General features: G+C 71.6%; 50 protein-coding genes and 3 pseudogenes (2 of these 53 only partly in view). 9 read left to right on the top strand and 44 right to left on the bottom strand.

The window, feature by feature from the left end; genetic code table 11:
- The 7 genes from AC3CH1_RS18555 to AC3CH1_RS18525 all read right to left on the bottom strand — a co-directional run.
- Window positions 1–1,318 carry the 5' portion of an MDR family MFS transporter gene (locus AC3CH1_RS18555; RefSeq protein WP_488463956.1) on the bottom strand. The gene continues 278 nt to the left of window position 1, outside the view, so the window shows 1,318 of its 1,596 coding nt (coding positions 1–1,318); it begins with the start codon at window positions 1,316–1,318; its stop codon lies off the left edge, out of view.
- 44 nt (window positions 1,319–1,362) lie between these two features.
- Window positions 1,363–2,616, bottom strand: coding sequence for a nucleotide disphospho-sugar-binding domain-containing protein (locus AC3CH1_RS18550; RefSeq protein WP_488463955.1), 1,254 nt, complete (start codon window positions 2,614–2,616; stop codon window positions 1,363–1,365).
- 85 nt (window positions 2,617–2,701) lie between these two features.
- On the bottom strand, window positions 2,702–3,664 hold the full coding sequence (locus AC3CH1_RS18545; RefSeq protein ID WP_488463954.1) for a Gfo/Idh/MocA family protein: 963 nt from the start codon (window positions 3,662–3,664) through the stop codon (window positions 2,702–2,704).
- A complete protein-coding gene (locus AC3CH1_RS18540; RefSeq protein WP_488463953.1) occupies window positions 3,661–5,055 on the bottom strand; it encodes an NDP-hexose 2,3-dehydratase family protein in 1,395 nt (464 codons plus the stop codon). Before AC3CH1_RS18540 ends, AC3CH1_RS18545 begins: the two co-directional genes overlap by 4 nt.
- The gene (rfbH, locus tag AC3CH1_RS18535; RefSeq protein ID WP_488463952.1) at window positions 5,052–6,356 is read right to left on the bottom strand and encodes a lipopolysaccharide biosynthesis protein RfbH; all 1,305 of its coding nucleotides are present in this window, start codon (window positions 6,354–6,356) and stop codon (window positions 5,052–5,054) included. Before rfbH ends, AC3CH1_RS18540 begins: the two co-directional genes overlap by 4 nt.
- 3 nt (window positions 6,357–6,359) lie before the next feature.
- Complete coding sequence (rfbB, locus tag AC3CH1_RS18530) at window positions 6,360–7,349, bottom strand: dTDP-glucose 4,6-dehydratase (RefSeq protein ID WP_488463951.1); 990 nt, start codon at window positions 7,347–7,349, stop codon at window positions 6,360–6,362.
- Window positions 7,346–8,413, bottom strand: a complete 1,068-nt coding sequence (locus tag AC3CH1_RS18525) for a glucose-1-phosphate thymidylyltransferase (protein ID WP_488463950.1) — start codon at window positions 8,411–8,413, stop codon at window positions 7,346–7,348. Before AC3CH1_RS18525 ends, rfbB begins: the two co-directional genes overlap by 4 nt.
- A 154-nt stretch (window positions 8,414–8,567) precedes the next feature.
- Here AC3CH1_RS18525 and soxR point away from each other — a divergent pair, with 154 nt between their 5' ends.
- Window positions 8,568–9,020 (top strand): redox-sensitive transcriptional activator SoxR, encoded by a 453-nt coding sequence (gene soxR, locus AC3CH1_RS18520; RefSeq protein WP_488463949.1) that lies wholly within the window; start codon window positions 8,568–8,570, stop codon window positions 9,018–9,020.
- Window positions 9,021–9,401: 381 nt separating this feature from the next.
- Here soxR and AC3CH1_RS18515 read toward each other — a convergent pair whose 3' ends face one another.
- The 30 genes and pseudogenes from AC3CH1_RS18515 to AC3CH1_RS18370 all read right to left on the bottom strand — a co-directional run bounded on the left by AC3CH1_RS18515 (window position 9,402) and on the right by AC3CH1_RS18370 (window position 39,968).
- Window positions 9,402–9,569, bottom strand: coding sequence for a hypothetical protein (locus tag AC3CH1_RS18515; RefSeq protein ID WP_488464463.1), 168 nt, complete (start codon window positions 9,567–9,569; stop codon window positions 9,402–9,404).
- A 24-nt stretch (window positions 9,570–9,593) separates the two neighbouring features.
- Window positions 9,594–9,994, bottom strand: a pseudogene (locus tag AC3CH1_RS18510) (NADPH-dependent FMN reductase); the annotation flags it as partial.
- A 76-nt stretch (window positions 9,995–10,070) separates the two neighbouring features.
- A complete protein-coding gene (locus AC3CH1_RS18505; protein ID WP_488463948.1) occupies window positions 10,071–11,432 on the bottom strand; it encodes a nucleotide disphospho-sugar-binding domain-containing protein in 1,362 nt (453 codons plus the stop codon).
- 54 nt (window positions 11,433–11,486) lie between these two features.
- Complete coding sequence (locus tag AC3CH1_RS18500) at window positions 11,487–12,722, bottom strand: nucleotide disphospho-sugar-binding domain-containing protein (protein ID WP_488463947.1); 1,236 nt, start codon at window positions 12,720–12,722, stop codon at window positions 11,487–11,489.
- Window positions 12,723–12,741: 19 nt separating this feature from the next.
- Window positions 12,742–13,908: a nucleotide disphospho-sugar-binding domain-containing protein gene (locus tag AC3CH1_RS18495; RefSeq protein WP_488463946.1), complete on the bottom strand. Its 1,167-nt coding sequence runs from the start codon at window positions 13,906–13,908 to the stop codon at window positions 12,742–12,744.
- Entirely contained in the window at window positions 13,908–14,687 is a 780-nt protein-coding gene (locus tag AC3CH1_RS18490) for an NAD-dependent epimerase/dehydratase family protein (RefSeq protein WP_488463945.1), read from the bottom strand. The genes AC3CH1_RS18495 and AC3CH1_RS18490 overlap by 1 nt, the downstream gene beginning before the upstream one ends.
- Complete coding sequence (locus AC3CH1_RS18485) at window positions 14,671–15,918, bottom strand: nucleotide disphospho-sugar-binding domain-containing protein (RefSeq protein ID WP_488463944.1); 1,248 nt, start codon at window positions 15,916–15,918, stop codon at window positions 14,671–14,673. Before AC3CH1_RS18485 ends, AC3CH1_RS18490 begins: the two co-directional genes overlap by 17 nt.
- On the bottom strand, window positions 15,909–16,895 hold the full coding sequence (locus AC3CH1_RS18480) for an NAD-dependent epimerase/dehydratase family protein (protein WP_488463943.1): 987 nt from the start codon (window positions 16,893–16,895) through the stop codon (window positions 15,909–15,911). Before AC3CH1_RS18480 ends, AC3CH1_RS18485 begins: the two co-directional genes overlap by 10 nt.
- Window positions 16,895–18,175 (bottom strand): nucleotide disphospho-sugar-binding domain-containing protein, encoded by a 1,281-nt coding sequence (locus AC3CH1_RS18475; protein WP_488463942.1) that lies wholly within the window; start codon window positions 18,173–18,175, stop codon window positions 16,895–16,897. The genes AC3CH1_RS18480 and AC3CH1_RS18475 overlap by 1 nt, the downstream gene beginning before the upstream one ends.
- 29 nt (window positions 18,176–18,204) lie before the next feature.
- Complete coding sequence (locus tag AC3CH1_RS18470) at window positions 18,205–18,804, bottom strand: dTDP-4-dehydrorhamnose 3,5-epimerase family protein (RefSeq protein WP_488463941.1); 600 nt, start codon at window positions 18,802–18,804, stop codon at window positions 18,205–18,207.
- A gap of 3 nt (window positions 18,805–18,807) precedes the next feature.
- Window positions 18,808–19,959: a DegT/DnrJ/EryC1/StrS family aminotransferase gene (locus tag AC3CH1_RS18465; protein WP_488463940.1), complete on the bottom strand. Its 1,152-nt coding sequence runs from the start codon at window positions 19,957–19,959 to the stop codon at window positions 18,808–18,810.
- Window positions 19,960–20,136: 177 nt separating this feature from the next.
- A complete protein-coding gene (locus AC3CH1_RS18460; protein ID WP_488463939.1) occupies window positions 20,137–21,660 on the bottom strand; it encodes an MFS transporter in 1,524 nt (507 codons plus the stop codon).
- Window positions 21,661–21,737: 77 nt separating this feature from the next.
- A complete protein-coding gene (locus tag AC3CH1_RS18455; RefSeq protein WP_488463938.1) occupies window positions 21,738–22,682 on the bottom strand; it encodes a hypothetical protein in 945 nt (314 codons plus the stop codon).
- A complete protein-coding gene (locus AC3CH1_RS18450; protein ID WP_488463937.1) occupies window positions 22,679–23,590 on the bottom strand; it encodes an SCO6745 family protein in 912 nt (303 codons plus the stop codon). The genes AC3CH1_RS18455 and AC3CH1_RS18450 overlap by 4 nt, the downstream gene beginning before the upstream one ends.
- A gap of 41 nt (window positions 23,591–23,631) precedes the next feature.
- The gene (locus AC3CH1_RS18445) at window positions 23,632–24,147 is read right to left on the bottom strand and encodes a nuclear transport factor 2 family protein (RefSeq protein ID WP_488463936.1); all 516 of its coding nucleotides are present in this window, start codon (window positions 24,145–24,147) and stop codon (window positions 23,632–23,634) included.
- Between the two features lie 264 nt (window positions 24,148–24,411).
- Window positions 24,412–24,636, bottom strand: coding sequence for an acyl-CoA carboxylase subunit epsilon (locus AC3CH1_RS18440; protein WP_488463935.1), 225 nt, complete (start codon window positions 24,634–24,636; stop codon window positions 24,412–24,414).
- A gap of 47 nt (window positions 24,637–24,683) precedes the next feature.
- Window positions 24,684–26,249, bottom strand: coding sequence for an acyl-CoA carboxylase subunit beta (locus AC3CH1_RS18435; RefSeq protein ID WP_488463934.1), 1,566 nt, complete (start codon window positions 26,247–26,249; stop codon window positions 24,684–24,686).
- A 28-nt stretch (window positions 26,250–26,277) separates the two neighbouring features.
- Entirely contained in the window at window positions 26,278–27,234 is a 957-nt protein-coding gene (locus tag AC3CH1_RS18430) for an ACP S-malonyltransferase (RefSeq protein WP_488463933.1), read from the bottom strand.
- A gap of 114 nt (window positions 27,235–27,348) precedes the next feature.
- Window positions 27,349–28,194 (bottom strand): 4'-phosphopantetheinyl transferase family protein, encoded by an 846-nt coding sequence (locus tag AC3CH1_RS18425; RefSeq protein ID WP_488463932.1) that lies wholly within the window; start codon window positions 28,192–28,194, stop codon window positions 27,349–27,351.
- Complete coding sequence (locus tag AC3CH1_RS18420) at window positions 28,191–28,568, bottom strand: acyl carrier protein (RefSeq protein WP_488463931.1); 378 nt, start codon at window positions 28,566–28,568, stop codon at window positions 28,191–28,193. Before AC3CH1_RS18420 ends, AC3CH1_RS18425 begins: the two co-directional genes overlap by 4 nt.
- Entirely contained in the window at window positions 28,565–30,031 is a 1,467-nt protein-coding gene (locus AC3CH1_RS18415; RefSeq protein WP_488463930.1) for an MFS transporter, read from the bottom strand. The genes AC3CH1_RS18420 and AC3CH1_RS18415 overlap by 4 nt, the downstream gene beginning before the upstream one ends.
- Window positions 30,032–30,155: 124 nt before the next feature.
- Window positions 30,156–32,510: an SDR family oxidoreductase gene (locus AC3CH1_RS18410; RefSeq protein ID WP_488463929.1), complete on the bottom strand. Its 2,355-nt coding sequence runs from the start codon at window positions 32,508–32,510 to the stop codon at window positions 30,156–30,158.
- Window position 32,511: 1 nt separating this feature from the next.
- On the bottom strand, window positions 32,512–33,456 hold the full coding sequence (locus AC3CH1_RS18405; protein WP_488463928.1) for an aromatase/cyclase: 945 nt from the start codon (window positions 33,454–33,456) through the stop codon (window positions 32,512–32,514).
- A gap of 75 nt (window positions 33,457–33,531) precedes the next feature.
- Window positions 33,532–34,317: a 3-oxoacyl-ACP reductase FabG gene (gene fabG / locus AC3CH1_RS18400; RefSeq protein ID WP_488463927.1), complete on the bottom strand. Its 786-nt coding sequence runs from the start codon at window positions 34,315–34,317 to the stop codon at window positions 33,532–33,534.
- A 103-nt stretch (window positions 34,318–34,420) separates the two neighbouring features.
- Entirely contained in the window at window positions 34,421–34,690 is a 270-nt protein-coding gene (locus AC3CH1_RS18395) for an acyl carrier protein (RefSeq protein WP_488463926.1), read from the bottom strand.
- An 87-nt stretch (window positions 34,691–34,777) separates the two neighbouring features.
- Window positions 34,778–35,994, bottom strand: a pseudogene (locus AC3CH1_RS18390) (ketosynthase chain-length factor).
- Window positions 35,991–37,259 carry a beta-ketoacyl-[acyl-carrier-protein] synthase family protein gene (locus AC3CH1_RS18385; RefSeq protein WP_488463925.1) on the bottom strand — a complete coding sequence of 423 codons (1,269 nt, stop codon included), beginning with the start codon at window positions 37,257–37,259 and terminating at the stop codon, window positions 35,991–35,993. Before AC3CH1_RS18385 ends, AC3CH1_RS18390 begins: the two are co-directional and overlap by 4 nt.
- Before the next feature lie 37 nt (window positions 37,260–37,296).
- Window positions 37,297–37,626: a TcmI family type II polyketide cyclase gene (locus tag AC3CH1_RS18380; RefSeq protein WP_488463924.1), complete on the bottom strand. Its 330-nt coding sequence runs from the start codon at window positions 37,624–37,626 to the stop codon at window positions 37,297–37,299.
- A gap of 67 nt (window positions 37,627–37,693) precedes the next feature.
- Window positions 37,694–38,353, bottom strand: a complete 660-nt coding sequence (locus AC3CH1_RS18375) for a TetR/AcrR family transcriptional regulator (RefSeq protein ID WP_488463923.1) — start codon at window positions 38,351–38,353, stop codon at window positions 37,694–37,696.
- Window positions 38,354–38,492: 139 nt separating this feature from the next.
- Window positions 38,493–39,968, bottom strand: a complete 1,476-nt coding sequence (locus AC3CH1_RS18370; RefSeq protein ID WP_488463922.1) for an FAD-dependent monooxygenase — start codon at window positions 39,966–39,968, stop codon at window positions 38,493–38,495.
- Window positions 39,969–40,390: 422 nt separating this feature from the next.
- On the opposite strand from AC3CH1_RS18370, the gene AC3CH1_RS18365 reads away from it, so the two are divergent.
- Entirely contained in the window at window positions 40,391–41,296 is a 906-nt protein-coding gene (locus AC3CH1_RS18365; protein WP_488463921.1) for a hypothetical protein, read from the top strand.
- Between the two features lie 268 nt (window positions 41,297–41,564).
- On the opposite strand, the gene AC3CH1_RS18360 is transcribed toward AC3CH1_RS18365, so the two are convergent.
- The 3 genes from AC3CH1_RS18360 to AC3CH1_RS18350 all read right to left on the bottom strand — a co-directional run bounded on the left by AC3CH1_RS18360 (window position 41,565) and on the right by AC3CH1_RS18350 (window position 45,457).
- On the bottom strand, window positions 41,565–43,334 hold the full coding sequence (locus AC3CH1_RS18360) for an acetyl/propionyl/methylcrotonyl-CoA carboxylase subunit alpha (RefSeq protein ID WP_488463920.1): 1,770 nt from the start codon (window positions 43,332–43,334) through the stop codon (window positions 41,565–41,567).
- Between the two features lie 94 nt (window positions 43,335–43,428).
- The gene (locus AC3CH1_RS18355) at window positions 43,429–44,391 is read right to left on the bottom strand and encodes an NAD-dependent epimerase/dehydratase family protein (RefSeq protein ID WP_488463919.1); all 963 of its coding nucleotides are present in this window, start codon (window positions 44,389–44,391) and stop codon (window positions 43,429–43,431) included.
- Between the two features lie 10 nt (window positions 44,392–44,401).
- Complete coding sequence (locus AC3CH1_RS18350; RefSeq protein WP_488463918.1) at window positions 44,402–45,457, bottom strand: ScbA/BarX family gamma-butyrolactone biosynthesis protein; 1,056 nt, start codon at window positions 45,455–45,457, stop codon at window positions 44,402–44,404.
- Window positions 45,458–45,791: 334 nt separating this feature from the next.
- On the opposite strand from AC3CH1_RS18350, the gene AC3CH1_RS18345 reads away from it, so the two are divergent.
- From AC3CH1_RS18345 to AC3CH1_RS18335, 3 genes are all read left to right on the top strand, one after another.
- Window positions 45,792–46,583: a response regulator transcription factor gene (locus AC3CH1_RS18345; protein WP_488463917.1), complete on the top strand. Its 792-nt coding sequence runs from the start codon at window positions 45,792–45,794 to the stop codon at window positions 46,581–46,583.
- A gap of 141 nt (window positions 46,584–46,724) precedes the next feature.
- Window positions 46,725–47,375: a ScbR family autoregulator-binding transcription factor gene (locus AC3CH1_RS18340; RefSeq protein WP_488463916.1), complete on the top strand. Its 651-nt coding sequence runs from the start codon at window positions 46,725–46,727 to the stop codon at window positions 47,373–47,375.
- Between the two features lie 517 nt (window positions 47,376–47,892).
- Window positions 47,893–48,441: a TetR family transcriptional regulator gene (locus tag AC3CH1_RS18335; protein WP_488463915.1), complete on the top strand. Its 549-nt coding sequence runs from the start codon at window positions 47,893–47,895 to the stop codon at window positions 48,439–48,441.
- A 135-nt stretch (window positions 48,442–48,576) separates the two neighbouring features.
- Here AC3CH1_RS18335 and AC3CH1_RS18330 read toward each other — a convergent pair whose 3' ends face one another.
- The 4 genes from AC3CH1_RS18330 to AC3CH1_RS18315 form a co-directional block, all read right to left on the bottom strand.
- On the bottom strand, window positions 48,577–49,245 hold the full coding sequence (locus tag AC3CH1_RS18330) for a DUF6304 family protein (RefSeq protein WP_488463914.1): 669 nt from the start codon (window positions 49,243–49,245) through the stop codon (window positions 48,577–48,579).
- Between the two features lie 52 nt (window positions 49,246–49,297).
- Entirely contained in the window at window positions 49,298–49,894 is a 597-nt protein-coding gene (locus AC3CH1_RS18325) for a GNAT family N-acetyltransferase (protein ID WP_488463913.1), read from the bottom strand.
- Between the two features lie 89 nt (window positions 49,895–49,983).
- Window positions 49,984–51,027, bottom strand: a complete 1,044-nt coding sequence (locus AC3CH1_RS18320; RefSeq protein ID WP_488463912.1) for a family 2 encapsulin nanocompartment cargo protein polyprenyl transferase — start codon at window positions 51,025–51,027, stop codon at window positions 49,984–49,986.
- Between the two features lie 90 nt (window positions 51,028–51,117).
- The gene (locus AC3CH1_RS18315) at window positions 51,118–52,524 is read right to left on the bottom strand and encodes a family 2B encapsulin nanocompartment shell protein (RefSeq protein ID WP_488463911.1); all 1,407 of its coding nucleotides are present in this window, start codon (window positions 52,522–52,524) and stop codon (window positions 51,118–51,120) included.
- A gap of 176 nt (window positions 52,525–52,700) precedes the next feature.
- Between AC3CH1_RS18315 and AC3CH1_RS18310 the strand changes: the two genes are divergently transcribed.
- From AC3CH1_RS18310 to AC3CH1_RS18295, 4 genes and pseudogenes are all read left to right on the top strand, one after another.
- On the top strand, window positions 52,701–53,147 hold the full coding sequence (locus AC3CH1_RS18310; protein WP_488463910.1) for an RrF2 family transcriptional regulator: 447 nt from the start codon (window positions 52,701–52,703) through the stop codon (window positions 53,145–53,147).
- A 93-nt stretch (window positions 53,148–53,240) separates the two neighbouring features.
- Window positions 53,241–54,437 (top strand): globin domain-containing protein, encoded by a 1,197-nt coding sequence (locus AC3CH1_RS18305; RefSeq protein WP_488463909.1) that lies wholly within the window; start codon window positions 53,241–53,243, stop codon window positions 54,435–54,437.
- A gap of 26 nt (window positions 54,438–54,463) precedes the next feature.
- Window positions 54,464–55,393: a 1-aminocyclopropane-1-carboxylate deaminase/D-cysteine desulfhydrase gene (locus AC3CH1_RS18300; protein WP_488463908.1), complete on the top strand. Its 930-nt coding sequence runs from the start codon at window positions 54,464–54,466 to the stop codon at window positions 55,391–55,393.
- Between the two features lie 33 nt (window positions 55,394–55,426).
- A pseudogene (locus AC3CH1_RS18295) lies at window positions 55,427–55,587 on the top strand (UBP-type zinc finger domain-containing protein); its annotated part runs 37 nt beyond the window's last position; the annotation flags it as partial.

Genomic DNA, 55,587 nt, shown 5'->3' with positions numbered 1-55,587 from the left:
CGCCGAGGCCGTTCAGGGCGTCACCGATCGTGGTGGCGAAGACGGCGCCCATGACGGAGATGCCGATCGAGCCGCCGATCGTACGGGACAGGGTGGCGGTCGACGCGGCGACGCCCAGGTCCTTGGCCTCGACGCTCTGGATGGAGACGAGGATCGCCGTCTGCATCATGCAGGCCGTGCCGGCGCCCACCAGGACCATGGCGGTGCCGGAGTAGAGCGAGGAGGTGTCGGTGGTCAAGCGGGCGAGCATCAGCATGCCCGCGGCCGACAGCGCTCCGCCCGCGACCATGACCCCCTTGTAGCGTCCGGTGGCCGTGATGAGGCGGCCCACCGTCATGTTGGTGGCCATCATGGCGATGAAGGTCGGCAGCAGCAGCAGGCCGGCGTTGCTCGCCGACGCGCCCCCGGCGACCTGCAGGAACAGCGGCAGGAAGGTCATGAGGCCGAACATCAGGGCACCCACGAGCAGGCCGTTGACCTGGACGAGGGAGAAGTTCGCGTTGCGGAACAGTCCGAGCGGCAGCACCGGCTCCTGCGCGACGCGCTCGACGAGGACGAAGCAGACCGAGGCGATGGCGCCCGCGCCGATCAGACCGAGGATCACACCGGAGGACCAGGAGTACTCGGTGCCGCCCCAGGCGCTGACGAGGACGACGGCGCTGATGGCCAGGGTGAGCAGCATCACGCCGGGGTAGTCGATACGGGCCTGGGAGCGGTGCTTGGGCAGCTTCAGGACGGAGCTGACCATGAACAGGGCGAGCAACCCGAGGGGAACGTTGATGTAGAAGCACCAGCGCCAGCCCAGGGTGTCGGTGACCAGCCCGCCCACGAGCGGTCCTGCGGCCATCGTGACACCCATGGCGGCGGCCACCAGGCCCTGGTAGCGGCCCTGTTCACGGGGCGGCACCACCGTGCTGATGATGGCGAGGGCGCCGACCATCAGGCCGCCCGCGCCGAGGCCCTGCACGCCGCGGAAGGCGATGAGCTGCCCCATGGTCTGGGACAGGCCCGCCAGTACGGAGCCGATGAGGAACACCACGATGGAGGTGAGGTACATGCCCTTGCGGCCGTACATGTCGCCCAGCTTGCCCCACACGGGTGTGGAGACGGCGCTGGCCAGGGCGTACGCGGTGACGACCCAGCTCAGCTGGTCGAGGCCGCCCAGCTCCCCCACGATGGTGGCCATCGCCGTGCCGAGGACGAGGTTGTCCAGCGTCGCCAGCATCATCGCTATCAGCACCGAGCCGACGATGACGTAGAGCTTGCGGATCTGTGCCTTGTTCAGGCGGGCATCGGTCGGGGTCGCTTCTTCGGACATCTTTCACCTCGGGTGGGTCATGCAGGGGTGGGGTTGGTGGTGCGTCAGGTGCTGTTCGTGGTCAGGGTGCCTCGGTCGTGGTGGGCCCGGGTGAGGGACTCCAGGGACGCTACGAGGCCGTGGGGGGCGGGGGATCTGAGGTACTCCTCGTGCAACTGCCGCGCGCCGTCGCGGAAACCGGGCTGTCGCAGGATCCGGGCGAGGCCGTCCCGGAGCGCGTCCGCGCTGAACATCGCGGGTTCGATGGTTTCTCCGGCGCCGCTCTCCCGCAGGTGGCGGGCGTTGGCGGGCTCTTCCCAGAAGGGCATGGGCACGATGAGCTGGAGGACCTGGTGGGCGACGGCGGCGTTGAAGGTGCCGGTGCCGCCGTGGTGGATGACCGCCTCGCAGGACGGCAGGAGCAGGTCGAGGGGTACGTAGTCGATGAGCCGTACGTTGTCCGGCAGGGCGGTGCCGGCCGGCCACTGCCCGGGGTCGAGGGTGACGAGCAGTTCGATGTCCAGGGTGGACAGTGCGGTGACCGTGTCGGTCAGGGAGACGCCGGTCTCCGCGAAGAGCTGGCGGCCGCGGCCTCCCACGCCGAGGGTCAGGCACACCCGGGGCCGGGAGGGGAGCTCGTCGAGCCAGTGCGGTGGCGTCGCCGCTCCGTGGTAGGGCAGTTGGCGCATGGGCAGGGTGGACAGGCCGGTGGACAACCGCAGCCCTTCGAGGCTCGGGTCGATCGTCCACTGGCCGAGAAGCAGCTCGTCGTCGTAGTCGAGTCCGTACGCTTCGAGCAGGGGTTCCATCAGCCTGGCGAGGATCTCGTCGGGGCCGCTGTGGCCCGCCTGCTCCCGGGCCCGGGCGCGCAGCCAGGCGACGTTGTCCTGACCCCACAGGCACCGCACGTGGGCGGCTCCGGTGAGGCGTGCCGCGATGGCGGCGGGCACGCAGAAGGGGTCCCAGACGACCAGGTCGGGCTGCCAGCTGCGGCAGACCGCGACCAGATCGTCGAGGGCATGGCCGAAGACGGAGAGGCTGCGTACGGTACGCAGCCAGGTGGTCTCCCAGTCGTCGGCGTGTTCGGTGTCGAGTGTGAGTCCGGAGTCGAGTTCCTCCAACAGGCCCGGGTCCCTGCTGAGTTCGACGACGTGCCGCAGCGCTTCGGTGTCGCCGACGGGTACGGCCGTCAGCCCGGCGGCGCCGATGGTCTCGGTGATGCCGGCGTGGGTGGCGACGCGCACTTCATGGCCGGCGGCCCGCAGGGCCCAGGCCAGCGGCACGACCGGGTGGAAGTGCGCCGTCGCCGGGAATATCACGAACAGGACTCTCACTGACGCCTCCGCGGGGTTGTGGCAAGGTGCCGGTGGCAGAACCAGCAGACAACTTGAACTCGGGTTGAAGTCAACGCCCGGCGGCGCTGCGGATCTCGTGCAGCAGGTGTGCCTGCCGCAGGGCCGTGTCGTCGGGGGGTGTGCCGGCGCGGACGGCCCGGGCGAACGCCGCGATCGTGGCGGTGACCTGGTCCTGCGCGGGCAGTCGAAGGGTCCGGGTGCCGGCGCCCTGACGCAGCCGCACTTCGGGGCGGTGGTCGGCGGGCGGGGTGAACACCTGGTCGACGCTGAGGACGCCTTCGCTCCCCCACAACTCGTAGCCGGAGCGGTAGGCGTGGTCGAGACCGAAGGCCAGTTGGACAGCCACGCCCTCGGGGGTGCTGAGGAGCGCCGTGCCCGCGGTGTCCACTTCCTGGCCGGGGCCTCCGGTGAGGACGGCGCCTTCGACGGTGAGGGCGTCGCCGAGCAGGTGCAGGGCGGCGCGGACCGGGTAGACGCCGGTGTCCCACAGGGCGCCGCCGCCGAGGTCCGCACGGTAGCGGATGTCGCCGTCGGGCAGCCGTGGTACGGCGAAGGCCGCGCTGAAGCCGCGCAGTTCTCCGATGGCGCCGTCGGCGAGGAGTTCACGTACCGCGTCGTGCTGGCCGTGGTGGACGAACATGACGTTCTCCATCAGGAACAGTCCTGATTCCCGGGCCAGGGTGAGCAGTCGCCCGGTGGCGGCGGGGTCGGTGGTGAGCGGCTTCTCGGCGAGTACGTGCCGCCCGGCGCGCAGGGCGGCCTCGGTCCACCGCTCGTGCAGTGCGGCGGGCAGCGGCACGTACACGGCGTCGATGTCGTCGCGGTCGAGCAGCTCCTGGTAGCCGTGGACGGGGCGGGCGCCGTACGGCGCGGCCGTCTCGCGCGCCCTGTTCTCGTCGCGGCTGGCGATCGCGGTGAGTTCCACGCCCTCCGTCGCGGCGATCGCGGGGAGGATGCGGCGCCGGGCGATGCCGGCACAGCCCAGGACCCCGATACGCAGGGTCTCGCTCACCGTTCGCCCGCCGTCGCGTTGAGGCAGGCGATGAGCGTGCGGGCCTGCACGTTGACGTAGTGGCCGTGCCGGACGAGGGAGGTGAGCTGTCCCGGTGTGACCCACCGGTATCCGGGCGGCGGGTCGAGCGGCACCCGTGGGTCGCCGTCGGTGTCCACGAGGAGGTAGCGGCTCTCGGCGTTGAGGAACCGGCCGCCCTCCTCGGAGTGCACGGCCTCGTAGCGGATGCGCTGTGCGGGGGTGTCGAGCACCAGGTCGAGGAACGGCGGCCGTTGGTCCTCGCGCAGGTGGGTGAGGTTGGCGGGGGTGTACTGCACCGTGGGGCCGAGTTCGACCGTGTCGAGGAAGCCCGCCTCGACACGGGCGTGGGCCAGGACGTGCCGTACGCCGCCGATGTCGCGGGTCAGGAAGGCGGTGACGCCGAGGCCGCGCGGCTCGAACATGGGCTGGGTCCAGCCGGACACCTCCCGGCTGCCGGCTCGTACGTCGAGGGCGACGACGCGGAAGTAGCGGCCGGCCTCGTGGTCGATGGACGACTCGCCCCGGTGCCATCCGTGGGTCTCGTCGAGCGGGACGCGTTCGACGTGCACTTCGTGACGGGAGCGCTCGGCGGTGAACCAGGACAGCAGCTCGGTGTCGCTGTGCAGGGCCCCGGGTTCGTCGTGCGGCAACGGCGCGCAGGCCAGGACGGTGCGCGAGTCCATGTTGATCACGTTGTCCCGGTGCAGGAGCTCGCCGATCTGTCCCAGCGTCAGCCAGCAGAAGTCGTCGTGGAGGGGGACGTCGTCGTCCGTCTCCACGATCATGTTGCGGTTGCTCTTGTGGAAGAACCACGAGCCGTGCTCCGACTGCAGGACGTCGGCGATGACGCGGCCGCGGTCCGGGCGGATGAAGTGGTCGATGTACTTGACGTCCGCGCCGCGGTGCACCTTCGTGTAGTTGCTCCGGGTGGCCTGGACGGTGGGCGAGAGTTGCAGCAGGTTGCGGTTGCCGGGTTCCATCTTGGCCTGCATGAGGAAGTGCAGGACACCGTCGAACTCCTTGGCCAGGAGACCGAGGATGCCGACTTCCGGCTGCTTGATGATGGGCTGGCGCCACTCGGGGTGGACCTCGTCGTCCGTGCGCGCGTGCAGGCCCTCGACGGTGAAGAAGCGACCGCTGTGGTGCCCGAGGTTGCCGGTCGTGTCGTCGAACGCCCAGCCGTCCAGGGCCGCGAACGGGATGCGTTCGACCTGGAAGCGGTGGGCGCGGCGGCGGCCGTCCAGCCAGTCCGCGAAGTCCTCGGTGCGCAGCCGGGAGCCGGCGGTGTCGGCCGCGGACCGGGCGATCCGCTCGGCCGCCCCGGTGTCCTCGCGGGCGCTCAGGCCGGAGCCGGTAAGCGTCACGGTCATGAGCGGGCCCCCACGAACTCCTTGACCGAGGCGATGACGTAGTCGATCATCTCGTCGGTCAGGCCCGGGTAGACGCCCACCCAGAAGGTGTGCTCGGTGATGATGTCGCTGTTGGTGAGGTCGCCGACGATGCGGTGCGGCTGATCGATGTAGGCGGGGTGTCGGGTGAGGTTGCCCGCGAACAGCCGGCGGGTGCCGATCTTCCGGTTCTCCAGGAACTCGACGAGCTCGGAACGGTGGAAGGGCGCCTCCGGGTCGACCGTGATCACGAAGCCGAACCAGCTGGGATCGCTGCCCGGGGTCGGCTCGGGGAGCATCAGGTGCGGGACGCCGTCGAGCCCTTCCCGGAGCCGGCGCCAGTTGTGGCGGCGGGCGTCGATGAAACGGTCGAGCTTGGTGAGCTGCGTCAGACCCAGCGCCGCCTGGATGTCGGTGGCCTTCAGGTTGTAACCGACGTGGGAGAAGATGTACTTGTGGTCGTAGCCCTTGGGGAGCTTGCCCATCTGGTAGTCGAACCGCTTGAAGCACGTGTTGTTCTTGCCCGGCTCGCACCAGCAGTCGCGTCCCCAGTCGCGCAGTGACTCCACGACGCGGGCCAGCTTCAGGTCGCTGGTGACGACGATGCCGCCCTCGCCCATGGTGAGGTGGTGCGCGGGGTAGAAGCTGACGGTGGTCAGGTCGCCGAAGGTGCCGGTGCGCTTGCCCTGATAGGTGGAGCCGACCGCGTCGCAGTTGTCCTCGACGAGGAACAGGTCGTGGTCCTTGGCGAGTTGGGCGATCTCGGCGACCTCGAAGGGGTTGCCGAGCGCGTGCGCGATCATGATGGCCCTGGTCTTGGGCCCGATGGCCTGGGCGACGCGCTCGGCCGTGGTGTTGTACGTGCCGAGTTCCACGTCGATGAAGACCGGCACCAGGCCGTTCTGGACGATGGGGTTGACCGTGGTCGGGAAGCCGGCGGCGACGGTGATGACCTCGTCGCCGCGGCGCAGTCGCCGCTCCCCCAGGGTGTGGGAGGTGAGTGCCGTGAGGGCGAGGAGGTTGGCGGAGGACCCGGAGTTGGTGAGGTGGGCCTTGCGGCGGCCGAGGAGCTTGGCGAACGCCGACTCGAACTTCCGGGAAGCGGGCCCGGCGGCGATCCGCAGGTCGAGGGCGGCCTCGACCAGCGCGGCCCGGTCGTCCTCGTCGAGGACGGCGCCGGAGGGCCATATCTCGCTGACGCCGGGCACGAAGCTCCCGGTCGGCTGGACGTCGTGGTGGTATTTGCGGGTGGCGTCCAGGACCTCGGACTTGTACTGGCTCATCTGTCAGGCTCCTTCGGCGTCGGCAGGGCGGTGCTTGACGGCCTTCCACCAGTTGGGGTTGGACCGGTACCAGGCGACGGTGTCGGCCAGGCCGTCCTCGAAGGAGATGGCCGGGGCGTAGCCCAGTTCTTCGCGGATCTTGGTCTCGTCGAGGGCGTAGCGCAGGTCGTGGCCCTTGCGGTCCTGCACCCGGCGCACCATCGACGGGTCGGCGTGCAGCAGGTCCAGGAGACGGTCGGTGATCTGCACGTTGGTCTGCTCGTTGCCGCCGCCGATGTTGTAGATCTCACCGGCCCGACCGCGGGTCAGGACGAGCTGGATGGCCCGGCAGTGATCGTCGACGTGCAGCCATTCGCGGATGTTGCGGCCGTCGCCGTACAGCGGGACCTGCTCGCCCTCCAGAAGGTTGGTGACGAACAGCGGGATCAGCTTCTCGGGGTGCTGGTAGGGGCCGTAGTTGTTGGAGCAGCGGGTGATGGAGACGTTCAGTCCGTGGGTTCGCCAGTAGGAGCGGGCGATCAGGTCGGACGACGCCTTGGACGCCGCGTAGGGCGAGTTGGGCAGCAGCGGCCACTCCTCGGTCCAGGCGCCTTCGGCGATCGAGCCGTACACCTCGTCGGTGGAGACGTGCACCACGCGCTCCACGCCGGAGGCGAGGCAGCCCTCGAGCACCGACTGGGTGCCGCCGACGTTGGTGCGTACGAACTCGGCGGCCGAGTGCAGCGAGCGGTCGACGTGGGACTCGGCCGCGAAGTGGACGACGGCGTCGTGTCCCGGCAGGATCTCGCGCAGCAGTCCGGCGTCGCAGACGTCACCCTCGACGAAGGTGAGGCGGGGATGGGAGGCGGGGAGGTTGTCCCGGTTGCCCGCGTAGGTGAGCCGGTCGAGGACCGTGACCTCGGCGTCCTCCCAGCCGGGGTGGCTGCCGTCGAGGATCATCCGGGTGTAGTGCGAGCCGATGAATCCGGCGCCGCCGGTGACCATGACCTTCATGCTGCCACCTCGATTCGGGTGTGGTCGCCCACCACCAGCCGGTGGTAGGTGTCCACGTCGGCTCCGGCGCCTACGGTCGCGTTGCGGCCGATGATCGAACCGTGGATACCGGGGACTTCGGAGATCGCGGCCCCGTCGAGGACGATGGAGTCGCGGATGCGGGTGTCGCGCAGGGTGCAGCCCTGGCCGATGGCCGTGCCCGGACCGATGTACGAGTCCTCGACGACGCTGCCGGCGCCGACGACGGCCGGCCCCTCGATGCGGGAGCGCACCACGCGTGCGCCGGCTTCGATGCGTACCCGTCCGGTCAGTTCGCTGGCCTCGTCGACCTCGCCGAGGACGGCCGGGGGCAGGCTGCCGAGGAGGTAGCGGTTGCACTCCAGGACGTCGTCGGCGCGGCCGGTGTCCTTCCAGTAGCCCTGGTACTCACTGGCCCTGACCTCCGCCCCGTCGTCGAGGAGCCACTGGATCGCGTCGGTGATCTCCAGCTCGCCGCGGGCGCTGGGCTCGATCGACTCGACGGCCCGGTGGATCTCGGGGGTGAAGAAGTACACGCCGATCAGGGCGAGGTCGCTCTTGGGTTCCTGCGGCTTCTCCACCAGGCGGGTGACCCGGCCCTCGGTGTCCAGTTCGGCCACTCCGAAGGCTCTCGGGTCGGCCACCTTGTGCACCACGATCTGGGCGGCGGGCCGACCGTCGCGGAACTCGTCGGCGATGTCGGCCGTGCCCTCGGGGAGCATGTTGTCGCCGAGGTACATCACGAAATCATGTCCGTCGAGGAAGGGCTTGGCCAGGGTGACGCAGTGGGCGAGGCCCAGCGGCTCGTCCTGCGGGATGTAGGTGACCTGCACACCGAGGCGGCTGCCGTCGCCGATGACCTCCGCGATCTGCGGGGCCCAACTGCCGACGATGACGCCGATCTCGGTGACGCCGATGTCCCTGATGTTCTCCAGGACGTGTTCGAGGACGGGCTTGTTGGCGATCGGGATGAGTTGTTTGGGCATGGAATAACTGAACGGACGCAACCGCGTGCCGGACCCGCCGGACAACACCAGTGCCTTCATGGACTAGTTCTCCTCACCGTGTCGTGAAATGCGCGTGCGCCGGGCCGGATCGCCTGCGCACGTCTCGCACCCCGCACCGAAAAGCCCGTGGTTCGCCTCATCGGGCGGCCACGGGGCGGCAAGGGGGTTGTGTCATTCGGTTACCGTGAGTCCCATGCCCTCCGTTTCCTGGCAAGCGCAAGAGCTCACTGTCGGCGAATTGGCCGAGCGCAGCGGGGTCGCCACCTCGGCGCTGCGGTACTACGAACGGCACGGTCTGATCACCAGCCGAAGAACCACGGGGAATCAGCGCCGCTACCACCGCGACACGCTCAGGCGGGTCGCGTTCATCCGGGCCTCGCAGCGGGTGGGGATCGCGCTGGAGACCATTCGCGAGGTCCTGGGGATGCTGCCGGAGAACCGGACGCCCACCGAAGAGGACTGGGCGATGGTGTCCCACTGCTGGCAGAAGGACCTCAACACACGCATCAGACAGTTGCAGGAGCTCCGGGACGAGCTCACCAACTGCATCGGCTGCGGCTGTCTGTCGCTCAAGCGGTGCGCGCTGACCAACCCCGAGGACGTCTGCGGCCAGCGCGGGGCGGGGCCCGTACGGCTCGCCTCCTGAGGGCGCCCGCGGCAGGAGAGACGACCGCGTGCGGCCATGGCTGAGGGGCGCCCCGCTGCCTTCGCGTTCATCGCGAAGGCAGCCGAGACGCCCCTCAGTCACGTGCCCTCCGGGGCCGGCGGAGTTGCCGACACCGCGACTCCGGCCCCAAGCGGACAGTCCAGGTAGGTCCGTGAAGTTCGACGGCGGTGCGACGAACAGGACCTAGGGAGTGTGTCGAAAGCGGTGCCGTCCGCCCGGTGGGTGGGCTCGGCGGCGTCCGGTGCGTGCGTTCGCGAGGCGGAGGATCGCCCCGATACTCGATGTACCGGGGTGATCCCGACAACGCGGCGCGCGTGCCTGCCAGGCGTCGCCGAGCAGGCGGGACCTTCGCAACACGCCCTAGCCCGGGTACGGGCGGTTGTCGCGGCCCTCGCGCAGCACGGTGGCCCACCAGTCCAGCTGGGTCAGCATCCGCTTGGCGGCGGCCGCGGCCTCGCCCTCGTCGGTGGCCTGGCCCTGCTCGTCGAAGAGGTCCCAGGCGTTGTGGAAGCTCATCGCGTCACGCACGGTGACCGAGTGCAGTTCGGCGACGACCTGCCGCAGGTGCTCGGCGGCCCGGATGCCGCCGCCCTGGCCGCCGTAGGAGACCAGACCGAAGGCCTTGGCGCCCATTCGGGCCGGAACCAGTCCAGGACGTTCTTCAGCGCGGCGGGGAAGCTGTGGTTGTACTCGGGGGTGACCAGGACGTATGCGTCGGCCTCGTCGAGGCGGCGCGAGATCTCGTCCTGGACGGCGGCCGTCGCGGCGTCCGGCTGACTGCCGAAGTCCGGCATCACCATCGGCAGGGAGAGCTCGGTGAGGTCCAGGACGTCGACCTCGAACCGTCCGAACTGCCGCGCCTCCTCGGCGAACCACTTGGACACGGGCAGGCCGAAGCGTCCCTCACGGACGCTTCCGACGACGACGACAAGGCGTAGCGACTTTTCCGACATCTCAATCTCCTCGAGCTGTGTTTCTGGACTGTCTCTCGGCAACAGGTAAAGGTTCGTAGTTGAACTCGGGTTCAAGTCAAGTACTGATGCGAACTCCTTCGCGACGAAGGGTGGTTCCGGCCCGGTGACGCGCGGTCAGCGCCTCCAGGACCGGGACGGCCTCCTGGGGGCCGGGGATGGAGAGCAGCTCCTCGTGGAGGGCCGCGGCCCCCTCCCGGAAGGCGCTGTCGCCCAGGAGCCGGGTGAGCGCCCGCCGCACCGAACCGGGCGTCAGGTCCGCCGCCCCGAGGACGAGGCCGGCGCCGCGGTCTGCCACGTACCGGGCCAGCGCGGGCTCGTCCCACCTGGGGACGGGCACGATCAGCTGCGGCACCCGGTGTGCCGCCGCGGCGGCGTAGGTGCCCGCTCCGCCGTGGTGGATGATCGCCGAGCAGGTCGGCAGCAGCAGATCGAGCGGTACGTAGTCGACGGGCCGGACGTTGTCCGGCAGGCTGCCCGCCTGGGCGAGCTGCTCCGCGGTGAGGGTGGCCACGATGTCGGCGTCCAGGTCGCCGAGCTCCGCGAGCAGATCGGCCACGGCGACCTCGCCGTCCGCGCCGCTCCGGCGCTGCCGCAGCCGCGCGGTCACCCCGAGCGACAGGCACACCCGGGGGCGCTCGGGCTCCTCGCGCAGCCAGGCGGGAAGCGCGCCGGCGCCGTTGTACGGGATGCGGCGGACGGGCACCCGCGGGTGGTCCACGGGCAGTCCCATCGGCGTCGGCGTGAGGTCGATGCTCCACTGCCCGAGGAGGAACTCCTCCTCGTAGGTGTGGCCGTACCGCTGAAGGAGCGGCTCCAGCCACGCCGTCAGCGGGTCGGCCCCCGGGGGCGTTCCCCGCGCCGTCGCCTGCCGCTGCTCCCGCAGGGACTGGGCTCTGACCCAGCCGACATGGTCGCGGCCCCACAGGAACCGGGCGTGTGCGGCGCCGGTCTCGCGGGCGGCGATCGCGGCCGGGAAGCACAGGGTGTCCCAGACGACCAGGTCGGGGCGGAACGCGCGGGCGTGGTCGACGAGGTGGTCGACATAGGGGCGATGACCCGCCGGGAGGCCTTCGACGGGGTAGGTCATGGCGAACTGGGTGGCCATGCAGTGGCGGTTCCACTTCCAGCCGGCGGGGTCGTCGGCGGCGGCCGTCTCGTCCACGGCCAGGGCGTCGGGGGCCATCTCGGGGGTCAGCCCGGCCCGGCGGGCGGCGACGAGCGGGGCCAGGTCCGCGCGCTCCCCCAGCGCCGTGGCGGGGAGCCCGGCGGATCTGATCAGATCCGCCACGTCGCCGTCCGTCATGCCGAACTGGCTGACGACGTCGACCTCGTGCCCCGCGCCCAGCAGCGCCCAGGCCAGCGGGACGATGTCGTAGAAGTGCGCTCTCAGCGGGAACACCACGAGCATGACGCGCATCAGAAGTTCTCCTTGTCGGGGGCTGGTGCGGGCACCGGCGCAGATGACGGCAGGTCAGGTCCGGGCCGGTCGCGCGGCCAACCGCTCCAGGGCCGGTACGACGGCGTCGGGTGCGGGCGTGGCGAGCGACTCCTCGTGCAGTGCGGCGGCGCCGCGACGGAAGGACTCCTCGTGCAGCAGGCGCCCCAGGTCCTCGCGGAACGTGTCGGCGGCGAACTCGGCGCTCGGCCGGAGGATTCCCGCGCCCTTGCGGTGGACGTAGCGGGCGGTGGCCAGTTCGGCCCAGAACGGCAGGGGGACGACGAGCTGGGGAACCTCGTGCGCCACGGCCGTGGCGAAGGTTCCGCCGCCGCCGTGGTGGACGACCGCGGCGCAGCTCGGCAGCAGTTGGTCGAGCGGGACGTAGCCGGTCGTCCGCACATGGGGCGGTACGTCGGTCAGCTCGGCCACCTGGCCGTCGTCGAGGGTGGCGACCAGTTCGACGTCCAGGTCGGCGACCGCGTCCAGGAGTTCGGCCAGCGGGACCCCGGTCTCCCGGAAGAACTGCCGGCCCCGGCCGCCGAGGCCCAGGGTGAAGCAGACCCGTGGCCTGGCCGGCCGCTCCCGCAGCCACGCGGGGTGGTGGCCCACCCCGTTGTAGGGGACCCGGCGCACGGGGATGCGGCGTACGTCGAGCGGCAGGGCCAGGCCCGGCGGCATCAGGTCGAGGGTGAACTGGCCGGTCAGGAACTCCTCGCGGAAGTCCAGGCCGTACGGCGCGAGCAGCGGCTTCATGAGACCGGGCAGCGGGTCGTCGGCGTCCCGCGCGGCCAGGGACCGCTGCCGCAGCCAGCCGATGTTGTCCTGGCCCCAGAGGTAGCGGACGTGGGTGGCGCCCACGAGGTGCGCGGCGATCGCCCCCGGCAGGCAGAAGGCGTCCCAGACGACCAGGTCGGGTCGCCAGCCGCGGGCGAGGTCGACGAGGTCGTCGAGGACGGCCGGGTACAGGGACAGCACGTTGCACACCTGCCGCCACTTCTCCCGCCAGTCGCCGGGATCCTCGGTGTCCAGGGCGAGGTTGGCGGTGAGCTGGTCGAGCCGCTCGGGGTGGCGGCTCAGGTCCACCACGGGCCGCAGGTCCTCGGAGGTGCCGACGGGGACGGCGGTGAGCCCCGTGGCTGTGACGGTGGTGACCATGTCGGGGTGCATGGCGACGCGGACCTCGTGGCCCGCGCTCTGCAGCGCACGGGCCAGCGGGACCACCGGGTGGAGATGGGCGGCCGACGGGAAGACGGTGAAGAGGACGCGCAAGGGTCTCTCCTGTACGTGGTTACGGGCGGGTTCGGACCGATCGGGCCAGGTCTGCCGCCACGTCGGTGGGCGAGGGCATCCGCGCCATGTGCCGTGCGAGTCGCCGGGCGCTCTCGCGCGGGGTGTCGTCGGTCAGCAGGGTCTTCAGCGAGGTGGTCAGCAGCTCCGGGTCGTCCTGGTCGGCGGCCGTGTCGAGGCTGATGGCCGCGCCGGCCGCGGACAGCTGGTCGCCGTGCGCGAACTGGTCGGCCAGCTGCGGCAGGACCAGCTGCGGCAGGCCGAAGGACGTGGCGGTCATGGCGGTGCCCGAGCCGCCGTGGTGGACCACCGCGGCGCAGTGACGCAGCAGCAGGTTGAGGGGCGTCGGTTCGATCATGCGGACCTGGTCGGGCACCGGTCCGATCTCGTCCCGGTAGCGTTCCTCGACGGTCACCAGGGCCTCGGTGCCGTCCAGGCCGTCGAACGCGTGCAGGATGCGCCGCACGTGCGGCACCCCGTTGAGGGCGAGGGTCCGGACGCCGAGGGACACCACGACGCGCCGCAGGCCGTCCCGTGGTGCCTGTTCGAGGCCGGGCTGGACCGTTCCGCCGCCGTTGTACGGCACGTAGCGGATGGGTGTGCCCGGTGCGGCGCCGGGAAGCTGCAGGCCCGGCGGGCAGGGGTCGAGGATCAGGGTCGGGTCCGGGAGGCCGTCCAGGCCGAGCCGTTCGCAGCGGTCCTCGAGCGCGGTGCGGGCCGCCGCGCGCAGCGGGCCCGACAGCGGGTCCACGCCCCACCGGTACTGCACCACCGGGAGGCCGAGGACCCCGCCGAGGATCAGCGCGTTGCACTCGATGGCGTCGGAGACGATGACGTCCGGGCGGAAGGCGCGGGCGAGTTCCAGGTAGGCGGGCAGCACGCTGTCGCTGTGGTCCACCCAGATCTGCGGGAACTCCGTGACGGGTTCGGGGCGGCCGAACGCGTCGATGGCGCGTTCCCCGTCCTTGAGGGCGCCTCGCATCCGCTCGCTGACCCGGAACCACTCCCCCACGCTCACGCCGCCGAGGCCCGCGGAGCGGACAGCGCTCATGATGTCCGGCTGTCCGGCGACGAGAACGTCGTGACCGGCCGCGCGCAGCGCCCAGCCGAGCGGGACCAGCGGCATGAAGTGGGTCGGTACGGGCGTCGTGACGATCAGGGCGCGCATCAGGCCTCCTCGGACGACGGGCCCGCGGTCCGGGCGGCGGCGAGCTGGTGGTCGACGAAGCTGTCCAGGACCCGCTGGTAGTACAGGGGGCCGAACCCCATGCGGGCCACCTCGGGGACGAGGGCGAGGAGCTTCTCGGTGGAGATGATGTGGTGCGCGTCGACGTCCTGGTGCTCCCGCACGACGGACAGCCCGAGCCGTGCTTCGAGGTGGTCGACGATGCGTTCCACCGGCACGGCCTCCCCCGAGGCCACGTTGACCGTCTCGCCGCGCAGGCCCAGGCCGAGCAGCCGGTCGATGATCGCGACGACGTCGTCGACGTGGATGAGGTCGCGGACGGTGCCGCGGTGCACCCGTACGCTGCCGGCCCGCATCTGCTGGACCAGCAGCGGCAGCAGCTGGTGCGGCGGCTGGTCGCGGCCGACCAGGTGTCCGAGGCGGAGGATCAGATGGTCGGCGCCGGAGGCGCGCAGGCGCTCCTCCAGGGCGAGTTTGTGTGCCCCGTACGGGGTGCAGGGCGTCACCGGGACGTCCTCGCGGCCGGGGCCGCGGACCTTGCCGTACACACCGGTCGAAGCGGTGGAGAAGAACAGCAGCCGGCGCCCGGTGGCGCGGCAGTCGGCCGCCACCTCGGTCAGCAGCCGCTCCTCACGGTCGAAGTCGGCCTGCGCGGAGTCCCCGGCCCAGGACACCCCGGCCGCGAGGACCACGGTGTCCGGGTGCCGGGCGGACAACGCCCGCAGGTTCCGGGCGAGAAAACCGTTACCCACGATGTCCATGTGCGTGTTCCTCCAGTACGGCCACCAGGGCGGCGGGGGTCGGGGCTTCCTCCGTCTCCGTGCGCAGCCTCTCGGCCACCGCCCGTGCGGAGGTGTTCTGCAGCAGGTCGGTGACGGCGGCGCGGATCGCCGCCGGTGTCGCGATGGCGTTGTGCAGGGTGCGGGCGCCACCGGCCTGCGCCAGGCGGTCGCCGATGAGTTCCTGGTCCAGGGCGTTGGGCAGGGCCAGTTGCACCACGCCCGCGGCGAGTCCCGTCATGACGCAGCCGGCGCCACCGTGGTGGATCACCAGGTCGCAGTCGGCGAGCAGCAGCCGCAGCGGCAGGTGCGCGACCGCCCGTACGTGGGGCGGCAGCGGGCCGAGGGCGTCGAGGTCCTCGCCGGTCACGGCGAGGACCACGTCCGCGTCGAGGTCGGCCAGCGCCTCGACCACCCGGGGCACCGCGAACGAGGCGGGCCCGAACATCTTGGTGACCGAGGTCCCCCAGACCACCCCCACCCGGGGCCGGTCGGGCTTGTCCCGCAGCCAGGACGGCATGGCGCCGGGCCCGTTGTACGGCACGTGCCGCACCGGCAGGCGGTGCGCCCGGCGTAGCGGCGGGGCCAGGCTGCGCGGCGAGGGGTCGATCACGAGGTCGTGGACGTCGGCGCCCATGGTGCCCGCGCCGTGGCGTTCGAACAGTCCGTAGACGTCCAGGGGTACGAACCCCACGCCGGGGGGTGCGCCCGGGACCTGGTCGTCGGGGCCGGTGAGACCCCACAGGTGCAGGGCGGCGGGAATGCCCAACGCCCGCCCGACGAGCGGGCCTTCGATGCTGACCAGGTCGTGCAGGATCAGCTGCGGCCGCCACCAGCGGGCGAAGGACACCGCCGCGTCGGCGCTGCGCGTGGCCATGCCGAGCAGCTGCTCCCAGTTCTCCTCCATCCAGGCCGGGGCGTCGTAGTCGTCCAGGGACGTCATCGGCGCGCCGGTGACGGGGTGCGGAGGCAGCTCGGGGAACGGCCAGCGGCCCGCCCGGGCCTGGCTGTGGTTGTGCGTGCGGGCCTTGACTGCCTGGTCGACCGCTTCGAGGACCGGGACCGGGGTGAGCCCCGCGCGCGTCACGGCCGCTTCCTGGTCCGGCGTGCACAGGACACGGACCTCGTGGCCGGCCGCCTGCAGCGCCCAGCACTGCGCGACCATCGCCAGCCAGTGCGTGGTCCAGTTGGAGACGGTGAGCATCACCCGCATCGGTCCGTCCTCTCTCTCTGTCCGGCGTCGCGCCGCAGGTCGGTCAACTGGTCGTGGAGCGAGGTGTCGAGGTCTCGACGGGGCCGCCAGCCGAGCAGCCGATCGGCCAGGGAGATGTCGACCTGCTGCCATTCGGCCTTGGAGGGCATGGGCGCCGCGTCGGGCTCGTCCTCGGTCACGGCTATGGGCACCCCGCTGAGGGCGACGAGCCGGGCGACGGCCTCGCGCACCGGTGCGGCGCGGCCGCCGCCGATGTTGACGACGCGGCCGGTGACGACGCCCCGCGGGGCGCGGGACGCCGCCAGGACGGCCTCGGCGGCGTCCCGTACGTCGATGAAGTTCCGCCCGGCGCGCAGCGAGGGGAACCGCAGCGCCTCCGGGGGTTCGCCGTCCGCGGGCCGTTCGGCGACGTCGACGAGGTGGTGGGCGACCGAGCCGAGGAGGCTGGCCCGTGGGGTGCCCGGGCCGCAGGCGTTGGTGATGCGCAGCACCGTGGCGTCCAGGCCGTCGGCGGCGGCGCGCAGCACCCGGAGGGTGCCGAGCAGTTTGGTCCGGCCGTAGGCGGTGACGGGCCGGGCGGTACGGTCCTCGGTCGCGGCGGTGCCCACGGGGATCGCCCCGTACTCGTGGACGGTGCCGATCTGGACGAGCCGGGGGCTGCGCGGCAGCGTGGTCATGACGTCCACGAGATCGCCGACCCAGCGGGAGTTGGCCTCGCTCATCTGGTCCGGTGTGCCGCTCCAGGCCATGCCGTACGTGTTGACCACGGCGTCGGCGTCGGAGAGCAGCCGGGCCAGTTCGGGCCGGCCGCCGCCGGCGAGGTCATGGTCCACGGGGGTGATGCGCCCGGCCGGTGCCGGTGCGGGGCCGCTGCGCGCGGTCCTGGAGACCTGCAGGACCCGTGCGCCCGCGTCCGCCAGGGTCCGGCAGACGTGCCGGCCGAGAAAGCCCGTTCCGCCCAGCACGACGACGTTCATCAGCGGACCGGTTCGTGCGTGCCGGGACCGGGGCGGTGCTGTGCGGCCATCTGCTCCAGTAACGGCACGGTCGCAGCGGGGCTCGGGGTGTCGAGCCACTCCTGGTGCAGGCGATCGGCGCCTTCGCGGAAGCCGGGCTCGGTGAGCAGCCGCAGCAGGCTGTCGCGCAGCGCCTCGGGGGTCGTCTCGTCCTCGGTGAGGACGAGGCCCGCCCCGGTGGCCGCGACGTACTGCCCGGTCTCCATGCGGTCCGCGCCGCCGACCGCGGGGATGACGAGTTGCGGGACGCGGTGTGCGGTGGCGACGGCGAGGGTGCCCGCGCCGCCATGGTGGACGACGGCGGCGCAGGTCGGCAGGAGCGCGGTCAGCGGGACGTAGTCGAGGACGCGGACGTTGTCCGGCACCGTGCCGACGGAGGCGAGCTGGCCGGCGTCCAGGGTGGCGACGAGCTCCAGGTCGAGGTCGGCGGCCAGGTCGAAGAAGTCCGCCACGGGGTGCTCGTCGCCGCCGGCGAAGAAGCTGCGCCTGCTCACACCGAGGGTGAGGCACACGCGGGGCCGCTCGGGGCGGTGCGCGTGCAGCCAGCGGGGCAGCGGGGCGTCGTCGTTGTACGGGATCCGGCGCAGCGGGCGGGAGTCGACGCGCACCGGGAGCCGGGTGCGCGGCGGTTTGAGGTCGAGGGTCCACTGGCCGACGAGCAGGTCCTCGCCGAAGGCGATGCCGTACCGATCGAGGGTGGGCCGCATCATCGCGGCCATTCGGTCCGTGGTCATCCGCTCGGTGTAGCGCTGCCGGGCCCACCCGAAGTGGTCGAAGGCGTGCAGGATCCTGGCGTGGGCCGCGCCGACGGTGCGGGCGGCCACGGCAGCGGGGAAGCACAGCGGGTCCCAGATGACCAGGTCGGGCCGCCAGGCGCTGGCGAAGTCGACGAGTTCGTCGGTGAAGGACCCGGGCTCCGGGGCCCGGTCGGGGTGGTAGAGGCCGAACGTCTCCAGCATGAAGTGCCGTATCGCCGTGCGGAAGTTGGCCTCGCCGGGGCCCAGTTCCAGCTCGTCGACGATGTGGTCGAGGATCGCCGCCTGTTCGGCCGGCACCTCGGAGGTGAGGAAGTCGCGCTCGCCCAGCGACACCGTGGTCAGCCCTGCCGCGGTGACGGTGTCCGCGACGTCGGGGTGGCTGGCCACGACGGTCTCGTGGCCCGCGGCGCGCAGGGCCCACGCCAGGGGCACGACGGGATAGACATGCGCCGGCGCCGGAACTGTGGCGAACAGAACGCGCATCGGTGTGCCTCCTTCGGCTGTTCCGGTGGTCACGGCGACGGTGCCGCAGCGGCTGCGGCCAGGGCTTCGTCCCAGGTGGCGAGCAGCCCGGATGCCGTCGCCTCGGCCACGGTCGGGGCGCCCGCGTCCTTCTCCGACAGCAGCGGCTCGTCCGCACCCCAGGGCAGGGCCAGGTCGGGGTCGAGGGGGTTGATGTCGACCTGGGTGCCCGGGACGTGTCCGTTGGACAGCACGTAGCAGATGCAGGCGTCGTCGGTGAGGGTGAGGAAGCCGTGCCCGACGCCTTCGGGGACGAGCACGGAGAGCCCCGAGTCGGCGTCCAGGACGTTCGTGTCGTACACGCCGAAGGTGGGGGAACCGACGCGCAGGTCGACGATGATGTCGCGCAGTGCGCCCCGGACGCAGGTGACGAACTTGGCCTGGCCCGGCGGGATGGTGACGCTGTGGATGCCCCGCAGGGTGTTGCGCCGCGAGACGGAGTAGTTGATCTGCCGCGGTGCGAAGGGGCGGCCGGTGACCTGCTCCAGGAGGTCGGTGCGCAGGCCCTCGTAGAAGTTGCCGCGCCGGTCGGTGATCAGGTCCGGGGCGATCCGGTACGCCCCCGGCACCTTCGTCTCGGTGATGCGCACGGCTCAGCGTCCGGCCTCGGCGGCGCGCCGGTCGACCGAGGTGCGCAGCGCCTGGGCCACGGTCCGCACGTCCGTGTCGTCCAGGCCCTGGTGCAGCGGCAGGAGCAGGGTGTTCTCGGAGCAGATGTCGGTGCCGGGCAGGACCTCGCCGCCCGCGAGGTAGGCGGGCACCTTGTGCAGCGGTGGGTAGCGCAGGGTGGTGTAGACGCCCTGGTCGAGGAGGTCCGCGGCCACCTGGTCGCGGATGGCCGGGTCCAGCTGCACCCAGTAGAAGTAGTACGAGGACTCGTGGCCCTCGGGCAGCGGCGGGGGCAGCACGATGCCGTCCGAGTCGGCGAGGAGCCGGTCGTAGCTCTCGGCGATGGCGCGGCGGCGGGCGACGAAGCCGGGAAGCCGGCCCAGCTGTACGGAGCCGATGGCCGCGGTGACGTCGTTGCCGATCACGCGGCGGCCGTAGTTCCGCACGTTCAGCTCCCACCAGCGGTGGGAGACCTTCGCGGCGTCGAACCCGTTGGACTGCTCAAGGCCGTGGTAGGCCAGCTGCCTGGCCTTCCGGGCGAGCTCGGGGTCCTTGACGTACAGCATGCCGCCGTCGCCGGTGACGAGGACCTTCATCGAGTCGAAGCTCCACATGGCGATGTCGCCGAAGGTGCCGCAGGCCTGGCCGTCGGCCCGGGAGGCTACCGCGCAGGCGGCGTCCTCGATCAGGGTGATGCCACGGGTGCGGCAGAGTTCGGCGATGGCCGCGATGTCGCCGGGGTATCCGCCGTAGTGCAGGATCAGCACGGCCTTCGTACGCGGCGTGAGTGCGCGTTCGATGTGCGCCGCCGTGGGGTTCAGCGTGCGCTCGTCGACGTCGCAAAACACCGTCCGGGCGCCGCTGGCGGCGACGGCGTTGGCGGCGGCCACGAAGCTCATCGAGGGCAGCACCACGTCGTCGCCCGCGGTCAGTTCGAGGAGCTCGGTGGCGAGGAAGAGACCGGCGGTCGCCGAATTGATGAACAGGGTCTGCTCGGGTTCGACCCCGAGGTGCCCGGCGAACTCTTTTTCGAATTTCTTGGTGCGCGGCCCGTGGCCCAGCCAGTTGTCGGCGAACACCTGGGATATCGCTGCGAGTTCCTCGTCACCGAGGCTGGGCTGAAATACGTTTATCACGAGTCCTCCGGACATCAGGCCTGGTCATCGTTTGCGCACCGATCACGACGGGTCGGGCGCGGCTGCGGGAATCCGTACGGGGGGATCTGGTACCTGTGAACGCACATCACCGGACACTAGAAGAAATACTCTTCGCGAGTTCGGGCCCGGTCAATGCGATTCACCGGGAATTGACATTCAGTGAACCGCCTTCTGACTTTCGGTCCGGCGCAGCACGGTGGCGACCAGGGCGGCGGTGAGCAGGACCACCCCGATGGACACCAGGGCCGTGGTGTGGAAGGCCTCGACGAAGGCGTCACGGGTGGCGTCCAGGAGGCTCGCGCTCCAGGGCCGGTCGGGTTCCCGGCCCGAGGCGGCCACCGCGCCGCCCAGGGTGTCGCGGGCCGCCGACGCGGCCGTGTCGGGGGTGCCGGCGGGCACGGTGACGCCGGCGCGGTAGGCGGCGTTGAAGATGCTGCCGAGGATGGCCAGGCCGAAGGCGCCGCCGAGTTCGGTGCTGGTCTCCTGGATCGCGGACACCTCACCGGCCCGCTCCGGCGGGCCCGAGCTGACCAGGATGTCCGCGCTCAGCACGCCGGGGGCGGCGAGGCCGAAGGCGAAGATGCAGGTGCCGGTCAGCACCAGGCCGAGGGAGTCGGGTCCTTCGACGCGGGTGATGACGACGAAGCCGAGCGCGGCGACGACGAAGGAGCCGCTCATCAGGAGGGCCGGCCGGAACCGCTGCACGAGCCGTTGGACGATCACGACGGCGGTGATCGAGGCGAGGGTGCTCGGGATCATCCACAGCCCGGCCTTCAACGGCGAGAGGCCGAGGACCAGTTGGAGGTACTGGGCGACGAAGAGGTTGCTGCCCATCATGACCAGGGAGCAGATGGTCATGGCGGTCAGCGCGGTCGCGAACGTGCGGTTGCGGAACAGGTCGAGGTCCAGGAGCGGTGTCGCCAGCACCTTCTGACGTCGCACGAAGGTCACGCTCAGCACGATCGCGGCCAGCAGGGAGACGGCGGCCGTGGCGGTGAGGCCGTGCGACGCGACGGTCTTGACGGCGTAGACCAGGCTCAGGACGGCCAGCAGTGACAGCAGGGCACTGGCCAGGTCGAGCTTTCCGGCGTTCTCGTTGCGGTACTCCGGCAGCACCATCGGGCCGACGACGAGGAGGAGCGCCATGACCGGGATGGCGAGGAGGAACACCGAGCCCCACCAGAACCATTCGAGCAGCACTCCGCCGACGGGCGGGCCGAGCATCGCTCCGACCATGAAACTGGTGATCCAGACGCCGATCGCCACCGAGCGCTGGCGTGCGTCGAGGAACATGTTGCGGATCAGCGACAGCGTCGACGGCATCAGGGTGGAGGCGGCGACGCCGAGCAGCGCACGCGTCGCGATCAGCATGCCGGGGCTGGTGGACAGAGCGGCGATCACGGAGGCCGCGGTGAAGGCCACGGCGCCGATCAGCAACAGCCGCCGACGGCCCACCCGGTCGCCGAGCGTCCCCATGGTGATGAGGAAGCCGGCGAGCGTGAACCCGTAGATGTCGGTGATCCACAGCAGTTCGGGTCCGGTGGGCCGCAGTTCGCTGCTGATACTGGGGATCGCCAGGTGGAGCACGGTGAGGTCCATGGAAAGCAGCACTGTGGGCAGTGCCAGTACCACCAGGCCGATCCACTCGCGTCGGCCGGCGCGCGGGGCCGTCATGGTCATGAACGTTTCCTAACTTTCAGAAGGTGAGAGCTGGTAGTGCGGGGGCGCCGAAGGGCTCCCGGGGTGCCGTCCGCGGCTCAGGCCGCCGGTGCCGCGACCTCGACGACGGCGTACTGGCCCTGTTTGACGAGGCTCAGTCCGTCCCGTGCGCTCTTCATCCAGTCGACGACGACGTACCGCCCCTGACGCAGCGGCAGTCGCAGGACCGTGGTGGAACCGGCGTGCACCGGCAGGCTCCCGACGCCCCGGTTCAGCTCGAACGGCGCCTGCGCGCCGGGGAACTGCCCGTGGTCGCCGAAGGAATCGAAGTAGGTCTTCAGGGCGCGGTCGGTGACCCCGTCGTCGAGGCGGAAGAAGATCGCCTCCGTGGTCTGCCCGGACGGCATGGCGTTGGTGAAACGCAGTGGCTTCCCCTCGGTGGCCGTGCCGCGGAGGGCGAAGCGGGGCACTCCGTCGGTCTGCCGGGCGGTGAGCGTCGCGGTGGGCCGGGGTTCCTCACCGCCCTCGGGTCCTTCGGCACGAAGGGTGTGCGGTGTCGCCGCCGGGTCGTCGAGGCGGGCGTAGTCGAACAGCCAGTAGGTGCCCGGAGCCAGTCGCCGCGTGAAGGAGGCGTCGAGACCGGGGTGGACGACCGTGCCGCCGAGCAGGTCGGCCGCGGCGTGCAGTTCGGCGGAGCCCGCGACGATGTCGGGGCCGTGGGTACTGACCGTACGCCGCAGCGCCGAGCGGAACGTCTCCCAGGCGACGCCCTGGTGCGGCCGGGCCAGTCCGATCCAGCCGCCGTCCGGGTCGGTGGTGGTGACGTCGAAGGTGACCCGGCCGGCCGCAGCGCGCTCCGGGGCGTCGAGCGCACCGCCCGGGGCGGTGGCGACCCGCAGCGTGCGGCCGTCCCTCGCGGCGGACCCGGCCGGGGCGAGGGTCGTGCGGTCGGCGGCGTCCACGGCCGGGGCCTGCGCCGTGCAGACGAGCAGTACGGCGGTGGTGAGCGCCGACCAGACGGCGAGCTGCGGTCTGCGGATCACGCGGGTACCTCCGCCGGTGTCGGCTCGCCGTCGGGCACGAAGAAGTCCACCAGCGGCGGGGGGAAGATCCCGGCCGCCGCCGCCGAGCGGGTGAAGCCCTCGCACAGCTCCGTCAGCAGGGCCACGCCCCGCGCGCCCAGGTGCTCGTACGGGGCCCGGTCCCTGCGGTCGGTCTCGTCCTCCAGAGCGGCGCGCAGTTCCTCGCCGCGTCCGGTGAGGGTGCCGTCCGCGGTCATGAGTCCGCGCCCGCGCAGCCGGTCCTCGGCCGCGCTCCAGTCCTCCTCGGTCCAGCCACGCTTGGCCCGCACCAGCTCGCCGGGCATTCCGGCGTCGCTCGCGCAGTGCGAGACGAGGGCCTCGAGACCGTCGAGCCCGGCGGAGGCGAGCGCGGCGGTGTGGCTGTCGCCCCGGTGTTCGCGCAGCAGGGTGGCCGCGTACCAGAGCGCCACGTGCGGCTCCCGCGGTACGGGCAGGTCGGCGAGGGCGGCGAACATCGGCCGGGCCTCGCGGCGGCCGGCGGCCGCGGCCGCCAGGGCGAGCCGGGCCGCCTCGCGCACCGGCTGCGCCGTGAGTGCCCCATCGCCCAGCGCCCGGCGGAGTGTGGCGTCGACGGCGCGCAGCCGCTCCTGCCAGGCCTGTGCGGGGGTTATGCGCTCCCAGACCTCGGGGAAGTGCCCTGCGACCATCTCGTGCTTGAAGCTGTAGAACAGGGCGGTGACGACGCCGGGCCCGGCCGTGCCGAGGGGCGCGGCCCGGCCCACGAGGTAGCCGCCGGTGTGGTCGGTGATGCCGTACCCGGCGAGGGCCTCGGGCAGGTCGGCGGTGAAGTAGACAGTGGAGTGCAGGCTGTTGAGGGCTTCCTGGCAGCGCCGCACGGCCTGCGCGGACGGTGGGTCGGGGGTGAGCATCGCGGTGGGCTCCTCGGAGGTCGTACGGGTGGGGGCGCGGGTCAGGAGAGTTCGGCCGGTGACACTCCCTCGGTCCACACCACGTGGAAGGTCCAGCGCGAGAAGCGCCACCCGTCGGGGGTGCGTACCGTCTCGCCCTCGTAGTAGCCCCCGATCTTGAACAGGGCCCCCGGGTCGACGGGGGCCCGCTCGCGGACGGCCTGCGGGTGGAGATGGACGGCGATCATCTGGAAGCGGACGTCGGCGCGGTCGCCGTCGAGTCCGATCAGATGGTTCGAGCTGAGGTGATGGGTGGCCGTGAAGTTCTGCTTGGCCCGGTGGTGGAACTCCGCCAGGCCGCTGAGGCCGCGGTGTCCGCCGATGGGGAAGTCGAGTCGGCAGTCCTCGGTGAAGAACGACCGCACCCAGGTGGCGTCGAATCCGTTCCTGTCCTGCTCGTCGAGGAGCACGGTGTAGCGGTCGACGAGATCCGAGATTGCCGCCCGGTCGGCCGGCGCGGACAGCTGCGTCAGCGGTCGTTCCGGCAGTTCGATGGGGTCGGTCGGTGTCGGCGTCATGGTTCTTTTCCTGCTCTCCGCCCGGGGTCTCCGCGTGCGGCTCGTGCTCTGTCGGCCGGCTCCGAAGACAGGGCACCGGATCCTGCAACAGAGCTTCTTCGGAGTGGGGCCGCGGTTCAACCGGCTTGTACGCGAATTGACATGGGATGCACCCGGCTCTGACGTACAGGGCCGAAAGGCGTCGTTGTGGCGTGGAAGACACCGGCCCCGCACCCGCACGGACGACTGCCGGACGTGGGCCGGGGCCGGTGGCGCTGACCGGGGTTACGGCCGGTGCCAGGTGCGCGGGCCGAGGAATCCCGAGCGGCGCTCGGGCCTGCGCCAGCCCGCGGTGTCCGGTTCGGGCCCGTCGGCGCCGGTGTCGTCGCCCGGGGCGGCCATGCGGGCGAGCAGCAGCGCTGTCACCGCGGCCAGTTCCTCGGGGCTCGGGCTGCCTTTCACCACGCGCAGCACGGGGTCGGTGTCGGACACGGTCTGCTGGTCGGGCACGGTCTGCTCCTCCTGTCCGAGGGCCGTCGCCGTAGGGGCGGGCCTGTTCACTGCGGCGGGTTGCCGTGCTTGCGGGTGGGAAGGTCGGCGTGTTTGGCGCGGAGCATGTCGAGTGAGCGGATCAGCACCGAGCGGGTCTCGCGCGGGTCGATGACGTCGTCGATCAGGCCGCGCTCGGCCGCGTAGTACGGGTGCATGAGCTCGTCCTTGTATTCGGCGATGCGCTGCTGCCGTACGGCGTCCGGGTCGTCGGCCGCGTTGATCTCGCGCCGGAACACGACGTTCGCGGCTCCTTCCGCACCCATCACGGCGATCTCGTTGGTGGGCCAGGCCAGGGCCAGGTCCGCGCCGATGGAGCGGGAGTCCATCACGATGTACGCGCCGCCGTAGGCCTTGCGCAGCACGAGCGAGACCCGCGGCACGGTCGCGTCGCAGTACGCGTAGAGGAGCTTGGCGCCGCGACGGATGATGCCGTTGTGCTCCTGGTCGACGCCCGGCAGGAAGCCGGGCACGTCGACCAGCGTGACGAGCGGGATGTTGAAGGCGTCGCAGAACTGCACGAACCGCGCGCCCTTCTCCGAGGCGTCGATGTCGAGGACGCCCGCCATGGCCGCGGGCTGGTTCGCGACGATGCCGACGACATGGCCGTCGAGGCGGGTCAGGGCGCACACGATGTTGGTGGCCCAGGAGGGGTGGACCTCGAAGAACTCCCCGTCGTCGACGATCTCTTCGATGACCTTGCGGATGTCGTACGCCTGTCCCGCACCGGCCGGCACGACGTCGAGCAGCGATTCGTTGAGCCGGTCGGCCGGGTCGCCGGAGCGCTCCACGGGCGCGAGCTCACGATTGTTGGCGGGCAGCAGGGACAGCAGGTAGCGCACGTCCTCGATGCAGGCCTCCTCGTCGTCGTACGCGAAGTGCGAGACGCCCGATGTCGCGGAGTGCACGTCGGCGCCGCCGAGGCCGTTCTGCGTGATCTCCTCGCCGGTGACCGCCTTGACGACGTCCGGTCCGGTGATGAACATCTGCGAGGTCTCGCGCACCATGAACACGAAGTCCGTGAGGGCGGGGCTGTAGGCGGCGCCGCCCGCGCACGGGCCGAGCATCACCGATATCTGCGGGATGACGCCCGAGCACCTGGTGTTGCGGCGGAAGATCCCGCCGTACCCCGCAAGGGCCGTGACGCCCTCCTGGATGCGGGCGCCCGCGCCGTCGTTCAGGGAGACCAGCGGGGCGCCCGCCGCCTCGGCCAGGTCCTGGATCTTGTGGATCTTCTGGGCGTGCGCCTCGCCGAGTGCCCCGCCGAAGATGCGGAAGTCATGGGCGTAGACGAAGACCGTGCGGCCGTGGACGCTCCCCCAGCCGGTGACGACGCCGTCGCTGTACGGCTTCTTGTGCTCCAGTCCGAAGCCGCTGGCGCGGTGCCGGCGCAGCGGCTCCACCTCGTTGAAGGAACCCTTGTCGAGGAGCAGGGAGATCCGCTCGTGCGCGGTCAGCTTCCCCTTGGCGTGCTGGCGTTCGGTGGCCGCCGGGTCGGGGCCGAGCCGTGCCGAGGCCTTGATGTCGGTGAGCTCGGCGATGCGGCCGAGGATCGTCTCGTCGCTGACGGGCATGGGTTCTCGTCCTCTCCGTGTTCAGGGGTCAGGCTGCTGCTGTGGAGGTGGTGAACGCGTCTTTGGTCAGGGCCAGTTGGCGCGCGGTGTCGGTGGCGTGGACGCGGGCGCCCGGTGTGATGCGCCGGATCAGCCCGCCGAGCGCACGGCCCGGTCCGACCTCGACGAACCGACCGGTGCCGGCCGCGCCGAGCGTGCGGACCGCCTCGGTCCAGCGCACCGGGCTCGTCAACTGGCTGCGCAGGGCGACGACGGCCTCGGCGGCGGTGGTGATCCGGGCGCCCGTGGTGCTGGACACGAGAGGCATGACCGGGTCCCGGAACGGGGTGGCGATGAGCGCCTCGGTGAACTCGGCCTCGATGCCGCGCAGCAGCCTGGAGTGGAAGGAGCCGCCCGCCTTCAGCGGCACCACCCGGCTCGCCCCGGCGGCCAGCGCCGCCGCGGTCGCCCGCGCCACGGCGGCCACCTCGCCGGAGATCACCGTCTGCCCCGGTCCGTTGTCGCCGCTGGCCTCGACGGTGCCGCCGGTGGCGGCGACCTCGGCACACAGCCGCACCACCTGCGCCCGGTCCAGGCCCAGGACCGCCGCGGTGGCACCGGGCACCCGGTCGTCGACCGTGGCCACGAGTTCGCCGCGCAGGCGGACGAGCGCCAGTGCGTCGGTCCACTCGAGGACGTCTGCGGCGACCAGGGCCGCGTACTCGCCCAGGCTGTGGCCTCCGACGATGTCGGGTTCGATGCCCAGGCCGCGCAGTACGTCCAGGGTGACCAGGCTGGTCAGCAGGACGGCGGGCTGCGATACGGCGGGGTCGTCCAGGTCACGTGCGGGCCCGTGACGGGCGATCCGGGACAGCGGGATGCCGAGGAGGTCGTCGGCGGTGCGGTAGTAGGCGTCGGCCAGATCGGGCCGCTGTGCGAGCAGGTGACTGCCCATGCCCACGTACTGTGCGCCCTGCCCGGGGAAGACGAATGCGGTGCCGGTCATCCTGTCACGTCCTTGTCTTCTTATCGTCAACGGCGTTCTCCTGCGGCGGTACCGGGAGGATGGGGGCACCCCCCGGCAGACGGCCCCGTGGGCGTCGCCCCGGCCGGGGCTCCGTCAGCAGGCGAGCACCGGTGCCTCCCGTACGGTCAGGTCGGTCGCGGCGGCCGGGGTGGTGAGCCAGTGTCCGGGCAGCCGGCGCAGGGTGACCGCGACGGGAGCGGGGCCCTTGACCGCGGCCGCGGCGGAGTGGGTCGGGTCGCAGCGGACGTCGACCAGGGTCCAGCCGTGCGGGTGGAGCCGGGCGTCGGCGCCGAGGTAGTCCTCGGTGGAGGGGCGGCTCAGGCCCGTGCCGATGCCCTTGAGGAAGGCTTCCTTGCGCGTCCAGATCTGGCCGAAGAGGGCCGTGCGCGCCGCGCCCCGCGACTCGGCGAGTTCGCCGCGTTCGCCGGGGTGCAGCGCCCGGCTGCAGATCTCGACCGTCTCCTCGCGGGGCAGCTTCTCCACGTCCACGCCGACCGGTACGGCGGCCACGCCGACCATGGCGAGCCCGCCGCTGTGCGACAGGGAGAAGTGCAGCGAAGGCGGCGCGACAGCCGGTCTGCCGTGCGCGCCGCCGCACCCGGGGCAGGGCTCGCGGACGAACCGTACGTCCCGCGGCGGGGTGCCGGTGTAGCGCCCGAGCAGCCGGCGCAGGGCGACATGGGCGGCGGCGTACAGCAGGCCGTCGGCCGGGCGGACGAACGAGGCGGCCCGGTGCCGCTCCGCGGGGTCGAGTTCCGAGGTGTCGAGCAGGGCCGCGTCCGGTCCTTCGGGGCTGCGGATGAGCCACAGGTCGACCCGCCCCTCGGCGACGGTGAACTCCTCGTCGCCCGGGGCGGTACGGGGCAGGGCGGTGACCGCGCCGCTCACGGCCGGCTCGCACGGTGGCGGTGCGCTCACCGCGCAGTGAGCTCTGGTCATGCCGGTACCGCCGACCCGTGGCACCGTGGAGTGCGGGCGCCGCCGAACTGGCCGGCCAGGCAGTCGATCAGTTCGGCCGCGCTGTTCGCGAGGAGCAGCATCTGCAGGTTCAGCTCGACGCGCAGGGCGGCCTCCATCCGGTACTGGAGTTCGAGTCCGGCGATCGAGCCGATCCCCAGGCTGTTCATCGGCCTGCCCGTGGTGTCGACGAGGTGCGGGGCGATGCCCAGGACCCGGCCGAGCTCCTGGCGTACGTAGGTGTCGAGCATCCTGGTGCGCTCGTCGGGCGGAGCCGCGGCCAGGGCCACGAGATCGGGCACGCCCACTTCGGCGCCGGCCGGGCGGGCGGGCCCGGCGTAGGAGGTCGTTGTCATGGTCTTCCCCGGGTCGGTTCGGAGGGGCGGGTGGCGGAGGGCGGTTCGTCGGCTGGGTCTCGGGCCGGGTCCGTGGTCCGGCTCGGCAGGAGGCCGCGGAGCGCGACGGCCAGGCCGGCCAGTGCGACGGCCGTGACCAGTGCGAGGGCGGGCCCGCGACCCGCCGGGTACAGCGCGGCGCAGAGCACGGTCGTCAGGGCCGCGGCGAGTTGGACCGCGGTCTGGTAGAAGCTGCCCGCGGTCGCCCGCAGCCGCTCCGGCACCGAGCTGGTGGCCTGCACGTGGAAGGCGGTGAAAGCGAGGACGAACGCGGCCCCGACGAGCAGCATCGTGGGCAGCACGTCGGTGGCGTACCGGACGGCGGTGCCCTCGCGCGGGTAGAGCAGACAGCCGAGCGACGCCGCCGCGGCGCCCGCCGCGATCAGCCGGGCGGGCCCGAACCGGGTGACGTACCGCCCCGAGTGGAGGGCGGTGAGGGCGAGCGGTGCGGCGGCCGGCAGGAAGGCGAGGCCGGTCTGCCAGGGGCCGTAGTCGGCCTGCTGCTGGAGGTGCAGGGTGCTCACGAGGAGCAGCCCCAGGTAGGACCCGTTGAGGGCGCCGGCGCCGAGCGCGGAGCGCAGCAGGGTCTTTTGGCCCACGAGTTCCCTCGGCAGCAGGGGCTGGTCCGCGGTGCGTTCGACGCGTACGAAGAGCAGGGCGAGCAGGGCCGCGAGCAGCAGCACGCCGAGGGTGAGCGGGTGGTCCCAGCCGAATTCGGGGCCCGCCGCGATCCCGGCCACGGTGAGCAGCGTCGCCGAGGTGAGACTGAGGGCGCCCAGGGCGTCGTACCGGCGGGGGGCCTTCGGGTCCGGGGCGTCCCTCGGGATCAGCCGCAGCGCGAAGGCGAACAGGAGCAGGGCGATCGGGGCCGGGAAGGCGAAGGTCCAACGCCAGCTCACTTCGGTGAGGGCTCCGGACAGGAGCAGCCCCAGCGAGAATCCGCTGGCGCCGAAGAGGGAGTAGACGGACAGGGCGCGGCTGCGGGCGGGGCCTTCGGGGAAGGCGGAGGCGATGATGGCGAGGCCGGTGGGCGCGGTGAGCGCGGCGCAGAAGCCTTTCACGAACCGGGTGGCGACGAGCAGCGCCGTGTGGTCGGCGAGCGCGCCGACGAGTGAGGCGGTGGCGAAGACGAGCAGCGCCGCCAGGTAGACGGGGCGTCGGCCGAGGATGGCCACGAGCCGGCCGCCGAAGAGCAGCAGTGCCCCGAATCCGGCGGCGAACCCGGAGACCACCCAGTGGAGCTGGTGCGGGGCGAGTCCCAGGTCGTCGCCGATGGCGGGCAGCGCCACCAGGGCGACGGACACCTCCAGGGCGTCGAGGAGCATGTTCGCGGCGAGGACGAACAGCAGGCCCCACAGGGCGGGGCTCCACCGCCCGTCGGCCCCGTCGGGTCCGTCGGCCCGCGGTGTCGTCGAAGGTCTCATGATCCCGTTTCCCTCTGGGAGGCGGATGGCGTTACGGACAGGGAAGAGGCCGGCCGCGAGCCGTGGGGCTCGCGGCCGGCCGTACCGACGCACGGGGGATGTCGCGCCGGTGGTCGGGGGCGGGTCAGCCGAGCAGGGTGCCGCCGGTGGCGTCGACGAAGGAGCCGGTGATCCAGCGGGCTTCGTCGGTGGCGAGGAAGGCCACCACGTCCGCGACGTCCTCCGGTTCGCCGACGCGGTTGAAGGCGGACAGCTGCGCCATCTGCTCCACCGCCTCGGGGATGCCGAAGACGGGGTTGTCGTTGCGGGTGATGCCGGGGGCCACGGAGTTGACGGTGATGTTCCGGGGGCCCAGGTGCTTCGCGAAGTGCAGGGCGAGCTGGTCGACGGCGCCCTTCGTCATGGCGTACGCGATCTCGTCCGGGTTGGCGACCCGGGTGAGGCCGGAGGTGATGTTGATGATGCGGCCGCCGTCGGGCATGTTCTTCAGCGCGCGCTGGATGAGGAAGAACGGCGCCTTGGCGTTGACCGCGAAGAGTTCGTCGAACTTCTCCGGGGTGGTGTCCTCGGGCTTGACGCCGCCCATGACACCGGCGTTGTTGACGAGGATGTCCAGGTCGGTGGAGCCGGTGCGCTCGCGCAGGCCGTTCTCGAGGCCGAGGAACAGCTCGTGCACGTCGCCCGGGACGCCGAGTTCGGCGCGGACGGTGAAGGCCCGGCCGCCGTCCTTCTCGATCTCGGCGACGACGTCGTCGGCCGCGTCCTTGCGCGCGGTGTAGTGGACGGCGACGAGTGCGCCCTCCCGGGCCAGGCGTATCGCGGCCGCCCGGCCCATGCCCCTGCTGGAGCCGGTGACCAGCGCGGTCTTGCTCGTGAGCCTGTTCATGTGTGTTCTCCACTTCTTCGCCGTCGCTGTGGCCGACGAGTTGTTGTTCGCCCTCGCCGCGGTCGCCAGTGCCGCCGGGGCGGGGCGGGTGGCCACCGCCGCGGCAGTGGGCGCTTCGAACCAGCGGCGCAGCGCCTGTTCCAGGTCCGTGCCGGGGGAATCGGCCCAGACGACGTGTCCGTCGGGCCGGACCAGGAGGGCCCCGGTGTCCGGTGTCTCGCCGCCGGTGCACGAGCCGGCGGTGACGGTGCGCACCAGGTCCGCCCAGGGTGCGGCGGCGCGGCGCAGTTCCTCGTGCCGGGCCTGGTGCCGGGGGTCGTCGCCGGGCAGCAGGAGCAGGACGCCGCGCCCGGGGCGCAGGGCCGCCGTGCTGGTGACGGCGCCCTCGTCGGTGGTGAGCTGCCAGTGCGGCAACCGGCGACCGAGCAGGGGGTGTTCGCCGGGTCCGACGTCGTAGCGGACGTCGAGGCCGGAGATCGCCCCGGCCAGGTGGCTCCGTACGTTCTCGCTGCCCGCGATCAGTTCGGCGAGGACCTGCCGGACCGGCTCGACCTCGGCGGAGCCGAGCAGCAGCAGGGCCTGGGTCCTGATGTTGCTGAGGACTTTCTGGCCGACGGCGTGCCGTTCGCCGTGGTAGCTGTCGAGCAGTCCGTCCGGACCCCGCCCCGCCACCTGCGCGGCGAGTTTCCAGCCGAGGTTGACGGCGTCCTGCAGCCCGAGGTTGAGGGCCTGGCCGCCGATCGGCATCTGCTGGTGGGCCGCGTCACCGGCGAGGAGGAACCGGTGGTCGCGGTAGCTGTCGGCCTGCCGGGAGGCGTCACCGAAGGAGTTCACCCACAACGGGGTGCCGCCGGAGATGTCGTCCCCGGTGACGCGCTTGTAGGTGTCGACGACGTCCCCGAACACGGGCCGGCCACCACGCGGCACGGCGCCGAACTCGTGCACCATCACCCGGGTCACTCCGTCAGGACGGCGGGCGGCGATGGCGAGTCCGCCGTCGCGCCGCTCGAAGCGCCGGTTGGGTATGTCGATGCCCGCCACGTCGGCGCGCAGCAGTTCACGTGCGGCGTCGGCGCCGGGGAAGCCGAAGCCGCCCAGGCGCCGTACGACGCTGTTCTCGCCGTCGCAGCCGACGACGTACTTGGCGCGGAAGAACTCCGTCGTCCCCTCCGCGGTGCACACCTCGGCCTCGGCGTAGTCCCCGGTCGCGGTCAGCGCGGTCACTTCGTGGCCGCGTCTGATGTCCGCGCCGAGGTCCTTCGCCCACTGTGCGAGCAGCTCCTCGATGCGGGTCTGCTGGACCTTCCACTGGCCCGCGTAGGGGCTGGGAAGGGTCAGGTCGAGGGGGATGCCACCGAAGTGGCCCATCGGCTCGTTCGGTATGTCGCCGAGCGGCGCGAGCAGGCCACGGCTGTGGAGGATCTCCATGGTGCGGGCGTGCAGGGTGGAGGCCCGCGACTCGGTGGTCGGCGCGGTGAGCTGTTCGAGGACCACCACGTCCGCGCCGGCGAGCCGGAGCTCGCCGGCGAGGAACAGCCCGACGGGGCCCGCGCCGACCACGACCACCTGGGTCTCGGTGTAGTCCCCGGTCATGTCAGGCCCGTGCTTCCGCGTAGTCCTTGGCGTGGCCGAGGGTGGCCCGGCTGTTGGTGGACAGCGCGCCCTGCACGTACTTCTTGGCGTCCTCGACGGTCGCGTCGGCGCCGAGGATCCGGGCCACGTTCGCGGTGTTGATGGTGACGGTGTGCTGCGAGGAGGCGGCGACGCCCGCGTCGTCCTCGGCGAACGTCCAGTAGCCGGTGTGCAGGGTCATGAGTGCCGGCAGGGTCACCTGCTTGTAGGCGATCTTCTCGTGCGGGAAGGTCACCCGGTACGACTTGGTGGTGTGCGTCGAGCCGTCCTTGGCGCGGGTGTCCATCTCCAGCTCCTGGAGTCCCGGGGAGGGCTCCTCGAAGCGGACGGTGGCGACGTGCGGCAGCCGCTCGGGCCAGGCCTGCGCCTCGTTGACGAAGTCGAAGAGGTCCTTGGCCGAGCCGTTGACGCGGATGGTGTCCTCGAAGGAGAACGTGAGGTCCTCGGCCGCGTGCGCTGCCTCCACGTTCTCCTTCAGCGCGGCCAGTTCGGAGCGGGAGTTGCGGTCGACGGCCTCGTCGATCCACGTCAGGTTCTCCGGGTCCTCGTCGATGGCCCGGTAGTCGTGCAGGAGCCGGACGCGCGACTCGCTGTCGGAGACGGGCTCGATGATCCACGTACCGCCCATGGCGGCGACCGGGGGTGCGGAGACCTCCTGCCGGAACGTGATCCGCAGCCGCTCGGGGTCGAGGGTGCGGCGCGACGTCCAGGTTTTGGCCTCGCCGTTGGCGGTGGCCCAGATGTGGATGCGCTCGGTGTTCTCGCCCTGCGCCTCGCGCTGGACGTAGATGGTCGGCGGGAAGATCCGCGGCCAGTTCTGCACCTCTGCGATCAGCCGGTACACGGCGGCGGCGGGGGCCGTGACCGTTATCTCGTGCTCCACCTCGCGCAGGCCGGACTGCGACATGCTGTGCTCCTTGGTCTCAGGGGTCGAATGGGGGTGGGCCGGGCCGAACAGGCTTGTTCTGCGCGGCCGTTCGGATCAGAAGTTGCCGAGTCCACCGCAGACGTTGAGGGCCTGCGAGGTGATGGAGGCCGCGGTGTCCGAGGCGAGGTAGCCGACCAGGCCCGCGACTTCCTCGGGGGTCGAGTAGCGGCCCAGCGGGATCTTCGCCTGGAACTTCTCCAGGATCGCCTCCTCGGTGGCGTCGTACGCGGCGGCGTATCCCTGGCGGACCCGCTGCGCCATCGGCGTCTCGACGTAGCCGGGGCAGACCGCGTTGACGGTGATGCCGGTGGGGGCCAGCTCGTTGCCGAGGGCCTTGGTGAAGCCGACGACGCCGTGCTTGGACGCCGAGTAGGGGGCGCCGAGGACGACGCCCTGCTTGCCGGCGGTGGAGGCGATGTTGATGATGCGGCCGCGGCTCTTGTGGCGGAGGCCGCCGGTGGTGAGCACCTCGCGGGTCAGCCGGAAGACGCTGTTGAGGTTGGTCTCGATGACGTCGTCCCACAGCTCGTCGGTGATGTCCGCGGTGACTCCGCCACCGCTGCGGCCGGCGTTGTTGACCAGCACGTCGACGGTGCCGAAGCGGTCGACGGCGGCCTGGACGAAGGCGCGGGCGTCGTCCGTGGAACGCACGTCGAGGGTGCTGCCGTCGACGTCGAGGCCCTCGCTCTGGAGCTGCTTGACGGTCTCGGCGACGTTCTCGGCGTTGCGCGCGCCGATGAACACGTGGTGGTTCTGCGTGGCCAGGAGCCTGGCGACGGCGAGTCCGATCCCACTGGTGCCGCCTGTGACCAGGGCGACTCTCTTGTCCTGCTGCGACATGTCTGTGTTCTCCATCAACAGAAGGGGCTTGGCGTGCGGGGCCGCCTCAGCGGCCCCGGTGAAGAGGTGGTGCGGGGCCCGGTGGCGGGCCCTCGACCGGGCGTCAGGAGGCGATGGGGGCCTTGAGGTGGCCGTTGATGGCGTCCACGAGCGTCCTCGGTGTGCGGTTGTCGGTGAAGACGTCGTCGTCGAGGGACACGCCGTACTCGCGCTCTATTCGGCCACCGGTCTCCAGGAGCGCCAGGGACTCGTAGCCCAGCTCCTCGAAGTCGGTGTCGAGGATGTCGCCGTGGAGGTCGACGCCCTCCTCCGCGCCGGCGCCCTCGAGGAGGATGCGCTTGAGGTCCGCGATGGTGAATTCCTTGTTGGACATACGGGTCCCTTTCTGGGTGTCCGCACCCGTGTGGGTGCGAGGAGGTGGGGTACGCCGCCGGGGAGCTGGCGGGGCTGACAAGGGTGGTCAGTCGACCGCGCGGACGACGACGGCGGAGTTGAAGCCGCCGACGCCGCGGGCGAGCACCAGGGCGGTGCGCACCGACGCGGTACGCGGCTGGCCGGTGACCAGGTCGAGGTCGTACTCGGGCGACAGCTCGACGTTGGTGGTCGGCGGGATCAGGCCCTCGCGGATCGCCAGGACGGCGGCGACCACATCGACGGGGCGGCGCCGGAGTAGAGGCGGCCGATCATCGTCTTGGGGGCGGTGACCGGGACCCGGGACGGGCCGAAGACCGCGGTGATCGCGTCGGCCTCCTGGCGGTCCAGGTCCGGGCTGCCCGCGGCGTCGGCGAAGACCACGTCGACGTCGGCGGCCGTGACACCGGCGTCGGCGAGGGCGACCTCGATGGCGTGCCGCAGGCCCGGTTCACGGCCGCTGCCGGGCTTCGGGTCGAAGGTCGAGCCGTAGCCCGCGACCTCGCCGTAGATCTTCTCGGCACCGCGTTCGCGGGCGGTGCGCTCGTCCTCCAGGATCAGCAGTGCGCCGCCCTCGCCCGGCACGTAGCCGTTCGCGGCCCGGTCGAAGGGCAGATAGGCGCACTCGGGCCGGTCGCTGTGGGAGAGCCGGCCACCGGCGATCTGCGCGACCCAGCCCCAGGGGCAGATCGAGGCGTCGAAGCCGCCGGAGAAGATCAGCTTGCTGCCCTTGCGGATCTGGCGGCGTGCCTGGGCGATGGCGTCGAGGCCGCCGGCGTGGTCGCTGACGACGACACCGCTGGGGCCCTTCATGCCGTTGCGGATGGAGATCTGCCCGCTGTTGACGGCGTAGAACCAGGCGAAGGACTGGTACGCGCTGACATACCGGCTGCCCTGGCTCCACAGCTTCTTCAGCTCGTTCTGGCCGAACTCGAAGCCGCCCGAGGTGGACGCGGTGACGACGCCCATGTCGTACGCGGGGATGTTGCCCAGCTCGACTCCCGCGTCCTCGAAGGCGCAGTCGGCGGCGACCAGGGCGAGCTGCGTCATCCGGTCGGTCTGCGGGATCAGCCGGCTGGGCAGGTGGTCCTTGGCCTCGAAGCCGCGGATCTCCCCCGCGAGCTGGGCCGGGTACGAGGACGGGTCGAAGTGGGTGACCCGGCCGATGGCGTTCTTGCCGACCCTGGTGGCGGCCCAGAACTCCTCCACGCCGAGCCCGTTGGGCGTCGCCACACCGATGCCGGTGATGACTGTCCTGGTGCTCATGCCGCGTTCCTCTCGGGTCGGGCGAGGACCATCGCGCTCTGGAATCCGCCGAAGCCGCTGCCGACGGTCAGGACCGCGTCGGTGCGCTGTTCGCGTGCGGTGAGCGGCACATAGTCGAGATCGCATTCGGGGTCGGGGGTGTGCAGGTTGGCAGTGGGCGGCACCACGTGGTTCTTCATCGCGAGGACGGACGCGGCGATCTCGATGGAGCCGATGGCGCCGAGCGAGTGGCCCACCATGGACTTGATGGAGCTGACCGGGGTGCGGTACGCGTGGTCGCCGAGGCTCAGCTTGAACGCGGCGGTCTCGTGCCGGTCGTTCTGCTTGGTTCCGGAGCCGTGCGCGTTGATGTAGTCGATCCGGTCCGGGTTCATCCGGGCCTCGCCGAGGGCGACGTCGATGGCCTCGGACATCTCCCGGCCGTCGGGGCGCAGCCCGGTCATGTGGAAGGCGTTGCAGCGCGAGGCGTATCCGGCGATCTCCGCGTAGATGTGCGCGCCGCGCCTCTTGGCGCTCTCCAGCTCTTCGAGTACGAAGACGGCGCTGCCCTCTCCGAGCACGAAGCCGTTGCGGGTGCCGTCGAAGGGCCGCGACGCGTGCGCGGCGTCGTCGTTGCGCGGCGTGGTGGCCTTGATCGCGTCGAAGCAGGCCATGGTGATCGGCGAGATCGGCGCGTCCGTCGCGCCGGTGACCATCACGTCGGCGGTGCCCTCGCGGATCAGCTCGGTGGCATGGCCGACCGAGTCGAGCCCGGACGTGCAGCCGGTGGAGACCACGGTGGCCGGCCCCTCGGCTCCGACCGCCCACGCCACCTCGGCCGAGAAGGAGCTCGGGACGAAGTAGTTGTACAGGTGCCGCGGGGCGTAGGCGTGGTCGACCAGGTCGAGCCTGCCGCCGTCACTGACCACGCGGTACTCGTCGTCGAGGCCGGTGGTGGCGCCGACGGCGCTGCCGATGGTGACGCCGGTGCGGCGCGGGTCGAAGCCGGCGAGGTCGAGTCCGCTGTCGGCGAGCGCCTCGCGTGCGGTGACCACGGCGAACTGGGCGGCGCGGTCCATGCGGCGGATCTCCTGCGGAGTCAGCCCGTGCAGTTCGGGGTCGAAGTCGGCTTCGGCCGCGACCCTGGATCGGAACGAGGAGGGGTCGAAGAAGGTGATCCCCCTGGTCGCCGTGCGTCCTTCGCTCAGCAGACTCCAGAAGTTCTTGGCGCCGATGCCTCCTGGCGCGAGCACTCCCACTCCTGTGATCACTACCCGACGGCTCACTGGCGGTGGCCTCCCATCATGTCGGCGGACGACGGCTTCACCGTGTGCCCGTCCAGTCGTAGAAGCGCTTGGCCATCGCGTCGGCCGGTGAACGCCAGGTCGTGGGGTCGTACGCCTCGATGAAGGGCTTGAGGTCCTCGCTGATCCGTACGAACCGCGGATCGGTCTTGGCCTCCTCGATCAGCTCGCCGCCGTTGTCGCCGTCGAAGTCCTGCAGGTGGAAGTACAGGCCGTTGTACGAGAACAGCTGACGGCGCCGGGTGCCCATGCGGTGCGGCATCTCCGTCCGGTCGAAGTCGCCGAACAGATCGGCGACCTGGGCGCTGGACTCCACATCCATCCGCGCCACGATCAGGGTGCTGTGCATGTCTTCTCTCTTCCTCGGGTGAGCGGGCGCCCGTGGCCGGGCGGTCCCGGGACCGGCGGCCCGGGGTTCAGCGGGCGGACACGGGGCTGTACAGGCGGATGAAGTCCGCCACCCCGTCGGCGATCAGTGCGTCGGTCTCGAAGTCCGGCAGCGGCAGCGCGCCGTGGAACGAGCGCTGCACGACCGGAGCCGCGACCAGTTGGATGAACCGCCCGGCGGCGTGGCCGACGTCGGTGATGTCGAGCAGCCCCTGGTCGGCGACGGCCCCCAGGCGGCGGGCCAGCTCCCGCTGGGCCTGGCGCGGTCCGGCGTTCTGCCACATCTCGAGCACCCCGGCGGGCAGCCGGGCGGCCTCGGCGCTGATGTGCCGCACGATCGCGAAGTGCTCGGCGAACGAGGTCAGCGGCATCAGCCAGCCACGGCCGAGGGCTGCGAGGTCCTGTGCCAGGTCGGTGATCTCGCCGAGGTGCTCCTCGGCGACGACGGTCAGCGCGGCCGCGACGGAGGCGGAACTGTCGAGCAGGACCGAGAGCAGCAGCTGCTCCTTGTCCTTGAAGTAGTGCCCGACGGTGTCCGGTCCGAGGCCGGCTTCGCCGGCGACGGCGTCGATGGTGGTGTGCGTCCAGCCCTCGCGGGCGAAGACGGAACGGGCGGCGCGTACGACGTCCTGGCGCTCCTCCGCCGGGCCTGCCTTGCCCCACGCGATCGTTGCCTGCGGTGTGCCCATGCGTGTTCCTCCCGTTGACGTGCTGTTCGGCCCTTCGGCCTGCGGTCCCGGCCCGTCGGCGTACTGCCCGGGCGGCGTTCTCCGTGCTGTGGTGCGGCGGTGCGGCTCGGCTATACGAAGCGGCCGAACCGGTGGTGTGTCAGCCGGTGAGCGGTGCGCCGAACCAGCGCTCCAGCGCCATCGGCAGATCGTGGTGGCTGCCGGGCGCGGCCCAGGCGACATACCCGTCGGGGCGGATCAGCACGGCCGTCGTGTCCCGCAGCCCACTGGTCGCGGAGACCTCGCCGGGCTCCGCGGTGACGATGTCGACCCGGTCGGACCAGGCCGCGGCCCGAGCCCGCAGGCGCGGGTTGTCCGCGAGGTCGAGGAGCACGCCGCGAGCGGTGTGCAGCAGCTCCGTGCTGCTCGTCTCGCGGGTCGCGGTGGTGAGTGCCAGGCCGGGCATCCGCTTGCCCAGCAGCGGATGGCTGCCGGTGCCGACGTCGTAGGTGATCTCCAGGCCGCTCACCATGCCCGCGAGGTGCCGTGCGACCTCGCCGTACTGGATGAGTTCGGTGAGCACGTCGCGCAGCGGCTGCACCTCGGGACCGCTCAGGAACAGCAGGCCCTGCGCCCGGGTGTTCATCAGGAGTCGCTTGCCGACCACGTACCGCTCGCTGTGGTACGAGTCCAGGAGTTCCTCGGTGGCGGTCCCGTTGACGACGGCGCCCAGTTTCCAGCCGAGGTTGACCGCGTCCTGGATGCTGGTGTTCATGCCCTGTCCGCCGGCCGGCAGATGGATGTGGGCCGAGTCGCCCGCCAGGATGACCCGGCCTCGGCGGTACTCGGTGACCTGCCGGGTCGCGTCGCCGAAGGCGCTGACCCAGACGGGTTCGGCGTGCGCGATGTCGTCGCCGGTGAGCCGCTTCCAGGCGTCGGCGACCTCGTGCCAGCTCGGGGGTGTCTCGCGGCGCTGCGGCGGGGTGCCGCGCTCGCAGACGATGATGCGGGTGATGCCGCCGGGCAGCGGGCCGACCATGACCATGCCGCCGGGGAGCGTCTCACCGATCATGCGGGGCTGGAGTTCTATGCCCTTGATGTCGGCCAGGTACATCTCCATCGTGGCGGCGGTGCCGGGGAAGTCGAAGCCCGCGGCCTTGCGGACCGCGCTGCGTCCGCCGTCGCAGCCGACCAGGTAAGCGGCGCGCAGCGTGTGTTCGCCCTTCGGGCCGCGCACCTGGACCGACACGCCGGCGCCGTCGTCGGTCAGCGACAGCACCTCGTGGCCACGCCGGATGTCGGCGCCCAGGCCGGTCGCCCACTGTTCCAGGTGGGTCTCGGTCACCGACTGGGGCACGGTCTTCGCGGCCTGCAAGGCGCCTTCCAGGACACCGAAGTCGATCGGGAGTCCGCCGAAGTGGCCCTGGTTGCTGGTTTCGACCTCGCCGAATCTGGGCAGGATGCCCCGCTGGTCGAATACCTCCATCGTGCGTGCGGTGAAGCCGAGCCCTCTGGACTCACCCGTACGCTCCACGAGGCGTTCCAGGACGACGACTTCGACTCCCGCGAGCCGCAGCTCGCCCGCCAGCATCATTCCGGCGGGGCCCGCGCCCACGACAATCACGGCAGCGTCCATGTACCTCTCCTTGGCGTCTGGAGGATTACTTCAAGGGGTGATGTATGAGTCCGCCGGGCACGTGAATGCCGGGCGCCCCGTGCAGCTCAAGACAGAACTGCGGAAGCTAGTAAGGAGCTTCTTCGGCCGGGGAGAGAAAGACAAGGGCTCCATGGTCATGTCTGCGTGAGGTTCCGTCAGACTGCTGCGCGAATGGAAGGCGCAGTCCAAGGGACCTACAGAGATATGCAAAGTCGGCCCTCGGAAAGGGCTTTCCGTCAGATTTTCGGCAGCATCCGATGCGATCCTCATGAGGAGGTCAGAAGCTCCACAGAACATGCATTTCCGGTTGCTTCCGATGATGCACACAATTACGTTTCTGTACCTGTAATCCACGATGAGCCGGGGGAGTTGCGGTGAGCCAGGGAAAGATCCGTACGGCCATGACGACCAAGAAAGCGCGCAGGTGCGCGGGCGCGGGCTGCCGGCGCCGGGAGGCCGCGGGGCAGGCCGTGCGGCTCGCGGTGTCCGGCACGGTGCTGTGCCTGCCGTGCCGGGAGCGGCTGGCGCGGGAGCTGCGACGGCTGCCCGCGCTGTTCGAGGAGTGCGCGCGGCGGCTCGACATCAGCGCGGACCGCGGGCAGGACCGGGTCTCGGGCGGTTCGCTGCCGGGGCTGCCGCTCAACACCGCCGCCGTGGAGGCGCGTTCCGCGATCCTCTCGGTGCTCTCCTCCTGGTCGGCCGCGGTGGCCCAGGAGCGCGGGGTCGCCGCACCGCCGCGGGTGGTCGCGCGGCTCGCCGGGTTCCTGCTGCGGCACGCCGAGTGGCTGGCCGCGCACACGGCCGCGGGCGAACTGTCGTGCGAGGTGGCCCAGTTGGCGCGCGGCGCCGCGCGGGTGATCGGCCCGGGGCCGGACCGGCGGTTCACCATCGGCGCCTGTGTGGAGGACGGCTGTCCCGGCAGGCTCACCGCGACGGTCCGTCCGGATCAGCCCGGCGTCCCGGCCGAGATCAGCTGTGACGTCTCCGCCGAGCACCGTTGGTTCGGGCACCAGTGGCTGCAGCTGAGCCGTCGGCTCGGCGCGCGCAGGGACCTCGCCGTGGCGGGCGACGGCACCGCGGCCGAGACTGCCGAGACGTCCACGGACGGGCTCCCGGCGGCCCCCGAGGCGGCACGGACCCGCTGGTTCAGCGCGGCCGACGTCTCCCGGCTGTGGAACATCCCGTCGGGCTCGGTCTACCGCCACGCGAGCCAGCAGCAATGGCGACGTCGCACCAGCCAGGGCCGTACGTACTACTGCGACACCGACGTCCACAAGACGCTCAGCGCCCTGCGCCGCACCGCCTGATCATTCTCGCACCCCGGCCGGTCCCAGGAATATGTTCCCCCGCTTTCCATGAGCTTCTCCACAGAGTTGCTCACGGATATTTCCCTGGGCGCCAAGATGATCCTCCAAATGAAGGGGATTCGGTGCTTCCATTTCCCTTCCGGGCGACCGTAAAGGGTATGCAAAGAATGACGACGGGCCCGCGTCACCATCATGGATTTGATCGTCCACGATGCTGAAGCGGGCCCGTTACGTGTTTTCGCGGCTTTTTGGGCGTACGTGTCGGACGTCAGTCCTTGATTTCGCAGATGGCGGCGCCGGAGGTGAGGGAGTTGCCGACCTCCGCGCTGAGGCCCTTGACGGTGCCGGACTTGTGGGCGTTGAGGGGCTGTTCCATCTTCATGGCTTCCAGTACGACGACGAGATCGCCCTTGTCGACCTCCTGGCCCTCCTCGACGGCGACCTTGACGATGGTGCCCTGCATCGGGGACGCCAGGGTGTCACCGGAGGCGGCCGGCCCGGACTTCCTCGCCGCCCGCCGCTTCGGCCTCGCGCCCGCGGCCAGACCCGTACGCGCCAGGCTCATGCCCAGCGACGACGGCAGCGAGACCTCCAGACGCTTGCCGCCGACCTCGACGAGGACCGTCTCACGCCCGGCCTCCTCCTCGCCCTCGACGGGAGTGGCGGCGAAGGGCTCGATCTCGTTGACGAACTCCGTCTCGATCCAGCGCGTGTGGATCCTGAACGGCTGCCGACTGCCGGCCGGTCCGGATCCGAACGCCGGGTCGGCCACCACGGCCCGGTGGAACGGGATGGCCGTCGCCATCCCCTCGACCCTGAACTCCGCCAGCGCCCGCGCCGCCCGCTCCAACGCCTGCTGACGCGTAGCACCCGTCACGATCAGCTTCGCGAGCAGCGAGTCCCAGGCCGGACCGATGACCGAGCCGGACTCGACGCCCGCGTCCAGGCGCACACCCGGTCCCGTCGGCGGCGCGAACAGCGTCACCGTGCCCGGCGCGGGCAGGAAGCCGCGGCCCGGGTCCTCGCCGTTGATACGGAACTCGAAGCTGTGCCCGCGGATCTCCGGGTCGCCGTAGCCGAGTTCCTCGCCGTCGGCGATCCGGAACATCTCCCGCACCAGGTCGATACCGGTGACCTCTTCGGTAACCGGGTGCTCCACCTGCAGACGCGTGTTGACCTCCAGGAACGAGATCGTCCCGTCCGGGCCGACCAGGAACTCCACCGTGCCCGCACCGACATAACCGGCCTCCTTCAGGATGGCCTTCGACGCCCGGTACAGCTCCGCGGTCTGCTCCGCCGACAGGAACGGCGCCGGGGCCTCCTCGACCAGCTTCTGGTGGCGGCGCTGCAGCGAGCAGTCACGCGTGGAGACCACGACGACGTTGCCGTGCCGGTCGGCCAGGCACTGCGTCTCCACATGGCGCGGCTTGTCCAGGTACCGCTCCACGAAGCACTCACCACGACCGAACGCCGCGATCGCCTCACGCACCGCCGAGTCGTACAGTTCCGGCACCTCTTCGAGCGTGCGCGCCACCTTCAACCCGCGGCCACCGCCGCCGAAAGCCGCCTTGATCGCGATCGGCAGACCATGCTCCCCGGCGAACGCCACCACCTCGTCCGCACCCGACACCGGATTCGGCGTACCCGCCACCAGCGGCGCACCCGCGCGCTGCGCGATGTGCCGCGCGGCGACCTTGTCACCCAGATCCCGGATCGCCTGCGGCGGCGGACCGATCCAGATCAGGCCCGCGTCGAGCACCGTCTGGGCGAACTCCGCGTTCTCGGAGAGAAACCCGTACCCCGGGTGGACCGCGTCCGCACCCGAGTCCGTCGCCGCGGCGAGCACCTTGGCCATGTCCAGATAGCTGGAGGCCGGAGTGTCACCGCCCAGGGCGAACGCCTCGTCCGCCGCGCGGACATGCAGGGCGTCCCGGTCCGGATCCGCGTAGACGGCCACACTCGCGATACCGGCGTCCCGGCACGCCCGGGCCACACGGACAGCGATTTCGCCACGGTTGGCGATGAGCACCTTGCGCACGTTCTCCCCACTCTCCTGACAGTCCGAATACTTCGCATCACCCTCGCCGCGGTCCACCTCGAAGGCCTACGCCTCCGTACCGGCGTGGGTCGACTCAGCGGGTCGAAGCGGATGTTGACGGCCCTCGGGCCTCCGCCCGCTCCGCGTACCACTCGCGCAGGAGCGACAGGTCCGTCTCCGCCGCCGCACCCGGCACCGCACATCCCAGATCCCTCCAGATCTGCGTGCTGTCGAACCAGTGGTCGGTGGCCACCATGTCCAGGGCGTACGAGGCCTCCCGGTCCTCGCGCAACCAGGCGCGGGCCCGTGCCGGGGAGATCTCCGGACCCGCGGGGCCGAGCCCCGCGAAGTCGGCCACGGCGCGCAGCAGTCGCGACGCCGGGACCGGGTCGGGTAGCGCCGCGTGGTAGACGGACGCCGACAGGCGCTCGCGCGGGGCGAGCCCCACCCCGGCCAGCAGCGCGGCCAGCCCGGTCACGGGGATGACGGAGAGCCTGGCGTTCCAGCCCGACGTCCCGCCGGGCAGGGCCCGCAACAGCCGGGTGAGCCCGGGAACGACCCAGTCGTCGCCACGGCCGTAGACGAGATACGGGCGCAGCACGAAGCCCCCGGCAGCCAGTACGGCGTCCTCGGCCAGCGCCCGCGTCCGTGATGTGGACGACCGCGGCCTGCGTTCGAGGCCCCCGGGAAGTACGCCGCTGAAGGTGCCGCGGCCGTACACGGACGCGGTACTGAGGTAGACGATGCGGGAGACCCCGGCGCGCTGCGCCTCGGCCACCAGGGCGGCGGTCCCCCGGGCGTTGACGGTGTCGTTCTCCTCGGGCGTCCCTCCGATCCGGGAGGCACAGTGCAGCAGTACGTCCACCCCCTCGCACACGCCGCGCAGCGAGTGCGGGTGCGCGAGATCGGCCCGTACGAACCGCACCGGGCCCGAGCTCGGGCGGTCCGGCGTACGGCGGTGGGACATCAGGGCCAGGTCCGCGCCCTGCCGGGCGGCTGCGGCGGCGGCATGGCGGCCTGCGAATCCGGCCGCTCCGGCGATCATCACGGTCGGCACCGGGCGCCTCTCAGCTCTGCGGACGGGAGTGAGGGGCCGGCGTGCTCAGGACGACATCGGCGGTGAAGACGGGTTCGCCGCCCTGCACCCCGGTCACACGCACCGGCGTCGCACCGTCGACGGTCTCCCCCGGGGCCGCTTCGATCCGGCACGGCGCGTCGAGTTCGGCATAGCGCGTGAAGGTGCTGCTGAGTCCGGTGACGAGCTTGCCCGGGCAGCCGGTCGCGGCGTACGCGGCCTGTCTGGACGCCTCCAGGAGCACCATGCCGGGTATGTGGTCTACGGGGTGGTCGAAGAAGATCGGGTGCGAGCTGTCGATGCGTAGGGCCCAGGAGCGGCGGCCGCCGGCCGCGGCCGATTCCTCGGCGAGCAGCACGTTTCCGGCGGAGAGCCGTCCGACCGTCGCCGGGTCGACGGGCGCGCCGGCGGCCTGCGCCGCGACGGTCGGCTTGTCCTTGCGCAGCCTGCCGTAGACGACCGGGCTGATACAGGTGAAGGACGCCGAACCGGTGGCCAGGCGCTCTCCGCCGAGCAGCACGGTCACGCCGTAGCGCATGCTGGAGAGGTTCGCGCCCCGGCGGACCACGTCGTGGCACTCCGTGTGCAGTTCGAGCTCGGTGGGCTTCGGAGTCGCGAGAAGAAGCTCCGAGGTCGTCGCGATCTCCAGGTCCCGCATCATGAACTGATGCCCGAAGGGCACCCCGAACTCGGCGTGGGCCAGCAGGGAACCGGCCTGGCGGACCGACTCGACCAGGAGCATCGAGTCCTGGTAGCCGCGGGACTGGGAGAAGAGGGAGTGGCCGCGTGGCCACTGCGCCCGGACCACGTAGGAGGAGTCGCACGCCTCTCCCCCCTCCGGCTCCGCGACCGCCTCCCAGCCGGTGAGCAGGACCTCCGAGACCGCCGCGCGGTGCACGAACTCGCGGGGCACCGTGGTGGTCAGGACGAGGCCCGCCGGGATCTCGGCCAGGTTCCCGGCGGCGGCGGTTCCGATCGCGCTGGGGCGGTGCTTCCTGCTGTTGCGGCGGGGCTCGTGCACCGAGAAGGCATGGGTCTGCATCGACATGCGTGCCACTCCTGAGCTGCTCTGGGCAGGGGGGAACGCACCCCGGATACCGGCGGCGCCCCCCTGGGCCGGGTGATCGGTCTCTTTAAGTACAGACAGGTCTGTCGGATAAATCAAGTAGGACTTGACTTCCCTTTTACCGGTAGTGGCCACGCAATCACCCTGCAACACCCTCTGCGCACGCCAAGCGGAAGGCATGACTCGCATTTGACGTATCGTCAACAGAATTGCGTGAACTCGCCCCCCCTTTACAATCAGACAAGTCTGTTTGGTATCTTAGCCACATCAGCCTCCGACAGTCCGCGAGTCACGCCTGTCAGCCAGGAGAAGCCACATGAACCAGCAGGTCATCGATCCGCTCGGGCCTCACCGCACCAAACGGCACCGCGCCGCGAGCCCACTGCCGCGACATGCGGCCACGCCCACTCCGCGACTCCCTCCGCCTTCCGCCACCGAGCACAGAGTCCTGCGCGTGCTGGTGGTCGAGAACGAGGCGGCCGCCGCCAACGCGCTGGTCCAGGGCCTGATGCGCCAGGGTCACCACGCCGAGCACGTCGACACCGGCGGCGCGGCCATGAACGCCCATCACCACGCCGACCTGGTCCTGCTCGACCTGGATCTGCCCGATCTGGACGGCCTGGAGGTCTGCCGCGGCATCCGGGCGGTCAGCGACACCCCCATCATCGCGGTCACCGCGCGCGGCAACGAGCTCGACCGGGTGCTCGGCCTGCAGGCCGGCCTGGACGACTACCTCGTCAAGCCGTACGGCTTCCGTGAGCTCCTGGCCCGCATCGAAGCGGTGATGCGGCGCTCGGGACCCCGGACCGAGACGGCCCGCGCCATCGCGCACGGACCGCTGCACATCGACGCGACCAGGCGCGAAGTCACCCTGGACGGGCACGCGGTGGAGCTGACCCGCAAGGAGTTCGACCTCCTGCACCTGCTCGCCCTGCGCCCCGGCGCCGTCATCTCGCGCCACCAACTGATGGCACAGGTCTGGGAGGACAGCTGGTCACGCCGGGGGCGCACCATCGACACCCATGTCAGCAGCCTGCGCGGGAAGCTCGGTTGCAGCAGCTGGATCATCACGGTCCGCGGCGTCGGCTTCCGCCTCGGCCACCCCTGAGCCCCACTGCCGCGCCACATCCCCGCCGACCGGCCCCCGGACGGGTCCCGAGCCGACTTCGGGCACTCCCCGTCCCACTGGAGAGAGGTCGGCCATAGGATGTAGACAAGTTGGTTTGTTAGCGAGCGGCAGGGGCTAGGGATGGCACAGCAGGAACGCGGGATCAAGTCCCGGAATCTGATCTTGAGGGCGGCTGCGGAGGTCTTCGACGAGCGCGGATACGACTCCGCGAGCACCACGGAGATCCTCGAACGGTCCGGGCTGACCCGCGGCGCCCTCTACCACCACTTCCCCTCCAAGGAAGCCATCGCCCTCGCCCTGCTCAGCCTGCACGGCGAAACCGTCGCCGCGACCACGCAGCCGGTGAGGTTCCAGGCGGTCATCGACCACACCTTCCTCTTCGCCTTCGGGCTGCAACGCGACCCGCTGCTGCGCGCCTGCGTGCGCCTCGCGGTCGAGCAGACCAGCTTCCGGAGCCACGCGTCCACGCCCTACGAGCAGTCGGGGGCCGCGGTGCAGTCCCTCCTCAGCCAGGCGCTGGAGCAGGGCGAACTCCTGCCGGGCGTCGACCTGGTCGAGGCCGCGGACATGATCACCGGGACGTTCACCGGGATACAGGTGATGTCGCGGGTCCAGACCGGCCGGGAGGACCTGCCCGACCGCGTCTGCATGATGTGGCGGTTCCTGCTGCCCGGCCTCGTCCACCCCGGCCTGATCTGCCGGCTGCGCCTCACTCCGGATCCGGCCATCGCCGAACCGCCCGTCCCCGCACGGGAGCCCGTTTTTTCCTGAGGCCCCGGCCGCCGTCCGACCGACGGCCCCCTCACGGCGCATCGCGCGGCTCCTCCAGCCGCACGATGCGCCCGGCCGGGCAGCTCGCCCGCCGGGAGGCCGGCGCACGGGGCGACTCGGCAGTACGAGCGCCTCCGCGGCCATCGACCCGTGGTTCGCCGGGGACCGCCACATGGCCCGGCCCCGGTGCCGGATGGGCCGCTTCAGCGCCCTCCACCCCGGACCACGGCTCCCGCCCACGCTCCCCGCCACGACCGGCCGGCGAACTCGGCGCACACGCCTTCCGCCGGCCTGGCACGCGAGAGCCGCCCGGAATTCTCCCGCGGAGCTCTGCGCATGGCCCCGGACAGAGGAAGCAATCCGCAGGAATCAAGCCCATTTCCCCGCATGGGTGCCGTCAAAAACAGGCAAGGTTGTATGCTTTCGGTGTGGACGCAGCCGCGTACCCCCTTGCCCCCGCATGTCTCGGCAGGCCGGTCCTGCGTGGGTCGCAGCGGGACAGAAGAGTAGGAACCCGATGGAGAAGCATCCCGAGCGCACACGGCAGGTACTCATCAGCGCCGCGGCGGGCCTCATAGCCGACGGCCGGTTCGCTGATGCCGGGCTCGCGAACATCTGCCGGGCGGCCGGAGTGAGCCGAGGCGCGCTCTACCACCATTTCGGCTCCATCGCGGAGTTGGTGGCGGGGGTGTACGAGCAGGCCAGCGAGCGCGTGGACGGGCTGTTCGACGAGGCCTTCGAGAACCCGGACACCGAGGGCGCGGCGGAATTCAGCATCACCCTGGGCGCCGCGCTGCTCGACGAACGCCTGGTGCGCGCGGGTGTGCGGATCGGTCCCAGCGGGACCGACGACCCGCCCCGGCTGCGCGAGGAAGTCCTGGCGAAGTTGCGTGAGCGGGTCATCGCGGACGACTCCGGGCACGCGAAGGACATCGACGGTGCCGCGGACCTCGCCGTGGTCGTCACCGCCGGACTCGAGTCGCTCGGCCACGCCGACGCCTACTGGTGGCAGCCCAAGACGGCCCGCCGGATCTGGGACATCGTCCACCAGCTGGACGAGAACTGACGCTCACTCAACCTGAGCTCGACGTTCCTGCCTCGCAGGCCAGGTGACCTGCGAGGCAGGAACGCCAAGCTCAGGCCGGCTCAGCTCAGGCCGGCTCGGATCAGGTCGAGTCGGGTCAGGTCGGGTCGGGTCGGGTCAGGCGAGTTCCAGCGGGAAGGCTCCCCGGTGGCCGGTGCCCGCGCCGTCGGACGGGCGCACCTCGAACTCGCGGCAGCTCCAGACCTCCTGGACGAACCCGGACCGCTGGTCCCACAGATCCAGCACGTCGTCCTCGCCCGCCGAGCCCCGATAGGCGTCCTTGGCCCCCCGGAAACAGGCGAGCCCGCCGGAGAGGCCGCGGCCGGGGGCCGGGAAGTAGTCGGAGAAGGCGCAGGCGATACAGGTCTGGATCCGGACGCCGTCCGGGAGGATGCGCTGGACGGCGGTCAGGGCGGCGTTGAAGTCGCGCTCGGCGCGGGCCGATTCGTATACAGCGCCGTCCAGGTGGAGGGCGAGATGGAGGTCCGGGTCGACCCGGCGCAGGGAGAGCAGACAGCTGAGCGTGGCGTGGCGGAGCGTGCCCGCGACGAGGACGGGCAGCGGCAGATCCCACTCCAGTACGCAGTCGGTGAGCGCACCGTCCGCGAGGGCGAACATCCCGCTCTCCGGCGGCATGCCGGCGACCGGCCCCAGGTCGTCGAAGCTCTCGCCCTCGAAGTCGACCCCTCTGATACGGATGCGGAGCTGCCGCCCGTCCGTGGTGAGAACGACGGCGTCGGAACCCTTGTTGTCCCGGTACCAGCCGGCCCACGACTCATCTGTCATGAGCAGGGACTGTAGCCCCTGCCCCCGGCGGCTTCCGTACCACCCTCCGGGTTCAACCCGCCTGGGGCTCCCGCCACATGGGGTACATCGACGGGCCGTCCGGCAGGTCGACGGCGCGCCCGAGGAAGCGGAATCCGAGTCGCTCGTACAGCGCCCGGCTCCGGGCGCTGCTCGCCTCCAGATAGGCCGGCAGCCCTTCCCGGTCGCAGCGCTCCAACTCCACTCCGATCAGCTCCGCGCCGATGCCCTCTCCCTGGCGGTCGGGGGAGACGCCGATCATCAGCAGATAGGCGTGGGCGCGGTCGTGCGGGTGAACGGCCCCGGTGAGTCTGCCCACCAGTTCGCACCGCTCGTTGTCGGGGTCGGCGGTCCGCCGCATCAGGGCGGGCGTGGGGTCCTCCTCCTCGGGGGCGCCGGCGGGCACCGGCAGCCAGAGCGCCACCGCGGACCCGTCCTCGGCGATGTCGATACGGCCCTCGGCGAGGGCGACGTCGACGAAGACGCCGAGGAACCTGCCGTGGACCGCGCGCCGGTGCGCCTCGTCGGGGAACACCCAGCCGCTGACCGGGTCGTGGTGGAACGCCTCCTCCATGACCGAGACGACCAGCTCCCGGTCGCCCTGCTTGGCCCGCTGAATCCGTATGCCCATGACCGGCTGCCGTCCCTCCGTACCGCTTTCTCCCAACCCGCCTCCGGAATACTAGAGTTGATGGGACGCTTCCGGTCGCACGAGATGGGTCAGCTGGTCCTGCGGGTGACGAATTCGGCCAGTGCCAGCAGGTCGCCGGCGGCGCTCGGGTCGGGGACCGCCCGGGAGAGGTGGTGGACCGCGCGGGCCATCCGGTCGGCGGCGCAGACCTGGGCCCAGTCCCGGCCGCCGGCCCGGTCCACCGCGTCGGCCGCCCGGCTCACCTCGGCGGAGGTGGTCATGGGCCCCCGGTAGAGCGTGGCGAGCTCGGCGGCGGCCGGGGTGCCCGAGGTGAGGGCGGCGACCACGGGCAGCGACTTCTTGTGGGCGGACAGGTCGGCCCCGACGGGCTTGCCGGTGCGGTCCGGGTCGCCCCAGATGCCGATCAGGTCGTCGATGAGCTGGAACGAGAGGCCCGCCTCCCGCCCGAACCCGTCCATCGCGCGGACCGCCCGGTCCTCCGCCCCGGCGTAGAGGGCTCCGAGCGCGCAGGCGCAGCCGAGCAGCGCGCCGGTCTTGGCGGTGGCCATGGCGAGGCATTCGTCGAGCGTGACCTCGTCGGGGCCGCGCTCCTCGAAGGCGCAGTCCGCCTGCTGGCCCGCGCACAGCTCGATGACGCAGGAGGAGAGGCGGGCGGCGGCGCGGGCGGCGGCCGGGTGCGGATCCTCGGCCAGCAGCCGCTGTGCCAGGGCGAGCATGGCGTCGCCGGTGATGATGGCGTCCGGGATGCCGAAGACGGCCCAGGCGGTGGGCCGGTGCCTGCGGGTGGTGTCCTCGTCGATGACGTCGTCGTGGAGCAGGGTGAAGTTGTGGGCGAGCTCCACGGCGACGGCGGCCCGGACGGCGCGTTCCGGATCGCCGCCCAGCGCGCGGGCGGCGGCCAGCACCAGGGCCGGCCTGATGGCCTTGCCCGCCTGGCCGGCGGCCGGGGTCCCGTCGGCGTTCTCCCAGCCGAAGTGGTACATCGCGATGCGGCGTATGCCGCCGGGCAGCGACTCCACGGCCGATCGCAGGTGCGGGTCGACGACGGCACGGGTGCGCTCCAGGAGCGCCGCGGCCTCGTGCCCTTCCGTCGCTGCGTCCGTACTGGTCATGGTCACGGTCACTCCCTGGGGCGAGGCGATGGGGTGCGGGCCCGGGGGCCCGGGCGGCGGCTGCCGCCCGGGCCCCCGGGGTGAACGGGGTCAGTGCCAGCGGCTGACCTCGACGTTCTCCAGCACTCCGAGGGCGTCCGGTACCAGGATGGCGGCGGAGTAGTACGCCGTCACGAGGTAGGAGATGATCGCCTGCTCGTCGATCCCCATGAAGCGGACCGAGAGACTCGGCTCGATCTCGTCGGGGATACCCGTCTGCTGGAGGCCGATGACGCCCTGCTCGGCCTCGCCGGTCCTCATGCAGATGATGGAGGTGGTGCGGGCGTCGGAGACGGGGATCTTGTTGGACGGGAAGATCGGCACCCCCCGCCAGGCGGGCACGTGGTGGCCGCCGATGTCGACGCTCTCCGGGACGAGTCCGCGCCGGTTGCACTCGCGGCCGAAGGCGGCGATGGCCTTCGGGTGGGCGAGGAAGAGCTTGGATCCGCGGCGGCGCGAGAGCAGCTCGTCCATGTCGTCCGGGCTGGGCGCCCCGTCGTGCGGCTGGAGCCGCTGCCCGTAGTCGCAGTTGTTGAGCAGTCCGAACTCCCTGTTGTTGATCAGCTCGTGCTCCTGGCGCTCACGCAGCGCCTCGACCGTGAGCCGCAACTGCTGCTCGGTCTGGTTCATCGGCTGGTTGTAGAGGTCGGCGACCCTGCTGTGCACCTTCAGCACCGTCTGGGCGACGCTCAGTTCGTACTCGCGCGGCGCCGCGTCGTAGTCGACGAAGGTGTGCGGGACGACCGCCTCCCCCACGTGGCCGGCGGAGAGGTCGATCGCCGCCTCGCCGTAGTGGTTGGTCCGCTGCTGCGGAATGGAGAGCAGCCTCGCGAGATGGTCCTGCAGGGGCGCCGCGCGCTCCGCGAGGTTGTACACGTCGGCACGGCTCAGGGTGAGGAGCGTGCACGGGGTGACCGCACGGGCGGTGTACTCCCAGACGGCGTCGCCGTCGATCAGGCTCCGGTCGCCGAAGTACGCGCCGTCGGCGAGGACCCCCAGCTCCGTCTCGTCCCCGTAGGGGCCCGATCCGACCTTCGCCACCTTGCCGTGCGCCAGCAGGAAGACCCGGTCCGCCGCGTCCCCCGAGGCGGCGAGCACCTCCCCCGCGGCCACGTCCCGCTGCTCGCACCTGCGGGCGAGCTCGGCGAGCACCTCCTCGTCCCCGAACTCCCGCAGGGCGGGCAGCTCCCCCAGCTCCGCGGGGATCACGGACACCCGGTCCCCGGTCTGGACGAAGGTCACCCGGCCGTCGCCGACCGAATAGCTGAGCCGACGGTTCACCCGGTACGTACCGCCCTGTACCTGCACCCACGGCAGCATCTTCAGCAGCCACCGCGAGGTGATCTCCTGCATCTGCGGCGCGGATTTGGTGGTCGTCGCGAGGTTCCGCGCAGCCGCCGTCCCCAGACTCTGCTGCGGCGGCGCCTGCGTGTCGCGAACCTCTTCACCAACGGACATCTGACGTCCTTTCGATCTTGGGCTGACCTGCGTGCAAAAGCCTTTCAGCAGGAGGACCGGGTCGCCATTACACAAAAGAGTGCGACTAATCCGCCTTCGGTCGGGGCACGTTGGTCCCTGTCGCCCGGCGGACCGTTTAATTTGCATCTCTCGTGCAACTTATCTACGGTGGGGCCATGCGGTTGACGAGATTCACCGACGTGGCGCTCCGCGTGCTCATGCGACTGGCGGTCGCCGAGGGCCGGGAGCCGCCGACCACCCGTGACGTAGCGGCCACCATGCGGGTCCCGTACACACACACCGCGAAGGTCGTCGCCCGGCTCCAGCACCTCGGCCTCCTCGACGCCCGTCGCGGCCGGGGCGGCGGACTCACCCTGACCTCGGCCGGCCGCTCCGCGTCGATCGGCTCGCTGGTGCGGGAGCTGGAGGGGCCGGAGGAGGTGGTCGAGTGCGAGGGCGGCACCCCCTGCCCGCTCCGCTCCGGCTGCCGGCTGCGTGGAGCCCTGCGCGGGGCCCAGGAGGCCTTCTACGCCGCGCTGGACCCGATCACCGTCACCGATCTCGTCGCCTCCCCCACCGGTCCCCTGCTGCTCGGCATCGGCAGCGGCCCGCCGTCCGACTGAACCCCGCCCGGCCGCGCGGAGGAACCTCCGCGCCGGCGGGGCGCCACCGCTGCCCCTGAATATGCATCTCATATTCCACCAAGGAGTTCCGTCATGCTCTCCGACCGGTCCACAGCCACTGTCCGCGCCACCCTTCCCGCCGTCGGCGCGGCCATCGGGGACATCGCCGACCTCTTCTACGAGAAGCTCTTCGCCGCCCACCCCGAGCTGCTGCGGGACCTGTTCAACCGGGGCAACCAGGCCTCCGGCGACCAGCGCGAGGCCCTGGCCGGGTCCATCGCCGCGTTCGCGACCGCGCTGGTCGAGCACCCCGGCACCCGGCCCGACGTGATGCTGGACCGGATCGCCCACAAACACGCCTCGCTCGGGGTGACCCCGGAGCAGTACGAGGTGGTGCACACCCATCTGTTCGCGGCCATCGCCGACGTCCTGGGCGACGCGGTCACACCCGAGGTCGCCGCCGCCTGGGACGAGGTCTACTGGCTGATGGCGGGCTCCCTGATCGCCGTCGAGGAGCGCCTCTACGCGCAGCAGGGCGTCCTGGCGGGCGATGTGTGGCACACCTGGGAGGTGACCGCCCGGGTCGAGGAGACGGAGGACGTCGCCACCTTCCTGCTGCGCCCGGCCGAGGACACGCCCCCGCCCGCCTTCCGGCCCGGCCAGTACGTCTCCGTACAGGTCGAACTCCCCGACGGCGCACGCCAGATACGCCAGTACAGCCTCTGCAGCGCCCCCGGCTCCCGGCTGCGGTCGATCACCGTGAAGCGCGTGCGCGGCCAGGGCTCGCCGGACGGCGAGGTCTCCCGGCACCTGCACGAGCACACCCGCGCGGGCGACCTGCTGCGCGTCTCCGTCCCCTACGGGGACCTGGTGCTCGACCACCTGGACGCGCCCCTGCTGCTGGCCTCGGCGGGCATCGGCTGCACCCCCATGCTGTCGATGCTGGACCACCTCGCCCAGGAGGGTCACAGCGGCCCGGTCACCGTCGTGCACGGTGACCGCTCACCCGCCGACCACGCCCTGCGCACCGAACACGTCCGGCTGGCGGGGAAGCTCCCGGACGCCGAGGCGCACTTCTGGTACGAGGCCCCGGAGGCCGGGCGGCCGGCGAACCGCACCGGCCTCGTCGACCTGGCCGGCATCACCGTACGACCGGGGACGCACGCCTATCTGTGCGGCCCCCTCCCCTTCATGCGGGCCGTCAGGGCCCAGCTGCTGGAGGCGGGCGTCCGTCCCGCCGACGTCCACTACGAGGTGTTCGGCCCGGACCTCTGGCTGGCCTCTTCCTGAAACGGCGGAGAGGCGACAATGGGCGGGTGAACAGCCCGCCCCGCCTCGACGCCCTCCTGCGGCCCCGGGTGCCCTCCCCGCTGCGGGAGGTCCGCGACGAGCGCTTCGCGCGCCACGGGGTGAGGCTGCTCCTGAAGCGGGACGATCTGATCCACCCCGACCTGCCGGGCAACAAGTGGCGCAAACTCGCCCTCAACCTGGAGGCCGCCGCCGGGCGCACCGTGCTGACCTTCGGCGGCGCGTACTCCAACCACCTCCGGGCCACCGCGGCGGCCGGGCGGCTGCTGGGTTTTCCCACCGTCGGCGTCGTCCGCGGCGACGAGCTGGCGCACCGGCCGCTCAACCCCTCGCTCGCCCGATGCGCGGCCGACGGCATGCGCCTGCACTTCGTGGACCGTACGACGTACCGGGCGAAGGCCTCCTGCGAGGTCCTGGAGGGGCTGCTGAGCCTGTTCGGGGACGTGGAGGTCATCCCGGAGGGCGGCAGCAACGCGCTGGCCGCACAGGGCTGTACGGAGCTGGGGCGCGAGCTGGCCGGGGAGTGCGAGGTGGCGGCCGTGGCCTGCGGGACCGGCGGCACCCTGGCCGGACTCGCCGCCGGCCTGGGCCCGGGGCAACGGGCCCTGGGCGTTCCGGTGCTGCGCGGCGGCTTCCTCGGGCGGGAGGTGGAGCGGCTCCAGCACGAGGCGTTCGGCGGCCCGTCCGGGAACTGGTCGCTGGACGAACGCTTCGCCTTCGGCGGCTACGCCCGCTCCACCCCGGAGCTGGAGGCCTTCGCCGCGGACTTCGAGGACCGGCACGGACTGCCCCTGGAGCGGGTATACGTCGCCAAGCTGCTGTTCGCGCTCACCACGCTGGCCGGGGAGGGGGCGTTCGCACCGGGCGCGCGGGTGAGCGCCGTGATCACCGGCGCCCCCGACGCACGGCCCGTTCAGGAGCCGCCCGTCTCCCGGTAGGCCGCCTTGTCCAGGTCCGGCCGGCGCGGCAGGGTGCGCATCACCCCGTCGTCGATCCGCCACGCCCGGGCCCGCTCCGCTCGGCGAGACGCGCCCGACCCCCTGGAGGCGGGCAGTCACCCTGTGCGACTGCGGCTCCGTCCGGCCTGTGGGCACCTCGGCTGCGGCGATTCGTCGCCGTCCCGGCACGCCAT

This window comes from Streptomyces sp. MGP-P1, assembly GCF_057766565.1.
The sequence above is the reverse complement of the archived record's forward strand: the minus strand, read 5'-3'. Positions and strand labels throughout refer to the sequence as shown.

Excerpts from the sequence above, each read along its gene's own strand:
- AC3CH1_RS18345 (WP_488463917.1), top strand. The coding sequence starts at position 45,792 with ATGAACCAGCAGGTCATCGATCCGCTCGGGCCTCACCGCACCAAACGG.
- AC3CH1_RS18370 (WP_488463922.1), bottom strand. The coding sequence starts at position 39,968 with ATGGACGCTGCCGTGATTGTCGTGGGCGCGGGCCCCGCCGGAATGATG.
- AC3CH1_RS18420 (WP_488463931.1), bottom strand. The coding sequence starts at position 28,568 with ATGACAACGACCTCCTACGCCGGGCCCGCCCGCCCGGCCGGCGCCGAA.
- AC3CH1_RS18310 (WP_488463910.1), top strand. The coding sequence starts at position 52,701 with ATGCGGTTGACGAGATTCACCGACGTGGCGCTCCGCGTGCTCATGCGA.
- AC3CH1_RS18380 (WP_488463924.1), bottom strand. The coding sequence starts at position 37,626 with ATGCACAGCACCCTGATCGTGGCGCGGATGGATGTGGAGTCCAGCGCC.
- AC3CH1_RS18375 (WP_488463923.1), bottom strand. The coding sequence starts at position 38,353 with ATGGGCACACCGCAGGCAACGATCGCGTGGGGCAAGGCAGGCCCGGCG.
- AC3CH1_RS18315 (WP_488463911.1), bottom strand. The coding sequence starts at position 52,524 with ATGTCCGTTGGTGAAGAGGTTCGCGACACGCAGGCGCCGCCGCAGCAG.
- AC3CH1_RS18365 (WP_488463921.1), top strand. The coding sequence starts at position 40,391 with ATGACGACCAAGAAAGCGCGCAGGTGCGCGGGCGCGGGCTGCCGGCGC.
- AC3CH1_RS18325 (WP_488463913.1), bottom strand. The coding sequence starts at position 49,894 with ATGGGCATACGGATTCAGCGGGCCAAGCAGGGCGACCGGGAGCTGGTC.
- AC3CH1_RS18330 (WP_488463914.1), bottom strand. The coding sequence starts at position 49,245 with ATGACAGATGAGTCGTGGGCCGGCTGGTACCGGGACAACAAGGGTTCC.
- AC3CH1_RS18335 (WP_488463915.1), top strand. The coding sequence starts at position 47,893 with ATGGAGAAGCATCCCGAGCGCACACGGCAGGTACTCATCAGCGCCGCG.
- AC3CH1_RS18460 (WP_488463939.1), bottom strand. The coding sequence starts at position 21,660 with ATGACCATGACGGCCCCGCGCGCCGGCCGACGCGAGTGGATCGGCCTG.
- AC3CH1_RS18425 (WP_488463932.1), bottom strand. The coding sequence starts at position 28,194 with ATGACCAGAGCTCACTGCGCGGTGAGCGCACCGCCACCGTGCGAGCCG.
- AC3CH1_RS18505 (WP_488463948.1), bottom strand. The coding sequence starts at position 11,432 with ATGCGCGTCATGCTCGTGGTGTTCCCGCTGAGAGCGCACTTCTACGAC.
- rfbH (WP_488463952.1), bottom strand. The coding sequence starts at position 6,356 with ATGAGCCAGTACAAGTCCGAGGTCCTGGACGCCACCCGCAAATACCAC.
- AC3CH1_RS18430 (WP_488463933.1), bottom strand. The coding sequence starts at position 27,234 with ATGACCGGCACCGCATTCGTCTTCCCCGGGCAGGGCGCACAGTACGTG.
- AC3CH1_RS18350 (WP_488463918.1), bottom strand. The coding sequence starts at position 45,457 with ATGTCGATGCAGACCCATGCCTTCTCGGTGCACGAGCCCCGCCGCAAC.
- AC3CH1_RS18415 (WP_488463930.1), bottom strand. The coding sequence starts at position 30,031 with ATGAGACCTTCGACGACACCGCGGGCCGACGGACCCGACGGGGCCGAC.
- AC3CH1_RS18320 (WP_488463912.1), bottom strand. The coding sequence starts at position 51,027 with ATGACCAGTACGGACGCAGCGACGGAAGGGCACGAGGCCGCGGCGCTC.
- AC3CH1_RS18480 (WP_488463943.1), bottom strand. The coding sequence starts at position 16,895 with ATGAACGTCGTCGTGCTGGGCGGAACGGGCTTTCTCGGCCGGCACGTC.
- AC3CH1_RS18410 (WP_488463929.1), bottom strand. The coding sequence starts at position 32,510 with ATGACCGGGGACTACACCGAGACCCAGGTGGTCGTGGTCGGCGCGGGC.
- AC3CH1_RS18445 (WP_488463936.1), bottom strand. The coding sequence starts at position 24,147 with ATGACGCCGACACCGACCGACCCCATCGAACTGCCGGAACGACCGCTG.
- AC3CH1_RS18495 (WP_488463946.1), bottom strand. The coding sequence starts at position 13,908 with ATGCGCGCCCTGATCGTCACGACGCCCGTACCGACCCACTTCATGCCG.
- AC3CH1_RS18395 (WP_488463926.1), bottom strand. The coding sequence starts at position 34,690 with ATGTCCAACAAGGAATTCACCATCGCGGACCTCAAGCGCATCCTCCTC.
- AC3CH1_RS18540 (WP_488463953.1), bottom strand. The coding sequence starts at position 5,055 with ATGACCGTGACGCTTACCGGCTCCGGCCTGAGCGCCCGCGAGGACACC.
- AC3CH1_RS18340 (WP_488463916.1), top strand. The coding sequence starts at position 46,725 with ATGGCACAGCAGGAACGCGGGATCAAGTCCCGGAATCTGATCTTGAGG.
- AC3CH1_RS18305 (WP_488463909.1), top strand. The coding sequence starts at position 53,241 with ATGCTCTCCGACCGGTCCACAGCCACTGTCCGCGCCACCCTTCCCGCC.
- soxR (WP_488463949.1), top strand. The coding sequence starts at position 8,568 with ATGCCCTCCGTTTCCTGGCAAGCGCAAGAGCTCACTGTCGGCGAATTG.
- AC3CH1_RS18405 (WP_488463928.1), bottom strand. The coding sequence starts at position 33,456 with ATGTCGCAGTCCGGCCTGCGCGAGGTGGAGCACGAGATAACGGTCACG.
- AC3CH1_RS18525 (WP_488463950.1), bottom strand. The coding sequence starts at position 8,413 with ATGAAGGCACTGGTGTTGTCCGGCGGGTCCGGCACGCGGTTGCGTCCG.
- fabG (WP_488463927.1), bottom strand. The coding sequence starts at position 34,317 with ATGTCGCAGCAGGACAAGAGAGTCGCCCTGGTCACAGGCGGCACCAGT.
- rfbB (WP_488463951.1), bottom strand. The coding sequence starts at position 7,349 with ATGAAGGTCATGGTCACCGGCGGCGCCGGATTCATCGGCTCGCACTAC.
- AC3CH1_RS18475 (WP_488463942.1), bottom strand. The coding sequence starts at position 18,175 with ATGCGCGTTCTGTTCGCCACAGTTCCGGCGCCGGCGCATGTCTATCCC.
- AC3CH1_RS18435 (WP_488463934.1), bottom strand. The coding sequence starts at position 26,249 with ATGCCCGTCAGCGACGAGACGATCCTCGGCCGCATCGCCGAGCTCACC.
- AC3CH1_RS18450 (WP_488463937.1), bottom strand. The coding sequence starts at position 23,590 with ATGCTCACCCCCGACCCACCGTCCGCGCAGGCCGTGCGGCGCTGCCAG.
- AC3CH1_RS18490 (WP_488463945.1), bottom strand. The coding sequence starts at position 14,687 with ATGGACATCGTGGGTAACGGTTTTCTCGCCCGGAACCTGCGGGCGTTG.
- AC3CH1_RS18485 (WP_488463944.1), bottom strand. The coding sequence starts at position 15,918 with ATGCGGGTGATGCTCACCGTCTCCAACTGGACCACGCACTGGCTGGCG.